Origin of the sequence: Bradyrhizobium sp. S3.2.6 (genome assembly GCF_040546885.1) — a bacterium.
GTDB classification, from domain to species: domain Bacteria; phylum Pseudomonadota; class Alphaproteobacteria; order Rhizobiales; family Xanthobacteraceae; genus Bradyrhizobium; species Bradyrhizobium cytisi.
On the sequence record NZ_JBEPOS010000002.1, the window covers coordinates 398,631 to 455,023 of the forward strand.

General features: G+C 63.5%; 55 protein-coding genes (2 of these 55 cut by a window edge). 28 read left to right on the forward strand and 27 right to left on the reverse strand.

The annotated features are described in order from the left end of the window. The 11 genes from ABID58_RS06135 to ABID58_RS06185 all read right to left on the reverse strand — a co-directional run. On the reverse strand, positions 1–516 hold the 5' portion of the coding sequence (locus ABID58_RS06135) for an NAD(P)H-dependent flavin oxidoreductase (RefSeq protein WP_354031934.1). 480 nt of this gene lie to the left of the window's left edge; 516 of the gene's 996 nt are visible here — the first part of the coding sequence; it begins with the start codon at positions 514–516; its stop codon lies off the left edge, out of view. Between the two features lie 300 nt (positions 517–816). After that, positions 817–1,467 (reverse strand): hypothetical protein, encoded by a 651-nt coding sequence (locus ABID58_RS06140; protein ID WP_354031935.1) that lies wholly within the window; start codon positions 1,465–1,467, stop codon positions 817–819. A 44-nt stretch (positions 1,468–1,511) separates the two neighbouring features. Further along, positions 1,512–1,715, reverse strand: a complete 204-nt coding sequence (locus ABID58_RS06145) for a hypothetical protein (RefSeq protein WP_148754708.1) — start codon at positions 1,713–1,715, stop codon at positions 1,512–1,514. 170 nt (positions 1,716–1,885) lie between these two features. Beyond that, positions 1,886–2,602 (reverse strand): hypothetical protein, encoded by a 717-nt coding sequence (locus ABID58_RS06150; protein WP_354031936.1) that lies wholly within the window; start codon positions 2,600–2,602, stop codon positions 1,886–1,888. Between the two features lie 57 nt (positions 2,603–2,659). Beyond that, positions 2,660–4,066 (reverse strand): coiled-coil domain-containing protein, encoded by a 1,407-nt coding sequence (locus ABID58_RS06155; RefSeq protein WP_354031937.1) that lies wholly within the window; start codon positions 4,064–4,066, stop codon positions 2,660–2,662. A 142-nt stretch (positions 4,067–4,208) separates the two neighbouring features. Further along, positions 4,209–4,982: a fumarylacetoacetate hydrolase family protein gene (locus ABID58_RS06160; RefSeq protein ID WP_354031938.1), complete on the reverse strand. Its 774-nt coding sequence runs from the start codon at positions 4,980–4,982 to the stop codon at positions 4,209–4,211. Positions 4,983–4,993: 11 nt separating this feature from the next. Next, positions 4,994–6,013 (reverse strand): 2-dehydropantoate 2-reductase, encoded by a 1,020-nt coding sequence (locus ABID58_RS06165; RefSeq protein ID WP_354031939.1) that lies wholly within the window; start codon positions 6,011–6,013, stop codon positions 4,994–4,996. A 101-nt stretch (positions 6,014–6,114) separates the two neighbouring features. Further along, a complete protein-coding gene (locus ABID58_RS06170) occupies positions 6,115–6,540 on the reverse strand; it encodes a CBS domain-containing protein (protein ID WP_354031940.1) in 426 nt (141 codons plus the stop codon). 197 nt (positions 6,541–6,737) lie between these two features. After that, the gene (gene oxlT, locus ABID58_RS06175; RefSeq protein ID WP_354031941.1) at positions 6,738–8,060 is read right to left on the reverse strand and encodes an oxalate/formate MFS antiporter; all 1,323 of its coding nucleotides are present in this window, start codon (positions 8,058–8,060) and stop codon (positions 6,738–6,740) included. Between the two features lie 260 nt (positions 8,061–8,320). After that, positions 8,321–9,610 carry an oxalate/formate MFS antiporter gene (gene oxlT, locus ABID58_RS06180; protein WP_354031942.1) on the reverse strand — a complete coding sequence of 430 codons (1,290 nt, stop codon included), beginning with the start codon at positions 9,608–9,610 and terminating at the stop codon, positions 8,321–8,323. Between the two features lie 247 nt (positions 9,611–9,857). Further along, positions 9,858–10,025: a hypothetical protein gene (locus tag ABID58_RS06185; RefSeq protein ID WP_354032194.1), complete on the reverse strand. Its 168-nt coding sequence runs from the start codon at positions 10,023–10,025 to the stop codon at positions 9,858–9,860. Positions 10,026–10,303: 278 nt separating this feature from the next. Here ABID58_RS06185 and ABID58_RS06190 point away from each other — a divergent pair, with 278 nt between their 5' ends. Continuing rightward, complete coding sequence (locus ABID58_RS06190) at positions 10,304–11,632, forward strand: Hsp70 family protein (RefSeq protein WP_354031943.1); 1,329 nt, start codon at positions 10,304–10,306, stop codon at positions 11,630–11,632. 278 nt (positions 11,633–11,910) lie between these two features. On the opposite strand, the gene ABID58_RS06195 is transcribed toward ABID58_RS06190, so the two are convergent. Beyond that, complete coding sequence (locus tag ABID58_RS06195) at positions 11,911–12,354, reverse strand: SRPBCC family protein (protein WP_148754657.1); 444 nt, start codon at positions 12,352–12,354, stop codon at positions 11,911–11,913. A gap of 524 nt (positions 12,355–12,878) precedes the next feature. On the opposite strand from ABID58_RS06195, the gene ABID58_RS06200 reads away from it, so the two are divergent. From ABID58_RS06200 to ABID58_RS06215, 4 genes are all read left to right on the forward strand, one after another. After that, the gene (locus ABID58_RS06200) at positions 12,879–13,826 is read left to right on the forward strand and encodes an alpha/beta hydrolase family protein (RefSeq protein WP_354031944.1); all 948 of its coding nucleotides are present in this window, start codon (positions 12,879–12,881) and stop codon (positions 13,824–13,826) included. A 279-nt stretch (positions 13,827–14,105) separates the two neighbouring features. Next, complete coding sequence (locus ABID58_RS06205; protein ID WP_148754659.1) at positions 14,106–14,315, forward strand: cold-shock protein; 210 nt, start codon at positions 14,106–14,108, stop codon at positions 14,313–14,315. A 97-nt stretch (positions 14,316–14,412) separates the two neighbouring features. Further along, the gene (locus ABID58_RS06210; protein ID WP_148754660.1) at positions 14,413–14,655 is read left to right on the forward strand and encodes a transcriptional regulator; all 243 of its coding nucleotides are present in this window, start codon (positions 14,413–14,415) and stop codon (positions 14,653–14,655) included. A gap of 54 nt (positions 14,656–14,709) precedes the next feature. Next, the gene (locus ABID58_RS06215; protein WP_148754661.1) at positions 14,710–14,934 is read left to right on the forward strand and encodes a hypothetical protein; all 225 of its coding nucleotides are present in this window, start codon (positions 14,710–14,712) and stop codon (positions 14,932–14,934) included. Positions 14,935–15,053: 119 nt separating this feature from the next. Here the strand turns inward: ABID58_RS06215 and ABID58_RS06220 are convergent, their stop codons facing one another. Continuing rightward, positions 15,054–16,625, reverse strand: a complete 1,572-nt coding sequence (locus tag ABID58_RS06220; protein WP_354031945.1) for a winged helix-turn-helix domain-containing tetratricopeptide repeat protein — start codon at positions 16,623–16,625, stop codon at positions 15,054–15,056. 177 nt (positions 16,626–16,802) lie between these two features. Between ABID58_RS06220 and ABID58_RS06225 the strand changes: the two genes are divergently transcribed. Continuing rightward, entirely contained in the window at positions 16,803–17,837 is a 1,035-nt protein-coding gene (locus tag ABID58_RS06225; RefSeq protein ID WP_354031946.1) for a methyltransferase, read from the forward strand. A 155-nt stretch (positions 17,838–17,992) separates the two neighbouring features. Here the strand turns inward: ABID58_RS06225 and ABID58_RS06230 are convergent, their stop codons facing one another. From ABID58_RS06230 to ABID58_RS06245, 4 genes are all read right to left on the reverse strand, one after another. After that, entirely contained in the window at positions 17,993–18,175 is a 183-nt protein-coding gene (locus tag ABID58_RS06230; protein ID WP_148754664.1) for a hypothetical protein, read from the reverse strand. A 415-nt stretch (positions 18,176–18,590) separates the two neighbouring features. Continuing rightward, positions 18,591–19,868, reverse strand: a complete 1,278-nt coding sequence (gene frc / locus ABID58_RS06235) for a formyl-CoA transferase (protein WP_354031947.1) — start codon at positions 19,866–19,868, stop codon at positions 18,591–18,593. Positions 19,869–20,022: 154 nt separating this feature from the next. Beyond that, positions 20,023–21,756, reverse strand: coding sequence for an oxalyl-CoA decarboxylase (oxc, locus tag ABID58_RS06240; RefSeq protein WP_354031948.1), 1,734 nt, complete (start codon positions 21,754–21,756; stop codon positions 20,023–20,025). A gap of 74 nt (positions 21,757–21,830) precedes the next feature. After that, positions 21,831–22,526, reverse strand: a complete 696-nt coding sequence (locus ABID58_RS06245; protein WP_354032183.1) for a GntR family transcriptional regulator — start codon at positions 22,524–22,526, stop codon at positions 21,831–21,833. Between the two features lie 346 nt (positions 22,527–22,872). Between ABID58_RS06245 and ABID58_RS06250 the strand changes: the two genes are divergently transcribed. The 8 genes from ABID58_RS06250 (at position 22,873) to ABID58_RS06285 (ending at position 32,970) form a co-directional block, all read left to right on the forward strand. After that, positions 22,873–25,002: an acetate--CoA ligase family protein gene (locus ABID58_RS06250; protein ID WP_354031949.1), complete on the forward strand. Its 2,130-nt coding sequence runs from the start codon at positions 22,873–22,875 to the stop codon at positions 25,000–25,002. Between the two features lie 197 nt (positions 25,003–25,199). Continuing rightward, entirely contained in the window at positions 25,200–26,039 is an 840-nt protein-coding gene (locus tag ABID58_RS06255) for an IclR family transcriptional regulator (protein ID WP_354031950.1), read from the forward strand. A 105-nt stretch (positions 26,040–26,144) separates the two neighbouring features. Continuing rightward, positions 26,145–26,945 (forward strand): NYN domain-containing protein, encoded by an 801-nt coding sequence (locus tag ABID58_RS06260; RefSeq protein WP_354031951.1) that lies wholly within the window; start codon positions 26,145–26,147, stop codon positions 26,943–26,945. 85 nt (positions 26,946–27,030) lie between these two features. Then, positions 27,031–28,833 carry an adenine deaminase C-terminal domain-containing protein gene (locus ABID58_RS06265; protein ID WP_354031952.1) on the forward strand — a complete coding sequence of 601 codons (1,803 nt, stop codon included), beginning with the start codon at positions 27,031–27,033 and terminating at the stop codon, positions 28,831–28,833. 151 nt (positions 28,834–28,984) lie between these two features. Continuing rightward, positions 28,985–30,775, forward strand: coding sequence for a glyoxylate carboligase (gene gcl / locus ABID58_RS06270; protein ID WP_354031953.1), 1,791 nt, complete (start codon positions 28,985–28,987; stop codon positions 30,773–30,775). Between the two features lie 11 nt (positions 30,776–30,786). Next, entirely contained in the window at positions 30,787–31,572 is a 786-nt protein-coding gene (gene hyi, locus ABID58_RS06275; RefSeq protein WP_354031954.1) for a hydroxypyruvate isomerase, read from the forward strand. 12 nt (positions 31,573–31,584) lie between these two features. After that, complete coding sequence (locus tag ABID58_RS06280) at positions 31,585–32,472, forward strand: 2-hydroxy-3-oxopropionate reductase (RefSeq protein WP_354031955.1); 888 nt, start codon at positions 31,585–31,587, stop codon at positions 32,470–32,472. Between the two features lie 114 nt (positions 32,473–32,586). Then, positions 32,587–32,970, forward strand: coding sequence for a DUF1236 domain-containing protein (locus tag ABID58_RS06285; protein ID WP_148754673.1), 384 nt, complete (start codon positions 32,587–32,589; stop codon positions 32,968–32,970). A gap of 74 nt (positions 32,971–33,044) precedes the next feature. Here ABID58_RS06285 and ABID58_RS06290 read toward each other — a convergent pair whose 3' ends face one another. Both ABID58_RS06290 and ABID58_RS06295 read right to left on the reverse strand, forming a co-directional pair. Further along, on the reverse strand, positions 33,045–33,653 hold the full coding sequence (locus ABID58_RS06290) for a thiamine pyrophosphate-dependent enzyme (protein ID WP_148754674.1): 609 nt from the start codon (positions 33,651–33,653) through the stop codon (positions 33,045–33,047). A gap of 10 nt (positions 33,654–33,663) precedes the next feature. Next, entirely contained in the window at positions 33,664–34,221 is a 558-nt protein-coding gene (locus tag ABID58_RS06295; RefSeq protein ID WP_187435251.1) for a thiamine pyrophosphate-binding protein, read from the reverse strand. A 242-nt stretch (positions 34,222–34,463) separates the two neighbouring features. Here ABID58_RS06295 and ABID58_RS06300 point away from each other — a divergent pair, with 242 nt between their 5' ends. The 3 genes from ABID58_RS06300 (at position 34,464) to ABID58_RS06310 (ending at position 36,423) form a co-directional block, all read left to right on the forward strand. Further along, positions 34,464–35,513, forward strand: a complete 1,050-nt coding sequence (locus tag ABID58_RS06300) for a hydroxyacid dehydrogenase (protein WP_354031956.1) — start codon at positions 34,464–34,466, stop codon at positions 35,511–35,513. Between the two features lie 118 nt (positions 35,514–35,631). Further along, entirely contained in the window at positions 35,632–36,081 is a 450-nt protein-coding gene (locus ABID58_RS06305; RefSeq protein WP_354031957.1) for a flagellar basal body rod protein FlgC, read from the forward strand. A gap of 129 nt (positions 36,082–36,210) precedes the next feature. Beyond that, complete coding sequence (locus ABID58_RS06310) at positions 36,211–36,423, forward strand: hypothetical protein (RefSeq protein WP_187435252.1); 213 nt, start codon at positions 36,211–36,213, stop codon at positions 36,421–36,423. Here ABID58_RS06310 and ABID58_RS06315 read toward each other — a convergent pair. From ABID58_RS06315 to ABID58_RS06325, 3 genes are all read right to left on the reverse strand, one after another. Continuing rightward, positions 36,413–37,003, reverse strand: a complete 591-nt coding sequence (locus ABID58_RS06315; protein WP_354031958.1) for a GNAT family N-acetyltransferase — start codon at positions 37,001–37,003, stop codon at positions 36,413–36,415. The genes ABID58_RS06310 and ABID58_RS06315 overlap by 11 nt on opposite strands. 6 nt (positions 37,004–37,009) lie before the next feature. Beyond that, entirely contained in the window at positions 37,010–39,367 is a 2,358-nt protein-coding gene (locus ABID58_RS06320; protein WP_354031959.1) for an Orn/Lys/Arg family decarboxylase, read from the reverse strand. Positions 39,368–39,474: 107 nt separating this feature from the next. Next, on the reverse strand, positions 39,475–39,954 hold the full coding sequence (locus ABID58_RS06325) for an Lrp/AsnC family transcriptional regulator (RefSeq protein ID WP_187435253.1): 480 nt from the start codon (positions 39,952–39,954) through the stop codon (positions 39,475–39,477). Between the two features lie 133 nt (positions 39,955–40,087). On the opposite strand from ABID58_RS06325, the gene ald reads away from it, so the two are divergent. From ald to ABID58_RS06340, 3 genes are all read left to right on the forward strand, one after another. Beyond that, positions 40,088–41,203: an alanine dehydrogenase gene (gene ald / locus ABID58_RS06330; protein ID WP_354031960.1), complete on the forward strand. Its 1,116-nt coding sequence runs from the start codon at positions 40,088–40,090 to the stop codon at positions 41,201–41,203. A 321-nt stretch (positions 41,204–41,524) separates the two neighbouring features. Next, positions 41,525–41,743 carry a hypothetical protein gene (locus ABID58_RS06335; protein WP_148754682.1) on the forward strand — a complete coding sequence of 73 codons (219 nt, stop codon included), beginning with the start codon at positions 41,525–41,527 and terminating at the stop codon, positions 41,741–41,743. A gap of 109 nt (positions 41,744–41,852) precedes the next feature. After that, complete coding sequence (locus tag ABID58_RS06340) at positions 41,853–42,911, forward strand: YeiH family protein (RefSeq protein WP_354031961.1); 1,059 nt, start codon at positions 41,853–41,855, stop codon at positions 42,909–42,911. 143 nt (positions 42,912–43,054) lie between these two features. On the opposite strand, the gene ABID58_RS06345 is transcribed toward ABID58_RS06340, so the two are convergent. The 5 genes from ABID58_RS06345 to ABID58_RS06365 all read right to left on the reverse strand — a co-directional run bounded on the left by ABID58_RS06345 (position 43,055) and on the right by ABID58_RS06365 (position 47,686). Beyond that, positions 43,055–43,927: an ABC transporter ATP-binding protein gene (locus ABID58_RS06345; RefSeq protein WP_187435254.1), complete on the reverse strand. Its 873-nt coding sequence runs from the start codon at positions 43,925–43,927 to the stop codon at positions 43,055–43,057. After that, positions 43,924–44,835, reverse strand: a complete 912-nt coding sequence (locus ABID58_RS06350) for an ABC transporter permease (RefSeq protein WP_502916382.1) — start codon at positions 44,833–44,835, stop codon at positions 43,924–43,926. The genes ABID58_RS06345 and ABID58_RS06350 overlap by 4 nt, the downstream gene beginning before the upstream one ends. Then, the gene (locus tag ABID58_RS06355; RefSeq protein ID WP_354031963.1) at positions 44,832–46,253 is read right to left on the reverse strand and encodes an ABC transporter substrate-binding protein; all 1,422 of its coding nucleotides are present in this window, start codon (positions 46,251–46,253) and stop codon (positions 44,832–44,834) included. The genes ABID58_RS06350 and ABID58_RS06355 overlap by 4 nt, the downstream gene beginning before the upstream one ends. A gap of 165 nt (positions 46,254–46,418) precedes the next feature. Further along, a complete protein-coding gene (locus ABID58_RS06360) occupies positions 46,419–47,192 on the reverse strand; it encodes a Crp/Fnr family transcriptional regulator (protein ID WP_354031964.1) in 774 nt (257 codons plus the stop codon). Between the two features lie 191 nt (positions 47,193–47,383). Further along, the gene (locus tag ABID58_RS06365; RefSeq protein WP_148754712.1) at positions 47,384–47,686 is read right to left on the reverse strand and encodes a gamma-butyrobetaine hydroxylase-like domain-containing protein; all 303 of its coding nucleotides are present in this window, start codon (positions 47,684–47,686) and stop codon (positions 47,384–47,386) included. 199 nt (positions 47,687–47,885) lie between these two features. Between ABID58_RS06365 and ABID58_RS06370 the strand changes: the two genes are divergently transcribed. From ABID58_RS06370 to ABID58_RS06405, 8 genes are all read left to right on the forward strand, one after another. Next, positions 47,886–48,659, forward strand: a complete 774-nt coding sequence (locus tag ABID58_RS06370; protein ID WP_354031965.1) for a ferredoxin--NADP reductase — start codon at positions 47,886–47,888, stop codon at positions 48,657–48,659. Between the two features lie 100 nt (positions 48,660–48,759). After that, positions 48,760–50,502: a fumarate reductase/succinate dehydrogenase flavoprotein subunit gene (locus ABID58_RS06375; protein ID WP_148754689.1), complete on the forward strand. Its 1,743-nt coding sequence runs from the start codon at positions 48,760–48,762 to the stop codon at positions 50,500–50,502. Positions 50,503–50,533: 31 nt separating this feature from the next. Further along, positions 50,534–50,767, forward strand: coding sequence for a 4Fe-4S dicluster domain-containing protein (locus tag ABID58_RS06380; protein WP_008141081.1), 234 nt, complete (start codon positions 50,534–50,536; stop codon positions 50,765–50,767). 2 nt (positions 50,768–50,769) lie between these two features. After that, positions 50,770–51,747: a HEAT repeat domain-containing protein gene (locus ABID58_RS06385; RefSeq protein WP_354031966.1), complete on the forward strand. Its 978-nt coding sequence runs from the start codon at positions 50,770–50,772 to the stop codon at positions 51,745–51,747. A 134-nt stretch (positions 51,748–51,881) separates the two neighbouring features. Further along, on the forward strand, positions 51,882–53,054 hold the full coding sequence (locus ABID58_RS06390; RefSeq protein ID WP_148754691.1) for a fumarylacetoacetate hydrolase family protein: 1,173 nt from the start codon (positions 51,882–51,884) through the stop codon (positions 53,052–53,054). A 289-nt stretch (positions 53,055–53,343) separates the two neighbouring features. Beyond that, positions 53,344–54,309: a galactofuranose ABC transporter, galactofuranose-binding protein YtfQ gene (ytfQ, locus tag ABID58_RS06395; protein ID WP_354031967.1), complete on the forward strand. Its 966-nt coding sequence runs from the start codon at positions 53,344–53,346 to the stop codon at positions 54,307–54,309. A gap of 118 nt (positions 54,310–54,427) precedes the next feature. Continuing rightward, entirely contained in the window at positions 54,428–55,969 is a 1,542-nt protein-coding gene (locus ABID58_RS06400) for a sugar ABC transporter ATP-binding protein (protein WP_354031968.1), read from the forward strand. Next, positions 55,966–56,393: the start of an ABC transporter permease gene (locus ABID58_RS06405; protein ID WP_354031969.1), read on the forward strand. It continues 565 nt past the right edge of the window; the window shows 428 of its 993 coding nt (coding positions 1–428); its start codon is at positions 55,966–55,968; the stop codon falls past the right edge of the window. The genes ABID58_RS06400 and ABID58_RS06405 overlap by 4 nt, the downstream gene beginning before the upstream one ends.

Here is a 56,393-nt window from a genome sequence, read left to right on the forward strand (position 1 = left end):
CGGGATCTTGACCTTGTTGGCGGCGGCCGGGATCAGGATCAGGCCGGGGGTGTCGTCCTCGCCGGGGTGGCCGGCGCATTCGAACCCGTCGATCGAGATGGCGTCGACGCCCATCCGTTCGGCCGACAGCGCGTGGCGGACGCTGGTGCATTTGTGCACGATCTTGACGCCGTGCTTCCTGAACTCGTCGACATGCTCCTGCGGCTTGTTGCCGGCGGTCTCGACCACGGTGATGCCGGCTTCGATGATGGCGGCGCGGTATTCGGCGTAGGGCGGCGGCTTGATCGCGGGCAGGATGGTGAGGTTGACGCCAAACGGCTTGTCGGTGAGGTCGCGGCAGCGCGCGATCTCCCTGGTCAGGTCCTCCGGCGTCGGCTGGGTCAGCGCCGTGATGAAGCCGAGCGCCCCGGCGTTGGCGACCGCTGCGACCAGCTCGGCCCGCCCGACCCATTGCATGCCGCCCTGCACGATCGGGTGCTCGACGCCGACGAGCCTGGTGAACCGTGTCTGCAGCATGACCTGTTTCCCCCGCCCGCGTGGCAGGCTCTGTTATCAGTTGATGGCGGGAGGATGCCGCCCTGGTCGGCAAAAGTCTATTGCGCCGGCCTGCGGTAAGGGCGGAGCCTCATGCGGGACGCGAGGGGGATTCCGTGGGGCGGATAATTCGCATCTCGCTCCGGCACGTCACGGCGATGTCATGGGTTTGGCCCCCACTGCTTCACCAAACTCGTCATTGCGAGCGCAGCGAAGCAATCCAGAATCCCTCCGCGGGAACAGTCTGAATTGCTTCGCTGCGCTCGCAATGACGGCAGTGAGCTACTCCGCCGACAGCCGCACCATCTGGCGGCCGCCGTTGATGTCTTTCAGGTTGTTGACGAAGTTTTCCGGGCGCTGCCAGCGATAGGGGACCTTCAGTCCCATGTACTCGGCGATGTCGCCGATGAAGCCGGTGCAGTTGGTGGTCTCGGCATTCCAGACCGGCGAGCTCGCCTGCAATTTCTTGATGTAGGCGAACACGCGCTTGGCGTCGGCCTCGTTCAGATAGACGCGATAGCTCGCGGTCAGATATTCGGGATCGAGATCGCCGTAGCTCGCCCCGGTCTCGGATGGCACCCAGGTGAGGTGGCCGAGCACGTAAGCCCAGGTATCGCCCGAAGGCGTCAGGCCCGCGACCTCGACGGCGCGCTCGCTGGTCTTGCCGTACCAGACGAAGGCATGGCCCCAGCTCGCTGCCGTCCGCGCGCGGAAGTCGACGTAGTACGGACCTTTCTCCGCACGCGCGACGGGGCGCCGCGTCGATTGCGGCGCCTGTCGCGATGTGGAGTCGGTCGTCGCAAGCGCATCTGCATCGGCAACGCGCTTGTTCGCTTCGTGGGCCAAGGCCGATGGCACCATGCATGCGACCATGGCCGCAAGCGCGAGACCTGCAATGATGCAGAATCCCGATCGATCAGGTTTGTTCGTCACGCTGTGCCCCTCGACTGTCGGCCGCCTACGCAGATTTCTGCGCCTCAGTAGCGGGCGGCGACCGGGCCGGGGGCCTTGCCGATCGGGGCCTTGCCAATCGGGCTCTTGCCAATCGGCATCTTGCCGATCGGGGCCTGCTCGGCCGGATAGACCGGTACGGGCTGGCGGCGCGGCAGATCCGCAGCGTTCGCAGCCGTCACCAGAGCAAGCGTCGCGCCCAGAACAAAAACAATCTTCTTCACAGTGATACCCCTAGCAGGTTTGGTCCAAACACGGCTGAGCCGTGCCCCCAGACACGCCTTACAGAAGGGCGGCGGAATGCGTCCACAGTGCGGCACCCCCGCGACTTGTTGGCGGCATCTATCGGGCGCGCCGAGATGTGATGTGTGTCGGAATGTTTCGGCGCGGCGCGCGCTTTTCAGCGATCGGCGGTGAGACGGAAATGCATCTCGATCTTTGCTGGCGATGGTTCGCTTGCAACGCGCCAGGGCGAAAAGCCGGGCGTGGGATCCGGGTCCGAGGGAAGATCGATCGGCCAGTGCTGCGCAGGCACGCCCGGAAGCGTCAGGCTGACGGCGCGGTGGCGTGTCTTGTACATCAGGGATGCGGAGGAAATGATCGCCTTGCGGTCACCGTCATGCGCGCGCCAGTTCGCCGGCAACATGGCATTGGCATAGCCCGTCGCTTCCTCGACCTCGATGTGCACGTCCTCCTCCTTGTCCGGCAAGGTCATGCCGGAGGGAAGCCGAAACTCGACCTGCAGCGTCATGAAGCCGTGGCTGAGATTGGGCGAGCGAATGAATTCGTACCATCCCCAATAGCCAAGGATGGCTGCGATGAGCAGAACGGTGACGGCAAAGGGGAAGGAGAGCCGCGTGGTGCGGGGAGGCGTGGCATCGGAGGTGTCTGCAGACGGCTGTGGCGTTGCGTCCCGGACCAGGCCGAAACGCACGAACAGCCAGATGCCGGCGATCAGGCCGACCACGCCGCCGATCGGGCCGATGTCGAAGAAGGCGCCCATGGCGATGCCGCCATCGCGATCCGGCCCCGCCAGCATGACGACCAGCGCGGCAAGGCCGGACCAGCCGGCGAGCGCGCCGAGCAGGGCAGACAGGAGACCGAGAATGAAGCGCATGTGCGATTGGTCGCGCGAAGATCGATCGCGGTTCGAACCGGTCCGTCGTTTCGGCCTTCACCCGATCCGGTTCAGGCTGTTGCGGATGGTCGAGAAGATGCCGCCGATATCCTTGCGCAGCGCATCGAGCGCGTTGAAATTCTCGAAGATGCGGGCGAGACGGTCTTCGACCTCGCGCTTGCTCTTCGTCAGCGCATCGACGCGCGAGGTGAGGCTGACATTGCCGCTGGCCTCGATCTCGCTGACGGTTTTGGCGAGGAGATCGCGGGTGGTGCCGACATCGGCGATCATGGCCTCGATGCCGAACACCGGCGCTTTCAGCGGAACGAGATCGGCCTGCGACTTCGACAGCTCCGCCTTGAAGGTGTTGAGCGTGGCCAGCGTCTCCTGCAAGGCGCCGAGGCGCTGGCGCGACTGGAGGACAAAATCGTTCAGCGCGTTCTGGCGGTCGACGAGCGTCTTGCCGTCGGGATCGGTCTCGACCTCGGCGAGCGAGCGTTCGAGCTGGGCCCGGCGCTGGCCGAGCTCCTCGAAATCGAGCCGGATCGCTTTCAGGATGTTGGCGCCGTCGTCGATGCGGGCCAGGCGCTGCTCGATCTCGATCTTGTTCTTCGACAGCGTCTCGACGCGTGCGCTGAGCGGCGCCTCGCCGCCGGTCTCGATCTCGTCGACGCTCTTGGCGAGGCGGTCATGGCTGAGGCTGAGCTCGCCGATCAGGGCGTTGATGCCGGCGTCGGACGAGCGCAGCGGCACCAGCTCGGCATGGGATTTCGCCAGATCTTCCTTGTACTGGTTGAGCCTCGCAAACGTGTCCTGCACCGCGTTGACCCGGCCGAGCAGCGTCGATACGTCGCGGGCGATGTCCTTCAGCCGGTCGGCAAGATTGTTCTTGCGGTCGTCGGTCTCGAGGTCGAGCAGCGAGCGTTCGAGCTGGTTCTGGCGGTCGCGGATCTCCGTGAAGACGGGCTCGACCGCGCGGCGCTGGTCGGCGACCCTGCCGACCATCTCGCGCAGCCCCTGCTGGCGGCGGCGGATCTCGGCGAGCTGATCGTGCATGTCGGTGGACTGATTGCGGCCCTGCTGGAGCAGCGCGCGCTGCTCGGTCTCGCCGAGCTTGTCGTGAAGGGCGGAGACGGCTTCCCTGGGATCGCTCTCGATCAGGTGCTGGACGGTGGTATCGAGATGATTTTGCAGGGCGTGGGCGACGACGACGTCTTCCCGGGTGTTCTTGAGGCGGTCGCGGAGCTTGTCGAGGCGCTGGTCCTGGCGTGACAGCCGCCAGGCCGAGGCGCCAATCAGCGCCAGCCCAACCACAAGGATCGCACCGGCTGCGATCCGCTGCGGCATCGGCAGGGCCGCAAACGCGGCGGGCAGATGGGTGACGTCGTAGCCGAACGCCTGCGGAGCGAGGAACGCGATGGCGGCGAGCAGGACAGACCAGGCAACCAGGAAAAACAGCCACATCGCGACGTCCCCACGCCGGCACAATCTCGCCATGATTGCTATTGGAGAGCGGAACCGAGATCAAGGGCCGGGCGGGCTGCCGGACCTTTTCGAGGGGCGCAATCCACGGCTGGTTGCGTCTGCCGCTCGGGGGACGGCGGGGCTACAGCCGAAACTCGTTGGTCAGCTCGCCGATGCCGTCGATCGCCACCGTCACCGTATTGACCTGCTCCTTCATGACGCCGACGCCGACCGAGGTGCCGACGGCGATGAGGTCGCCGGGGAGCAGGGTCATGTCGTGGGAGATCTTGCTGACGAGGGCTTGCGCACTGAAGATCATGTCCGCGATCGGATAGTTCTGCCGCTCCGCGCCGTTGAGGATGGTGCGCACCGTGAGCTTTGCCGGATCGAGGCCGGTCGCGATCACAGGGCCGAACGGGCCGTAATCGTCGATGCCCTTGGCGCGGGCCCACTGGGGAAATGTGGGATCGCTGGTCAGGATGTCATTGGCGGTGATGTCGTTGACGCAAGTGTAGCCAAAGATGAAGCCGTCCGCCTCATTGGGCGAGACGCGGGCGCAGGTCTTGCCGATGACGATGCCGAGTTCGCCTTCATAGGTGGTCTTGCCGTCGTAATAAGAGGGACGCCGGATCACGGCGCCCGGCGTCGTGATCGTGGTGGTGGCCTTGAGCAGATAGAGCGGCTCCGGCGGCTCGGGTTGATTGAGCTTGGCCGCGAGCGCGTGAAAATTGTTCCAGAGCGCGACGATCTTGCTGGGCGCGCAGGGCGCGAGCAACTCGACCTCCGACAGCGCCAGCATCTTGCCGGTGCTTTCGTTGCGGCCGAACATCTCGCCGTCATGCACGTTGATATCAGATGCGGTCAGCGTGCCGAAGCCGGTGGTGCCGGCGTGGCGGAAGCGGAGCCACTGCTTCATCTCGCCAGCCATCACGCCACCGCCAGTGCGCGAGGATCCGATGGCGCGGAGACGCCGTCATAGAGGCCGGCGACGCGGGCGCGCTGGGTCACCATCGCCAGCACCGAGTCGAGTGCCGGCGTCGGGATCCTGGTCAGGCGGCCCATCTCCTGTACCACGGTGACGAGCGGGTCGATCTCCATCGGGCGGCCGCGCTCGAGATCCTGCAGCATCGAGGTCTTGTGCGCGCCGACCTTGCGGGCGCCCTCGATGCGGCGCTCGACATCGACGCGGAATTTGACGCCGAAGGTTTCGGCGATCGCTTGCGTCTCCACCATGATCGCGCGCGACAGCGCCCGCGTCGACGGATCGGTGCAGATCACGTCGAGCGTGGCATGGGTCAGCGCGCTGATCGGGTTGAAGCAGACATTGCCCCAAAGCTTGAGCCAGATCTCGTCGCGGATGCGGTCGAGCACCGGCGCCTTCAGGCCGGCGGCAACGAAGAGATCGGCGAGGCGCTGCACGTCCGACGTGACCTCGCCGGAGGGCTCGCCGAGCGGAAAATTGTTGCCGTAGACGTGGCGGATCACGCCGGGCTCCTCGATCTCGGTGGCGGGATAGACGATGCAGCCGATCGCGCGTTCGGCCCCTAACTCGCGCCATTGCCGCCCGCCGGGATCGATGCTCTCCAGCGTCGCATTCTCGTGCTCGCCGCCATGCTTGTGGAAATACCAATAGGGGATGCCGTTGACCGCGGTGACGATGCGGGTGTGCGGCCCGAGCAGCGGCTGCATCTTCTCGATCACGCCGGTGATCGAATGCGCCTTCAGCGTGACGATGACATAGTCCTGCACGCCGAGCTCGGCCGCGTTGTCGGTGCAGCGGGGATGGACGGTGTGCTTCTCCTCGCCGGCGAGCAGCGTCAGGCCGTGCTCGCGCATCGCGGCGAGGTGCGCGCCTCGCGCGACCAGGCTGACATCGGCGCCTGCGCGCGCCAGCTGCACGCCGAGATATCCGCCGATCGCGCCGGCGCCGTAGATGCAGATCTTCATGAAGTCCTCGCGGGGGTAGCGGAATTTTGGGACGAAAGATCCGGTCCGGCTCGGAGTTGTCCGAGCCGGGGCCCGTCGTCGCGGGGGAGAGTGGTCGCGCTTTAGGCTGCTTGCGATGTGCTGCTGGTCGCCTCGTCAACGGCAGCCGCGATGTCGCGCATGCTGATGACGGAGACGAGGCTGTAGTCGTCGATCACGGGCAGGTGCCGGATGTGATTCCGGTTCATCAGATGCCTGACGTGCTCGATTGTGTCCGAGGAGGTGCAGGAGACCAGCTGCTGCACCGAGACCAGCTGCGAGACCTTGACGTTGACGGCATTGGCGCCGTGCTCGGCGACCGCGCGCACCACGTCGCGCTCGGTGAACATGCCGACCGCGGTGTTTCCTTCCGAGCGGACCACGTCCTTCACCACCAGCGCGCTGATGTTGTTGGCTCGCATCAGCTTGGCAGCGATACCCACCGTTTCGTTCATTCGCACCGTGACGACGCGCGGTGTCTTCTTGCGCAGAATGTCTCCGACCAGCATTGCGACCTCCTCGGGTGAAATGATGAGCGAAGTGTGGTATACATAATGCCAATCGTCAAGCACTGGATTTGGCTCATCCGAAAATTCTTGCGGCAGCGTTGTTGACGTTTGTCGTCGCCCAAAGAAGATAGGGGAGGCCAAAGAAAAAGGGGCGCATCGCTGCGCCCCTTCGGCCGATCTGACAGGCGTGTGGTCGGCTACGCCGTCTCGGTCTTTGCGCTTGCCGTTGCGGTGTTGGCGCTCTCGGCTTCCTTGCCCAGGATGAAGGAGCGACGCAGCGGCTTGATCACGAACAGCGCCATCAGCGCGGCCGTCGCGTTCAGCGCCACCGCCACCACGAACACGGCCTTCCAGCCATAGGCGGCCGAGATCACGCTTGCCAGCGGGACCAGCAGGGAGGCGGTGCCCTTCGCGGTGTAGAGCATGCCGTTGTTGGTGGTCGCATATTTCGAGCCGAAGGTGTCGCCGCAGGTCGCGGGGAACAGCGAGTAGATCTCGCCGAACACGCCGAAATAAACTGCAGTGGCGAGCACGAACACGATCGGAACGTGACCGTAGGCCGACAGAGTCAACAGCATCAGCGCGGCGGTGCCGAAGGCGATGAACATGGTGTGCTCGCGGCCGATCGTGTCGGACACAAAGCCGAAGAACGGGCGGCCGAAGCCGTCGAAGATGCGGTCGAGCGAGATCGCGAACGTCAACGCCGCCATCTGGAAGCCGGCGAGCGAGACCGGCGTGTCGGCAATCTTGAAGTCGTGCGCGATCGGCGCGATCTGCGCCGCGGTCATCAGGCCGCCGGAAGCGACCATGACGAAGACGAGATACATCACCCAGAAAATAGGGGCACGCAGCACCTGCGGCGGGGTGAAGTCGATCTTGGTCTGCGGCAGATTGAGCTGCTTCTTCTTCGGCGGGATCGAGATCCGCGGCGGCTGGATGAAGAAGGCGAGCACGAACACGATCACGCCCTGGCCGATGCCGAAGGTGAGGAACGCGTGCTGATAGCCGCTTGCGACGATCATGGCCGCGATCGGGACCACGGTGAGCGCTGCGCCGGCGCCGAAGCCGGCCGCGGTCGCGCCGGCGGCGAGGCCGCGACGATCGGGAAACCATTTCAGCGCGTTGCCGACGCAGGTGCCGTACACCGCGCCCGCGCCCATGCCGCCGACGACGGCTGCGGTATAGAGCAGAGGAAGGCTATCGGCGTAGGAGTTGAGCACCCAGGACAGCGCGATCATCACGCCGCCGAACATGATGACGATGCGCGGGCCGTATTTGTCGACGAACCACGCCTCGATCGGCACCAGCCATGTCTCGGTGACGACGAAGATGGTGAAGGCGAGCTGGATCGCGGCGCGACCCCAATGGTGTTCGTGATCGATCGGATCGACGAACAGCGTCCAGCCATATTGCAGGTTCGCGATCATCGCCATGCAGACGATGCCCATGGCGAGCTGGAGCCAACGGAAACCGGTTCGTAGGGGCGCAGCGGTCACGGCGCCGTCCATGCTGGACATCATCAACAACCTCCCAAGCGCCTGTCTGGTCGCGACACTGCCGCCTATATGACGGAGTGTCGCAAATATTGTGGCTTATCGTCGCAAGCGCGGGCGGCAGCTTGGTATACCATATTCCAGAATGCAAGTCCTATTGTGCGATCGCGCTCAAGAAAGCGCCGGGTTCCCTTCGGGTTTCCGGTATTTGGATATATTCGGTCAAAGCGAAAACGCCCGGCCGTGAGGCCGGGCGTCGGTCGCCAGACGCTGTTGTGCGAACGAGCTCAGACGGTCGATTGCGCGACCACGACCTTGCGCCAGGGTTTGAGCACCAGGATCGCCAGCAGCGAGGCCAGGATGTTGGCGCCGGCCGCGAGCATGAACACGTTGTCCCAATGGCCGGAGGTCTGCTGCACATAGTTTGCGAGCGGCACCAGCAGCGCGGCGGTGCCCTTGGCGGTGTAGAGCAGGCCGGCATTGGTGGTCGCGAACTTCGCGCCGAACGTGTCGGTGCAGGTCGAGGGGAACAGCGAATAGATCTCGCCCCAGGCGAAGAACACGAAGCCCGACAGGATCACGAACCAGATCGGATCCTGACCCCAGAGATAGAGCATCCAGATCCCGACGCCTTCCATGCCGAAGGCGATGAACATCGTGTTCTCGCGGCCGATCATGTCGGAGATCCAGCCGAAGAACGGGCGCGTCAGGCCGTTGAGCACGCGGTCGATGGTCGCTGCGAACGTCACCGCGGTCATGGTCATGCCGATCAGCGTGACCGGCACGGCGTCGACCTTCCAGTCGACCGCGATCGGCTTCAAATTCGCCGTCACCATCAGGCCGCCGGCGCCGACGATCACGAACATGAAATACATCAACCAGAAGATCGGCTGACGCAGAACTTCGGTCGGCTGATAGTTGCGGCGCGACTGCACCAGCGCCGCATTCGCCACCACGCTAGGCACCTGGCCCGGCTTCGGCGCCAGCAGGAAAAACGCGAGAATGCAGATGATGATGCCTTGTCCGAGGCCGAAATAAAGGAACGTGGTCTGGAAGCCGGAGTCCTTGATCATGGCCTGGATCGGCGCGACGGTGAGCGCGGAGCCTGCACCGAAGCCGGCGGCCGTGATGCCCGCGGCGAGACCGCGCTTGTCGGGAAACCATTTCAGCGCATTGCCGACGCAGGTGCCGTAGACGCCGCCGGCGCCGATGCCCGCGATGATCATGCCGAGATAGTAGCCGTTGAGTGTGGTGGCCTCCGCGTTGATCGCCCAGCCGATCGCGCAGAGGACGCCGCCGATGAGCACGACGAGGCGCGGACCGTATTTATCGACAAACCATCCTTCGACCGGCACCAGCCAGGTCTCGAACAAAACAAACAAAGTAAAGGCCCACTGGATCGAGGCGCGATCCCAGCCGAATTTCTTCTGGATGTCGGGGACGAAGAAGGTCCAGCCATATTGGTAATTGGCGATCATCACCATGGCCGCTACGCCGATCGCCAATTGCGCCCAGCGATATGTGTCGCTGACGCGTGCGGCGGTAGGAGCCGTTGTTGTCTGCACCATGTCCGTCATGAATCCTCCAATAGCGCTTCTGTTTTTCTGAACGAGCGTTGGCGCCATTCTTGTATTCATTATGCCAAGCCTTCAAGCGCGCCACGGCCCATTGTGCGCTTATGACGCAACCCCGTTTGCGAGGCTGCGCAATGTGCCGATTCCCAAATAGAAATGGCCCCGCAGAGCAGGGCCATTCTTCAAAAGTAGGAGTTTGCCGGTTTTACAACCGCCGCGACAATTCGACGCGCCGGGCCTCGTCTTGGCCTTACAGGCCGAAGCGGGGCAGATCGCCGTTGTGGTTGGAGATTTCGGCGCTCGCCATCAGGAAGCGGTCGACGGCGGCCATGAAGCGGGCGAACAGCGAGGAAGTCGGGGCGAGGGCGACGGAAGCGGTCTTGGACATCTGAATTTCCTTTCTCGAGACGGTCAGCATCACTGTCTCATTTCGAGAGGTAACGTATGTATACCAGATGCCAATGTCTATGCATGCCATTGCATAGCAGCATGCCGATTGCCGCATTGCAGCATAATGTTTCGTCAAGCGGGCCGGTCTGGGCTCAAAACGCGCGGTTTGGGGCTCAAACGGCTAGGAAAGCGGCTCCGGGTCACTGCGGATCGGTCCTTGAACCCGGCCCTTGCTCGACTCTTGGCACCGCAGTGCAAAACGGTTAGTGGTTCGCCCCCTTTTCCAATCACCCCGCAGAGTGGTTCATGTCGAGCGCCTCGCCCGCCGTCTCGATCGGCATCGATTTTGGAACCAGCAATACGGTCGTAGCGCTCGCGGTGGACGATCGCCGGGTCGAGGCCATCCGCTTCGATCACGGCGGACAACGGCACAGCACCTACGTCTCGGCGCTGTGCTTCTGGGAGGACCGGCCGGGCGCCGGTGCCCAGGCCGAAGGCGGTCCGTGGGCGATCGAGCAGTTTCTCGAAGGCCGCCACGTCCACCGCTTTCTGCAGTCGTTCAAGACCTTTGCGGCGAGCTCCAGCTTCAACACCACGCAGGTGTTCCGGCAGCGCTTCAAGTTCGAGGATATTTTGGCGGCGTTCCTGCGGACGCTGGCGCGCCATGGCGGCGACAGGTTCGGCTTCGAGGTGGCCAACATCACGGTCGGCCGGCCCGTGCGCTTTGCCGGCGGCAATCCCGACGACGATCTGGCCATGCAGCGCTATCGTGCCGCGTTCGAACGCCTCGGCGCCGGCCACGCGCGCTATGTCTATGAGCCCGTGGGCGCGGCGTTCTCCTTCGCCCGCCGGCTGGAGCGCGATGCCACCGTGCTGGTTGCGGATTTCGGCGGCGGCACCAGCGATTTTTCGGTGATGCGTTTCTCGCGCGCGGGCGGCGTCTTGCGCGCCGAGCCGCTTGGCCATGCCGGTATCGGCATTGCGGGCGACACGTTCGATTATCGCATCGTCGATCACGTCGTCTCGCCGCGGCTCGGCAAAGGCTCGAGCTTTCGCTCGTTCGACAAGGTGCTGCCGATCCCGAGCGGCCACTACACCAACCTCGCGCGCTGGCATCAGCTCGCGCTGATGAAGAGCAACGGCGATCTGCGCGAGCTCAGGGAATTGTCGCGCACCGCGCTGAAGCCGGCGCTGCTCGAGGATTTCATCACCATCGTCGATCTCGATCTCGGCTTCTCGCTGTACCGGGCGGTGTCGGACGCCAAGATCGCGCTCTCGGCCAAGGACGAGGTCGACTTTCGCTTCAGGGGCGGCGGTGTCGAGATCGGCTCGACCATCACGCGGAAAAACTTCGATGCCTGGATTGCCGACGACATCGCCCGGCTGGGCGCCACGGTCGACAAGGTGCTGGGCGAAGCCGGCATCACCGCGCGCGAGGTCGAGAAGGTGTTCCTGACCGGCGGCACCTCGTTCGTGCCGGCGGTGCGAAAACTGTTCGCCGACCGGTTCGGCAACGAGCGGCTGATGTCGGGCGATCAGTTCGAGTCGATCGCCTACGGCCTCGCGCTGATCGGACACAGCCCCGAGCCGGATCGCTGGACCGCGGACGGCGGGCTCAAGCCGAAGGGCACGTAACAATCCTTCGCAATCAGCCGGACCTGCTTCGCTGGCAGCAGTTCAATGGGCTCTGCAGAATTCCACAGACTCGATGTGAGTTGTTCACTCGGAAAGTCCCTCATTCTCCGTCATTGCGAGCGTAGCGAAGCAATCCAGAATCGTTCTGCGGAGGGACTCTGGATTGCTTCGCTACGCTCGCAATGACGTGGGTGGATCCGCGCATCCGATCGAACGGATTGACCCGCGGATAACCGCTTTCATCCGGATCGCCTCTGCGGGTGCGATCCGGCTTTAAGCTACTGCTTGATCTCGGGCTCGACGAGACGCGCGAGGTTGCGCAGCGATTCCTGCCAGCCGAGATAGCAGGCCTCCGGCGGAATCGCGTCGGGAATGCCGGCCTGCGTGATATCGAGCTCGGTGCCGACAAGGACTTTCTTCAGTGTCACCGTCACCTCGATCTCGCCGGGCAGGTTCGGATCCTCGAACTTGTCGGTGTAGCGCAGACGTTCGCCGGGGACGAGCTCCAGGAATTCGCCGCCGAAGGCGTGGCCGTTGCCCGTCGTGAAATTCCGGAACGACATTCTGAAGGTGCCTCCGACCTTCGGCTCCAGATGATGCACGGTGCAGGCAAATCCGTTGGGCGGAAGCCATTTTGCCAGCGCATCCGCCTCCAGGAAGGCGCGATAGACTTTGTCCGGGCTGGTCGTGAGAACGCGGTGCAGGCGTACGGTGCTGGGCATGGTCGTTACTCCCTTTGAGATGCTGGGCTCGACGGTGAGGTCTATTGCCCAATCATGGCCTGAGGACGAACGCAGTTGCGCCGATCCGACATGACGGCGTCAGATTTTTCGTTCGCCGCTTCGTCCATTCTTCTGCGAGCGGCACGTGTCGCACTCTGCTGCCTTGGCTCATTTGCCGAGGCCGTAGGCATTCAACTTCTCCAATCCGATCCGGCACTGTCGGGCGCGATCTGGTATCCTTGCGCGGCTTTCACCGCGAGTTCGACGCGGCGGTGGTGAAGTTTTTTCGCGAGCAACTCGCTGGCGGCGATCAGTGAGCATCGCGTTCGAGAGGAGGCGAGGATGAGGCGACTGGGCTGCGTGATCGGCTTGCTTGTGCTTCTGCTGTCGCCGGCCGCGGCCGATCCCGCGCTGCCGGGCCTTGTTCGGCAGGATCGGATGCTGCCGATCACGCTTGCCGATGGCAGCCAGGTCAGGCTCGAGACCATGATCCTCCGGCCGGACCGCCCCGGGGCTTTCCGCTGGTGCTGCTGGTTCACGGGACAATTCCAGGGACCGGGGAAGCCCTTCGCGCGGCGCTGGCGCGCGATACGCCGGCCAGTCTGCTCAATCCGGCCGTCGCGTTCGCACAGCGTGGTTATGCCGTCGCATCGATCATGCGGCGCGGCTTTGGTCATTCAGAGGGGCGGTTTGCCGAGACGCTGTCCGGACCATGCGATAACAGGGACTATCTCGCCATTGCGCGGATCGCAGCCGAGGATGTGACCGGCGCACTTGCCGCGCTCCGCAGCGAGCCCTGGGTCGAGCCCGGTCAGGTCGTGCTGATGGGGCATTCGACCGGAGGCATTGCGGTGATCGCCGCGGCGGCGGACAATCCTGCGGGCGTCTTCGGTGTTCTCAACTTCGAGGGGGCTCACGGTTCTGTCCCGGGGCGCACGTGCAGTCCGGATCATCTTGTGGCGGACGCCGGCATCTTTGGCCGCACGGCGCGAATTCCAGCGCTGTGGGCTTATTCGGAGAACGATCGCAGTGCGCCGCCGGCGTTGGGCCGTCGCATGTTCGATGCTTACGTCGCTTCCGGCGCGCCTGCGCAATTGCGAGTGCTGCCGCCCTTCGGTGTCGACGGGCATGCCATGGTGCCGATGGGGCCCGCCGACTTTTGGTGGCCGGCTGTCGAGAGTTTTCTAAATCAACTGCGCCTGCCGACGTCAGTACTGGTCGAATTGCCGCCGCCTGCGGCTATCCCGGCGCCGATGCCGCTCAACGCGGCGTGCGCGGGCTATTTCGATTCTTATGTAAAGGCGTGGACCGACCTCAAAGCCTATGCCTGGAATCGCGAAGGCCATTGTTCATCAGTGACCTCCACGCAGCGGACGATCGAAGATGCGAAGAGCGAGGCGATGCACCAATGCGCGGCCGCCTGGAAGGAATGCTCGCTCTATGCGGTTGGGCAGGCGCTGGCGCCCGGTTAGAGTCCTGGCGTCACCATATCCCAACGCTGTCTGGTGCAGTTCCGCGTTACTCGGTTGGGAGCGTTGGCGATATTACGCGCCCCCATACCGGGGGGCGCGATTAAATCCGGCCAAAGCCTTGCTAATTTCGACGGCAAGGTATACCTTAGGGTTGTTCGTTCAGCCGCTGTGCCTTGTTGAATGCGCCCGCGGGCTCCTTTTCCATCGACATCGACGAATTGAAACGGTTCTGCGTGAGTATCACGCGGAACGCACATTTGTGCTCTTTGGAGAAGAAAAATGGCAACAGGTACTGTGAAGTGGTTTAACGGCCAGAAGGGTTTTGGATTCATTCAGCCCGACGACGGTGGCAACGATGTGTTCGTTCACATCAGCGCGGTCGAGCGGGCTGGTCTTGGTGGTCTCGCCGAGGGCCAAAAGGTCAACTTCGAGGCCAAGACCGACAAGATGCGGGGCAAGGTCAGCGCTGAGAATCTCTCGCTGGCTTAAGTCCATCAGTGCCGTTTCACGGATGTACTGAAACGGCCATGCGACCCGCTCGATCCCTGGATTGAGCGGGTTTTGTCTGTTGCCGAAAGGGTGAAAGATGAGCGCCAGGAAATCGGCCGAACCGTCACCCGAAAGCATCGCGCGCTCCAACCGCCAACGCTTGGCTGCTCAAGAAGGCGCGCAAGCGATGCTGGACGCCGAAAAGCAGGCTGTCGACCTGCGCAAGAACATGGCGCGGCTTCGCCAGTTGCGTGAGGCCAGGGAAGCAGCCGATGCCACCCTTCAGGCATCGTTGCCGGCCCCGACCCCGACGAAGCGGAAGAGAAAGCCGCCGCAATAGCCGACGTCAATATCGCTGCCGAACGATGCGACAGGGCCGGTCACATGCCAGGGAGTGCGGATCGTGCCTAGGATCAAGCCGGACGGCGGTGGCACCATCACCTTCTTTCTCGCGCACGGCGCCGGGCGGCAGCTCTGCCGGCTTGCGACCACCTTTGCGACCCAGAAGCAGGCTTTCAGCTACCTTCAAAAATACCGCACGGAGTTCGAGCGCATCGCACGGACGCGGCTGGATTCGGGAGAGCTCGAAGACGGCGTCGTTGTGCTGTCGATGCTCTAGCGCGCATCTATCCCAGGCCGTTTACCTATAAACCCGACGACGTGATACGAAGATGCCTGCGCCGGCTTTGCCGCTATAGCGACCAAATTCGCGCGCAGCGCAGTATGCGTCAAAAGCGGTCATCCGGGCACGCCAGCTATTCGCCAGGCTTGGCCCAATTTCTCGATATCTTCGAGCCGGCGAAACGGCGAGCTTTTGATGCCGGAAATCCGCAAAGCAGGATCGCTTTGCAGGATTGCGTCGCAGGCGCGACGGGCTTCGGCGGTGCGCCCGGCCATCGCAAGGCTCGACATCAGTATTCGCTGCGCACCCAGAAAATTCGGCTGGCGCTGGATGGCGCTCGTGGCGCGGGACAGAGCTTCCTCATACCGCTCGGCAAAGAAATGAGCGAAGGCCATCCCGGTTTGCGGAATGAACAGGTGGGGATCGATCGGACTCAAGCGAATTGCTGCCGAGAATTGCTCGATCGCTGCATCGTGGTTGCCGAGAAAAACCTGTGCCCAGCCTGCCCAAAGACGCGCCATAGCCAGATTGGGGTCGAGTGCAATGGCTCTTGCTGCAAGAGCCGAGCCGGTCTCCGGCTCTCCGAGCATGTAGGAATAGACATGTGCTGCGTGCGCAAGCACCAGAGGATCGTCCTGGTCGAGCTGCACCGCTCGTTCGACCAGTTGTCGGCTTTCGGCCCGCTCCTTTGCCGCGTCCTCGATCCATCCGAACCCTTTCTTCTGACCGAAAATGTTTGCTCCAGAGGCGTAGGCGACGGCAAATGCAGGATCGAGCGAAATGGCAAGCTTAGTCATCCTGAGAGCTTCAACGCTGCCCTCCCGCGTCCACTGGTAGATGCTGAATTTAGAGCGCAGATAATAGTCATAGGCCTGCAGGCTTTCGGTCGGTTTGCGCCGTGCGCGCTCTATCTCGGCCCGCTCAAGCTGCGGAGACATCGCGCCTATCACGCCGCTCGTCAGGCGGTCCTGCAGATCGAAGATGTCTTCGATCTCGCCATCGAACCTGTCCGCCCAGATGTGCGTGTCCGTGGACGCATCGATCAATTGCCCGGTCACCCGAACCCGTCGTCCGGCCTTGCGCACGCTGCCTTCCAGGACGTAGCGAACACCAAGCTCACGACTGATCCGCTTGATGTCGACGGCTTCGCCCTTGTAGGTGAAACTCGAATTGCGCGAGATGACGAACAGCAATTTCGATCGCGACAGTCCCGTGATGATATCCTCGACCATGCCGTCGGCGAAATATTCCTGCTCCGGATCGTCGCTTAGATTCTGGAACGGAAGCACCGCGATGGAAGGTTTGTCGGGAAGCGCAAGGACGGGTCTTGGGTGTTCCATCGGACGGTCGTTGGAGATCGGCGCGCCGGCGGGTCCTTGCGCTTGCAGAATGGGTCCGACGAAACGGAAGCCCTTTCGCGGCAGTGTCTTGATCAGGCGCTGTTCCTGACCGGAATCGCCGATCGCATTTCGCGCGGCATTAAGGCGAGTTGTCAGCGCTTCGTCGGACACGCTGCGCCCGTTCCAAACGGCATTGATGAGATCGTCCTTGCTGACGACGCGCTCCCGGTTGCGGATCAGATAATCGAGCAGGTCGAAAACCTTGGGCGCGATGGCGACGACTCCCGCGTCGCGATGCAACTCGCGGCGGTCCGTGTCGAATACGTAATTCTCGAACAAATAGCGCAAGTTGCCGTTCCCCCAGGTGGCCTCCGATCGTCGAGACACCAGCACCGATCGCACCCGCAAGAATAAGCCGCCGGTAAAGAAAAAGTAAGCCGTAGGTCAGGCGTACCCGCGCATGCCTTGGCACTCTCGTCTGAGTGAAAATACCCCCGGAAGAGACGCTCGAACTTGGAGCAGGTTATGTCGGAATCGATTCAGGCGGCTGCTCCGTGCCTCCCGCCGCATGCTCAGCTGATACAGATGGGGACAGGCGGGGCGGTTGCTAATGTCGTGCACATCGCGGCGAAGCTTGGGTTGGCTGATAAACTTGCTGATGGACCGAAGAGTGCTGTGGAGCTGGCCGGCCCATCAGCTCTGCATGCCCCCTCCTTGCACAGATTGATGAGAACGATGGCCAGTCTGGGGCTTCTCACGGAAGGCGAACGACTGCGATTTTCGTTAACGAAGCTCGGCGAGGCATTAAGGTCGGATGCTCCGGGCTCGGCAAGATCGACGTTGCTCATGACGGGAAGTAGTTGGGTCGGAAGTGGCTTCGCCAATCTGCTTCATTCCTTGGAAACAGGCCGTACAGGCTTCGAAAAAGCACACGGGGTGCCGTTCTTCGACTATCTTGCTCAACATCCCGAAGACGCTTCAGTGTTTAGTGAAGCAATGGTTGGGCTTCATGGAGGAGAACCTCCAGCGGTCGCGGCGGCCTACGATTTTTCTATGTTCCAGACCGTCGTCGATGTTGGAGGGGCATCTGGCAATATGCTCGGTGCTATACTTGGACGATACCCAGAGCCTCGAGGCTTGTTGTTCGATCAGCCGCACGTTGTGATCGATGCTGAAAAAACGCTCAAAGCGAACGGCGTTACGGGTCGTGTGACCGTCGAGGCTGGAGATTTTTTCCTGTCCGTGCCTTCGGGCGGCGACGCTTACATCTTGTCGCATATCTTGCACGATTGGACCGATGACCAGTGCCTGACAATTCTGGGTCATTGTCGCAGAGCCGTGAAGCCGGATGGACGACTGCTCATTGTCGAGATGGTCCTGCCTCCCGGTGACGCTCCACATCCGGGGAAGATACTGGATATGGTGATGCTGGCGTTGATCGGTGGGCAGGAGCGCACGGAAACCGAGTACGCCAGTCTACTGGACAAGGCTGGTTTCCGCCTCAGTCGCGTCGTGGCAACACAATCACCGGTCAGCGTCGTAGAAGCCGTTCTGGCCTAAGTGCCGCAAGGTCCGCTGGGACTCACCGGGAGGGTGCGGCGCAGGTTGATATCCGTTCAGGTCCAATGTCGATGGAAAAGACTGCCGGCACGGTTGGCGCTAAGCCCCGGTGAGGCACAGGACATCCGATTTGCCGGAAAACTCCTGTCCGCGTCCTAGTCTTCGCGTGTTTTCGGCTGAGCCTCACGGGCCAATCGTTCCGCTTTCAGCCGCTCACGGTTCTCGTGCAGGGAGTGCTGGTCCTTCGCGTAGTCATTCATCGGCTTCTGCGTTGTGGCAGGCTTGAACGCCTTGTTGGCCTCACGCTTGGCGCGATCGGAGGTTTGATCTTTCAGCATGTCGATCTCGATTTTGTCTGTGTGCTCCGCGAATGCGCTGACGTCCCGTCCGCGTTCGCGGGCTGGTGAACGGCGCGTCGTCCTTGGAGCGGGAAGTCGGGTCTGGATAAGCAACTGACGGCTACCGCGTTGGTTCCTCGAAAAAGTCGGCGCGCCGCAGTGGCGAGCCTCTGCGTCGAGACGCCCTTCGATGGGCCGACCCTCACTTTTCGCATGATGACATCCTACCCCTGTTTTGCCCGACGCGTCAAAGGAAATTCGTAAAATACGAAGTTCCCTATACCCGCCAAGGGGTTCGCTACTGTGCATGGGGTTGTTTTTTGTTTTTACTTTGGGCTTGCGGCCGTACGGCGCGTCTGACGCAAAAAGGCCGCCTCGAAGGGCGGCCCTTTCGTCTGAAGCGTTGTGGTGCCGCTTACTCGGCGGCCTGCTTCTGCGGCGGATCGAGCGCGCCGGACTTGTGGATATCGGCGACCTGGTGATCGCTGAAGCCGAGCACGCTGCGCAGGATCTCGTCGGTGTGCTCGCCGAGCAGCGGCGAGCGCTGCACGTCGCTCGGGGAGGCCGACAGCTTGATCGGGTTGCCGACCGAGATGTACTTGCCGCGGGTGGGGTGGTCGACCTCGACCACGGTGCCGGTCGCGCGCAGCGACTGGTCTTCCGCGATCTCCTTCATCGACAGGATCGGGCCGCAGGGGATGTCATCCTTGTTGAGGATCTCCATCGCCTCGAACTTGGTCTTGGTCATCGTCCACTGCTCGATGCGGCCGAAGATCTCGTTCAGGCGCGGCAGGCGGGCCGCCGGCTTGGCGTAGTTCGGATCGGTCTTCCAGGTTGGCTCGCCGATCACGTCGCAGATCTTCTCCCAGACCGGCGCCTGGGTGATGAAGTAGATGTAGGCGTTGGGATCGGTCTCAAAGCCCTTGCACTTCAGGATGCGGCCGGGCTGGCCGCCGCCGGAATCGTTGCCGGCGCGCGGCACGGCATCGCCGAACGGAATGCCTTCGCCGAACTGGCTGTATTCCCTGAGCGGGCCGCGCTCGAGGCGCTGCTGGTCGCGCAGTTTTACGCGCGCGAGGTTGAGCACGCCGTCCTGCATCGCCGCGGTGACCTTCTGGCCCTTGCCCGAATGCGTGCGCTGATAGAGCGCGGTGACGATGCCGAGCGCCAGATGCAGGCCGGTGCCGCTGTCGCCGATCTGCGCGCCGGTGACGAGCGGCAGGCCGTCGCGGAAGCCGGTGGTGGAGGCGGCGCCGCCGGTGCACTGCGCGACGTTCTCATAGACCTTGCAGTCCTCGTACGGCCCGGGACCAAAACCCTTGATCGAGGCGACGATCATCTTCGGGTTGATCGCCTGGATCTTCTCCCAGGGGAAGCCCATGCGGTCGAGCACGCCGGGGCCGAAGTTCTCGACCAGCACGTCGCACTTCTTGATCAGCTCGGTGAGGACTTCCTTGCCCTTGGGGTTCTTGGTGTCGAGCGTGATCGAGCGCTTGTTGTGGTTGAGCATGGTGAAATACAGACTGTCCACGTTCGGGATGTCCTGCAGCTGGCCGCGGGTGATGTCACCCACGCCCGGGCGCTCCACCTTGATCACGTCGGCGCCGAACCATGCGAGCAGCTGCGTGCAGGTCGGTCCGGACTGGACGTGGGTGAAGTCGAGAATGCGAACGCCCTCGAGCGCTTTGGTCATCGTGTTGCTCCTGTTACCATTCTGTTTCCGTCATGCCCGCGAAGACGGGCATCCAGTATTCGCTGAAGGTTCAATTGGGCCTCAGTGCTCGCCTCAAGGATGGTTCGGCGATTACTGGATTCCCCGCCTGCGCGGGGAATGACCCGGCGGTCCATTACTTCTTCTTCTGCAGAACGCTCTGCGGATTGAGGTTGCCGATGCGGCCGCTCTCCGAGCCCGCGGCCGGATCGATCACCGCGTTGATGAGCGTCGGCTTGCGTGAAGCCATCGCCTCGTTGACCGCGCGCTTGAGCTCGTCGGGCGAGGTCGCATTCACGCCGACGCCGCCAAAGGCTTCCATCATCTTGTCGTAGCGCGCGCCCTTGACGAACACGGTCGTCGCCGGATCGGCGTTGACGCTGTTGACGTCGGTGCCGCGATAGATGCCGTCATTGTTGAAGATGACGACGCAGATCGGAAGGTCGTAGCGGCAGATGGTCTCGACCTCCATGCCGGAGAAGCCGAAGGCCGAGTCGCCTTCAACCGCCAGCACGGGGTGGCCGGTCTCCAGCGCGGCGGCGATCGCCTGGCCCATGCCGATGCCCATCACGCCCCAGGTGCCGACGTCGAGACGCTTGCGTGGGCGGTACATGTCGATGACGCCGCGGGCGAGGTCGAGCGTGTTGGCGCCTTCGTTGACCAGGATCGCCTCGGGGTGATCCTTGATCACGTTCTTCAGCACGCCGAGCGCGCCGTGATAGTCCATCGGCGACTTGTTGTTCATCAGCTTCGGCGCCATCTTGGCGACGTTCTCGTCGCGCTTGGATGCGATGGCCTTGGTCCATTCGGCCGGAGGAGCGGTCCAGCCCGACGCAAGCGCCTGGTTGAAGGCGGACACGACCGAGCCGATGTCGCCGACCACGGGCGCGACGATCTCAACGTTGGAATCCATTTCCCTCGGCTCGATGTCGACCTGGATGAACTTCTTCGGGGATTCGCCCCAGCTCTTGCCCTTGCCGTGCGACAGCAGCCAGTTCAGCCGCGCGCCGATCAGCATGACGACGTCGGAGTCCTTCAGCACCGTCGAGCGCGCCGCACCGGCGCATTGCGGATGCGTGTCGGGGAGCAGGCCCTTGGCCATGCTCATCGGCAGGAACGGCACGCCGCTCTTCTCGACGAAGTTCTTGATCTCCTCATCGGCCTGCGCGTAGGCCGCGCCCTTGCCGAGGATGATGAGGGGACGCTTTGCGGCCTTCAGCACGTCGAGCGCGCGCTTGACCGAAGCAGGCGAGGGGATCTGCGCGGGCGCAGCGTCGATCACCTTGACCAGCGACTTCTGACCGGCCTCGGCGTTCATCACCTGGCCGAACAGCTTTGCCGGCAGGTCGAGATAGACGCCGCCTGGACGGCCCGAGACCGCCGCGCGGATGGCGCGGGCAAAACCGATGCCGATATCCTGCGCGTGCAGCACGCGATAGGCCGCCTTGCACAGCGGTTTTGCGATCGCGAGCTGGTCCATCTCTTCGTAGTCGCCCTGCTGGAGGTCGACGATCTCGCGCTCGGAGGAGCCCGAGACCAGGATCATCGGGTAGCAGTTGGTGGTGGCGTGCGCGAGCGCGGTGAGGCCGTTGAGGAAGCCGGGCGCGGACACCGTCAGGCAGACGCCGGGCTTCTTGGTGAGGTAGCCGGCGATGCCTGCGGCGTAGCCGGCGTTCTGCTCGTGGCGGAAGGAGATCACGCGAAGGCCGGCGGCCTGCGCCATGCGGCCCAAATCCGTGATCGGGATGCCCGGCACATTATAGATGGTGTTGATGCCGTTCAGCTTGAGCGCGTCGATGACGAGATGGAAGCCATCCGTCAGTTCCTGCTCGGTGCCCGGTGCTTCGGACTTGGTCGCGGTGTTCAGCATGGGCCTTGTCTCCCTGGTCTCAAGATAACGGGGCGAATTTTTCGCCCTTCTGGTGAATGTTGCTAGGTGAAGAGCTACGTGAATAGTTCCTGGCCGTGCGCTTCGACGTAAGCGGCTAGACCAAGGGTGTGGTCGCGGGCGCGCTTCTCGGCGAGCTCGGTGTCGCGTGCCTCGAGCGCTTCGATCATGCCGAGATGCTCGGGCAGCGACGTCGCGGTGCGGTCCTTGCGTCCGATCGTGAGCTGCCGGTAGCCGCGCACGTGCAGCAGAAGATCGTTGGTGAGGTCGACCAGCACCGGGGATTCCGACAACGAGATCAGCGCCTGATGGAACGCGATGTTGGCGCGCGAATATTCCTCGACGTGATCCTGGGGCAGGCGGTCTTTGCCAAAGTCCTTGAAGTAGTCGCGCAGCGCAGTGATGTCCTTCTTGCGCGCGGTCGTGGTGATGAGGCGCGCGGCCATGCTCTCCAGCGCCGCCCAGGCGCGGATCATGTCGACGATCTCGCTCTTGGTCCGGCGCACCACCATGATGCCGCGGCGCGGAACGGTCTTCACGAAACCGTCCTGCTCGAGCATCGCGATGGCTTCGCGGATCGGCGTACGGCTGACACCGAGGCGTTCGGACAATGCGCGCTCGTCCAGCATCACCGGCTCGGGTGTCGAGTAGATGTCCATCTTGAGGATGGCTTCCTTCAAGGCATCATACGCCTTGTTCTTGAAGCTGCTCTCCGGGGCAATACGAACGATTGCGATGTCTGCCTCGGCCATGTTCGGCAACGCCTTGGTTGGTTTCCGCAGTGACACGACGATTCTCCTCCAGTGGGAGTCGTCTTTTACAGGAATATTACCGGAAAGTTTTTGGCATACCATATGCCAGAATGTCAAGCTGCCTATTTTTTGCGGCGTTCTAAGGTGCTCTCTGACTTGACAAGTTGGCTTCTGGCATACCAAATGCCATCGCTAGCCATTTTTGATCCAAACCGGCGGTGTAGTCCAGGCATTTCTGCCGCTGCATTCCGCCGCACGGAACAGAGCGCGGCGATGGCAAGTGTCACGGGCAGCCGCATCACGCGCGCCTTGCAAAGCAAGAACTGAAGGTCAAGGGAGAAGCCATATGTCCAATTCGAAAGACGTCGTTCGCAAGGTCCTTGACCAGGTCAAGGCCGACAACCGCGCCAGCCTGACCGCCCCGGAAGGCAAGCTGGTCTGCGACGCCTACGGCATTCCGGTGCCGAAGGAGGGCGTGGCGAAGTCGGCGGGCGAGGCCGGCAAGATGGCGTCCTCGATGGGCTTCCCGGTGGTGATGAAGATCGTCTCGCCGGACATTCTCCACAAGACCGAGGCCGGCGGCGTCATCGTCGGTGTCAAGACGGCGCAGGATGCCGAGAAGGCCTACGAGACCATTCTCGGGAACGCCAGGAAGTACAAGGCCGATGCCAAGATCGAGGGCATCCAGGTCCAGCAGATGCTGGCCGGCGGCACCGAAGTGATCGTCGGCTCGATCACCGACGGTTCGTTCGGCAAGCTGGTCGCCTTCGGCCTCGGCGGCGTGCTGGTCGAAGTCTTGAAGGACATCACCTTCCGCCTCGCGCCCGCGACCAAGGAAGACGCGCTTTCGATGCTCGACGGCATCCAAGCGCATGAGATTCTGAAGGGTGTGCGCGGCGGCGAGCCCGTTAACCGCACGGCGCTGGCCGACGTCATCGTCAAGGTCTCGCAGCTCGTCACCGATTTCCCTGAGATCGTCGAGCTCGACCTCAATCCGGTGTTTGCGACGGCGAAGGACGCGATCGCGGCCGACGTGCGCATCGTCGTCGACTTCGCCTACAAGCCGAAGCCGAAGCCGCGCCCGACCGAAGAGATCGTCGCGGCCATGAGCCGCATCATGCAGCCGAAGGCGGTCGCCGTGGTCGGCGCCTCAGCCGAAGACGGCAAGATCGGCAACTCCGTGATGAAGAACCTCATCAACGGCGGCTACAAGGGCGACATCTATCCGATCCATCCCAAGGCCGCCGAGATCCTCGGCTACAAGGCCTACAAGAGCGTCAAGGACGTACCGGGTGTGATCGACACCGCCGTGTTCGCGATCCCCGCGAAGTTCGTGGCTGCGGCGCTGATCGAATGCGGTGAGAAGAAGATCCCGGGCGCGGTGCTGATCCCGTCGGGCTTCGCTGAAGCCGGCGCGCCGGAGCTGCAGGCCGAGATCGTCGAGGTCGGCAAGAAGTACGACATTCGCCTGATGGGGCCGAATATCTACGGCTTTTATTATACGCCGGCGAACCTCTGCGCCACCTTCTGCACGGCTTACGACGTGAAGGGCCACGCGGCGCTGTCGTCGCAGTCGGGCGGCATCGGCATGGCGATTATCGGCTTCTCGCGCTCGGCCAAGATGGGCGTCTCCGCGATCGTCGGCCTCGGCAACAAATCTGATATCGACGAGGACGATCTGCTCGCCTTCTTCGAGCAGGATCCGAACACCTCGATCATTGCCCAGCACTGCGAAGACCTCAAGGACGGCCGCGCCTTCGCGGAAGCCGCCAAGCGCGTCTCCAAGAAGAAGCCGGTCGTCGTGCTCAAGGCCGGCCGCACCTCGGCCGGCGCGAAGGCGGCCTCGTCGCACACCGGCGCGCTCGCCGGTAACGACAAGATCTATGAGGACGTGCTGGCGCAGTCCGGCGTGATCCGCGCCCGCAGCCTGCGGCAGCTGCTCGAATTCGCCCGTGGCGTGCCGGTGCTGCCGACGCCGAAGGGCGAGAACGTGCTGATCATCACCGGTGCGGGTGGCTCGGGCGTGCTGCTGTCGGACTCCTGCGTCGACAACGGCCTGTCGCTGATGTCGATGCCGCCGGATCTCGATGCGGCCTTCCGCAAGTTCATCCCGCCGTTCGGTGCGGCCGGAAATCCTGTGGATATCACCGGTGGCGAGCCGCCGATCACCTATGTCAACACGGTGAAGCTCGGTCTGTCGGACGAGCGAATCCACTCGCTGATCCTCGGCTACTGGCACACCATCGTTACGCCGCCGATGGTGTTCGCCCGTAACATGGTCGAGGTGAAGAAGGAGATGGAGGCCAAGGGCTTTGTGAAGCCGATCGTGGCCTCGCTCGCCGGCGACGTCGAGGTCGAGGAAGCCGCCGAATACCTCTACCAGAACGGCATCCCGGCCTATGCCTATTCGACCGAACTGCCGGTCGAGGTGCTCGGCGCCAAGTACAAATGGGCGCGCGGCGCAGGGCTGCTCTGAGAAGAGACGCCGCTTCGGCATGATCCGAAGCGGGTAGTTGTTCACCTCTCCCCGCGTGCGGGGAGAGGTCGGATTGCGAAGAAATCCGGGTGAGGGGGACTCTCCGCGAGTCTCTTTGTCACCGTGATCGTGGAAGCAGCCCCTCACCCCAATCCTCTCCCCGTAAGAACGGGGCGAGGGAGAACGTGCAGGTCGCGATGAGCAGGAACGTGATCCGGCGCAAATCGCTCGAAACCCGATCGGCATCGGAGGTCGATCGCGACGGCGGCGTGCAGTCCGTCGACCGGGCGCTGTCGATCCTCGAGACTTTGGCCGAGGACGACGAAGGCTATCGCCTCAGCGATCTCGCCGTTCGCACCGGGCTGTCGGCCTCGACCGTGCACCGCCTACTGGCGACGCTGGAGAGCCGCCGCTTCGTACAGTTCGACCGCGCCGAATCCAAATGGCATGTCGGCGTGCGCAGCTTTACCGTGGGCGCGAGCTTCGCGCGGCGGCGCAATTTCACCGCGCAGGCGATTCCCTATTTGCGCAAGCTGCGCGATCTCACCCGCGAGACCGCAAATCTCGCCGTGGTTGACGACGAATTCATCATCGTGCTGACCCGCATGGAGAGCCGCGAGATCATGCGCTCGCTGACCAAGGTCGGCGGCCGCGTCCCGATGGTCACCTCAGGCGTCGGCAAGGCCGTGCTTGCGACCTATTCCGACGAGGATGTCGGCGCTGTCATCCGCCATCACGGCATGCCCAGGTTGACGGAAAAATCCATCGTGCGGCCAAGCGACCTGTTCAAGGAGCTGGCGGCGGTCCGCAAGCAGGGGTTTGCGATCGATGACGAGGAGGCGCAGATGGGCCTGCGCTGCGTCGCCGCCGTGGTCTACAACGCGCTCGCCGAGCCGCTCGCCGCGATCTCGGTGTCCGGCATGACCAGCCGAATCACGGACGATCGATTGCCTGAGGTCGGCCGGATGGTGCGCGAAGTGGCCGCAGAGCTCACGGCTGCGCTCGGCGGCGTCGTGCCGGAGCCGAAAACAGCCTGAGTCCAGATTCGGTCGGCCGTGCCCCCTGCGAAATCAGCCCTGGCGCTAAGAGCCCCGACATCGGTATATCCGTCCACCGTTGTCGCGTCCTTCGTGGGGAATATCATGCCTTCCGAGCTTCGTTCGCCCCGTCTCGCCGTCCTGATCGACGCTGACAACGCTTCCGCAAAGATCGCGGATGGACTGTTCGAGGAGATTGCCAAGATCGGCGAGGCCAGCGTCCGTCGCATCTATGGCGACTTCTCCAATGCGCGATCCAGGGGCTGGGCCGACATTCTGTCGAAGCACGCCATCATCCCGCAGCAGCAGTTCGCCTATACGACGGGAAAGAATGCCTCCGACATCACGCTGGTCATCGACGCCATGGACCTGCTTCACAGCGGCCGGTTCGACGGCTTTTGCCTGGTCTCGTCCGACAGCGACTTTACCCGTCTCGCCGCCCGCATCCGGGAGCAGGGCGTCGACGTCTTCGGGTTCGGCGAGCAGAAGACGCCAGAAAGTTTTCGGCAGGCCTGCCGAAAGTTCGTCTACACCGAGAACCTGCTTGCCGCCCCGGCGAACACCCAGGATGCCGCCTCGAGGTCGGCCTCGCTTCAGCCGCCTGACGCAGCCGTCCCCATGATCAAGAAAGTCATCGCCCAGATGGAAAGCGAAGACGGATGGGTTTCTCTCGGGGAAGTCGGAAAAGGGCTTACCAACCTTGCCCCCGATTTCGATTCGAGAACCTACGGCTCCCGCAAGCTGAGCGATCTTGTGCGAAAGACGAATTCCTTCGAAATCGATGAGCCGAAGGGCCGGTCGATGCGGATTCGAGTCAAGCCCACTGCCGCACCACCGCCAAGAAGGCGGAAGCCGCGGAGATCAGCAGGGTCGGAGGCGGCAGGCGGGTCGGCGCCTAAGGCGTAAGCAGGGCGTGCCGTTATATTTGAGCTTGCCCGGTTTGGAGCAGGGCGTAACCATCGTGCGGCCGTAACGCCACGCGAGGGTCCAGATGACCAAACTTACCCGCTTCGCCGTCGCTCCGCTGCATGCAATGACCCGGCGCCTTGCCGACGTCGCTTCGGCGCGCCTCGCGCCCGATCTCGTCATCACGGGCGCGCGGGTGCTCTCGACCTATTCCGAGCGGATCCATCCCGGTCGGGAACTGTGGATCACCGGCGGCCGCATCGCCGCGGTGAAGGCCGCCGGCACGGCCAGGAAAGCTTGGAGCGACGTTGCGGTGTATGATGCCGCCGGCGGCATCATCGCGCCGGGGCTGGTCGATCCGCACATCCATATCGAATCCTCGATGGTGACGGCCTGCGCCTATGCCGAGGCCGCGCTCCTCAACGGTACCACAACGATCTTCTGCGACAGCCACGAGATCGGCAATGTCATGGATGTCGCCGGCGTCGAGGCGATGCTTAAGGACGCCCGCGAAGCGCCGCTCTCGATCTTCTTGACGGTGCCGTCGACCGTGCCGGCGACCTCGGCCGCACTGGAGACGGCCGGCGGCGACCTCACGCCCGACAAGATAGCCGGTCTGTTCGACCGCTGGCCCGAAGCGGTGGCGCTCGGCGAAAAGATGGATTTCGTGCCTGTAACGATGGGCGACGAGCGAAGCCACGCCATCCTCGCGGCGGCCTTGAAGCGCGGACGGCCGGTCTCCGGCCATGTCTATGGCCGCGAATTCGTCGCCGCCTATGCGGCAAGCGGCGTGACCGATACCCATGAGGCGATCGACCGCGACATCGCCGATGATCTGCTCGATGCCGGCGTTTGGGTTTTTCTTCGCGGCGGACCGCCGACCACGCCCTGGCATTCGCTGCCGCAGGCGATCCGCACCGTCACCGAGTTAGGGGCTTCGCACAAGCGGACCGCGGTGTGCACCGACGACCGCGACGCCGATGATCTCCTGCTGTTCGGTCTCGACTGGGTGGTGCGCGAAGCCGTCAAGGCGGGGATGTCGCCGGAGCAGGCCTGGTCGATGGGCTCGCTGCATGGCGCCACTCGCTTCGGCACGGACGGCGACATCGGCGGCCTCGGCGGTGGCCGCCGCGCCGATCTCGTGCTGATGGACGACAATCTCAAGCCGCAATCGACCTGGTATGGCGGCGAGCTGGTCGTCGAAAACCGCAAGATCACGCCGCGGCTCGATCAGGCGCTGTCGCAGCGCTATCAATATCCGAAGGCGGCCTATGTCACCGTGAAGCTACCAGAGAACCTGAAGCTGACGCCGGAATTGCCGGCGAAGGCCTGCACCGTCAACGCGATCAAGACTGCGCTGCCCGGCATCACGCTGATCCATGAAAAGGTCGCGATCGAGCCGGCCAATGACTGGCCGTCGCTGTTCGCGCGCTACAGCCTGTGCTTCGTCACCGTGGTCGAGCGTCATGGCAAATCGGCCGGCAACGTCGCATACGGCTTGCTGAAGGACTTTGGTTTGAAGCGCGGCGCGGTCGCCTCCAGCGTCGGCCACGACAGCCACAACATCATTGTCGCCGGCACCAACGAGGGGGACATGCAGGTCGCGATCGCAGCCATCAAGGCGCAGCAGGGCGGCGTCTGCGTCGTCGCCGATGGCAAGGTGAGGGCGCTGGTGCCGCTGCCGATCGCTGGCCTGCTCTCTGACAAGCGCGTCACCGAAGTCGCTGAAGAAGTCAAAGTGCTGAAGACGGAATGGGCGGAGGCCGGCTGTACCATCCCCTACATGGGCTTCAATTTGATTCCGCTATCGGTCATTCCGGAAATTCGCATCACCGACAAGGGCCTCGTGCTCGTGCCGCAGATGGAGCTTGCGCCGCTGTTCGAGTGATTGCTTTCATCCGTTTCTCAATGTAACTGATTGAGACTGCCGCGTTTTTCCCACGGCTGCCGCATCGTGGAAAATAAAATCGATCTCGTTGAGATCGCATCTCGCGCACCCGATGATCTCGCTCGCTGACTTTAACCAAGCGAGGTCCGATATGGCGAAGATGCGAGCCATCGATGCAGCTGTCCGTATTCTGGAGAAGGAGGGCATCTCGACCGCCTTCGGCGTTCCCGGGGCTGCGATCAATCCGCTTTATTCGGCGCTGAAGAAGCGCGGCTCGATCCGCCATATCCTCGCGCGCCATGTCGAGGGCGCTTCGCATATGGCCGAAGGCTACACCCGGGCCACGGCCGGCAATATCGGCGTTTGCATCGGCACTTCGGGGCCGGCCGGCACCGACATGATCACCGGGCTCTATTCGGCGATTGCCGATTCCATCCCGATCCTTTGCATCACCGGACAGGCGCCGCGCGCGCGACTCTACAAGGAGGATTTCCAGGCGGTCGACATCGAATCGATCGCAAAGCCGGTGACCAAATGGGCGGTCACCGTGCGCGAGCCGGCGCTGGTGCCGCGCGTGTTCAGCCAGGCGTTTCATGTGATGCGCTCGGGCCGGCCCGGGCCTGTGCTGATCGACATGCCACTCGACGTGCAGCTCGCCGAAATCGAGTTCGACGACGAGACCTATGAGCCGCTGCCGGTCTACAAGCCGACCGCCTCGCGAAAGCAGGTCGAGAAGGCGCTGGAGATGCTCAATGCATCCGAACGTCCCCTGATCGTGGCGGGCGGCGGCATCATCAATGCCGATGCCTCGGATCTGCTAGTGGAATTCGCCGAAATCGCCAACGTGCCTGTGGTGCCGACGCTGATGGGATGGGGCGCGATCCCCGACGATCACGTCCTGATGGCCGGCATGGTTGGCCTCCAGACCAGCCACCGCTACGGCAACGCCACGCTGCTGGAATCCGATTTCGTGCTCGGTATCGGCAATCGCTGGGCCAACCGTCACACCGGCTCGGTCGAGACCTACACCAAGGGCCGCACCTTCGTGCATGTCGACATCGAGCCGACCCAGATCGGGCGGGTGTTCAATCCCGATCTCGGTATCGTCTCGGACGCGAAGGCCGCGCTCGAGCTCTTCGTCACCGTCGCCAGGGAGTGGCGACGTTCCGGCAGGCTCCGCGAGCGCCAGGCGTGGCCCGCTTCCTGCCGCGATCGCAAGAAGACCATGCTGCGCAAGAGCCATTTCGACAACGTCCCGATCAAGCCGCAACGCGTCTATGAGGAGATGAACAAGGCGTTCGGCCGCGACACCACCTATGTCACCGTGATCGGCCTGTCGCAGATCGCCGGCGCGCAGTTCCTGGGCGTCTACAAGCCGCGCAACTGGATCAATGCGGGGCAGGCGGGCCCGCTGGGCTGGACGCTTCCCGCCGCGCTCGGCGTGCGCGCGGCGTGCCCGGATCGAGACATCGTGGCGCTGTCCGGTGACTACGACTTTCAGTTCCTGATCGAGGAGCTCGCGGTCGGGGCGCAGTTCAATCTGCCCTACATCCACGTCGTCGTGAACAATTCCTATCTCGGCCTGATCCGCCAGGCCCAGCGCGGATTTGACATGGACTATCACGTCCAGCTCTCCTTCGAGAACATCAACGCGCCTGAGCTGGGCGGCTACGGTGTCGACCATGTTGCCGTTGCCGAAGGTCTTGGCTGCAAGGCGATCCGCGTCACCGATCCCAGGGACACGCAAGCGGCCTTCGCCACGGCGCGCGAATTGATGAAGAAGCACCGCGTGCCCGTGGTGGTCGAATTCATCCTCGAGCGCGTCACCAATATCGCGATGGGGACCGAGATCGACAATATCGTCGAGTTCGAGGAGGTGCTGGACTTAGCCCTCGACGAGGTCGGGACCACGCGCCCCGGCGTGCTTCAGCCGGCGGAATAGGGGAGAGCGCCATGCCGAAATTCGCCGCCAACCTCACCATGCTCTTCAACGAGATGCCGTTCATCGATCGCTTCGCCGCGGCGAAGGCGGCAGGCTTTGCCGGGGTCGAGTATCTCTTCCCCTATGATCTCGATAAGGCGCTCCTGCGCGAGCAGCTCGAGGCCCACGGGCTGACGCAAGTTCTGCACAATCTGCCCGCTGGCAACTGGGCTGCCGGCGAGCGCGGCATCGCAATTTTGCCTGAGCGCACCGCCGAATTCCGCGACGGCGTGTTCCGCGCCATCGACTATGCCAAGGCGCTCGATTGCGAGCAACTCAACTGCCTCGTCGGGATTGCGCCCGTCGATGCCGATCCGCGCGAGCTGCAAGAGACGCTGGTCGGAAACCTGCGCTTCGCGGCGTCGACGCTGGCGCGCGAGAACATCAAGCTGCTGGTCGAGCCGATCAACACGCTCGACATTCCCGGCTTCTTTCTCAACGGCACCGAGCAGGCGGTGCAGCTGATCGCCGAGGTGCGGTCGAACAATCTGTTCATCCAGTACGACATCTATCACATGCAGATCATGGAGGGCGATCTCGCCCGCACCATGCAGGAATATCTGCCGCAGATCGCCCACATCCAGCTCGCCGACAATCCCGGCCGGCATGAACCGGGTACCGGCGAGATCAACTATCCTTTCCTGTTCCGCCATCTCGACGCGATCGGCTATCGCGGCTGGATCGGCTGCGAATACAAGCCGCGCACCACGACGCTGGAAGGCCTCTCGTGGCACGCGGCGCGGACATTCGAGACCTGAGGAAACGCAGACATGATTGACATCGGCTTCATCGGACTTGGCACCATGGGACGGCCGATGGCCGGCCACCTTCTGGCTGCGGGCCATCGCGTTCTCCTGCATGACGTCGTGCCGGTCGCGCCGGAGCTGATCGCGGCAGGCGGCGTCGCCTGCAAATCGGCCAAGGAAGTGGCGGAGGAGGCGGATGCCGTCATCATCATGGTGCCGGATACGCCGCATGTAGAGGCCGTGCTGTTCGGCAAGGACGGCGTGGCGGGCGGCATCTCCAAGGGCAAGATCGTGGTCGATATGAGCTCGATCTCGCCGCTGGCAACCAAGGAGTTCGCAAAGAAGATCGAGGCGCTTGGCGCGGACTATCTCGACGCGCCGGTGTCGGGTGGCGAGGTCGGCGCCAAGGCGGCGAGCCTCACCATCATGGTCGGCGGTCCCGAGCGCGCCTTCACTACCATGAAGCCGGTCTTCGACAAGATGGGCAAGAACGTCACGCATGTCGGGGCCAATGGTGACGGCCAGACGACGAAGGTCGCCAACCAGATCATCGTCGCGCTGACGATCGAGGCGGTGAGCGAAGCGCTGCTGTTCGCCTCCAAGGCCGGTGCCGATCCCGCGCTGGTGCGCAAGGCGCTGATGGGCGGCTTTGCCTCGTCGCGGATTCTCGAGGTGCATGGCGAACGCATGGTGAAGCGCAATTTCGATCCGGGCTTCCGTATCGAGCTGCACCAGAAGGATCTCAATCTTGCGCTCGAAGGCGCGCGCGCGCTGGGTCTTTCACTGCCGAGCACGGCGGTGGCGCAGCAATTGTTCTCGTCCTGCACCGCGCATGGCGGCAAGGGTTGGGATCATTCGGCGATGTTGCGGGCGCTGGAACTGATGGCCGGGCACGAGATCGCCGCGGCGTAAGTGTTACGCAGTGACACTCTCCAGATTTGGCGCGTCTTTCGCCGCGGGGGAACCGGAACAATTGTCCCGGCCCGGCGGTTGAAGGCGCATCAACAAGCACTGGAGGGTGTGGACATGAAAACCCGTCTTGCGATTTCGTTGGTTGCCGCGTCGCTGCTGGCGTCGAGTGCAGCCTTCGCCCAGTCGACAACCGAAGAGGGCGCCAGGAATGGCGCACGTGCGGGCGGAGACGTCGGCGGCCCGGTCGGCGCGATGGTCGGCGGCACCGTCGGTGCGGCCGTTGGCGCTGGACTGGAAATTCCGAATGCGATCCTCGGCGGACTCCCGCGCGATGATTCCGTCGTGGTTCACGAGCGCGTCGTGGTCGGCGAGCCGCTGCCCCCGACCGTGGTGCTGCGCCCCGTGCCGAACTACACCGAGTACCGCTATGCGGTCGTGAACGATCGCCGCGTGATCGTCGAGCCGCGCACGCGCCGCGTCGTCAAGATCATCGATTGATCGACGCGTAAGAGTTGGAACATTGCGCCCCGCGGAGCGACGCTCCGCGGGGCTCTGTCGTCAGTGACGAAAGCCTAAAGCGGGTCGCGCACGCCGAGGCCGTGCATGAAGCGCTCTCGGATCTGTACGGGATCCCTGCGGGTGGTGCCGACACCGGGCTTATCGTCGATGCGCAGCGCGATCAGGCTCGGCTCGTCAGCCGACATGGCTTCGTCGACGAGGCGTTCGAAATCCTCCTCGTCCGCGGCCCAGGCGCTGTTGGTGAGCCCCGAGCCTAGGGCGATGGCGACGAGATCGGCGACACCGGCGGCCGGCGTCGGCTGCGCGCCGGTGATCTGGTAGATGCCGTTATCCATCACGATCATGATCAGGTTCTTCGGCTTCAAGGCCGCGATGGTCGAGAGCGCGCCGAGCTGCATCAGCAGCGAGCCGTCACCTTCGAGCGCGAAGACGCGGCGGTCGGGCTGCGCCAGCGCCACGCCGAGCGCGATCGGGAAGGCGAGACCCATGCTGCCGAGCATGTAGAAATTCTGTGGGCGGTGGCCGGCGGCCCAGAGGTCGAAATTGGTGTTGCCGATGCCGCCGATTACCGCTTCCTCGTGCTTGAGCTTTGCGATCAGGCGCGAGGTCAGATCGAACCGGTTCATCACCTTGGTATTGCGCGTGTTCGTTTTTGAACTCATTTGGCGGCACTCACTTGTCGAAGACCTTGCCGCCGGTGAGCAGCGGGTTGAGGATCAGCGCTACCGGCGCCTGCGTCGTGACGGCCTGCTTGATCGAGCGGTCGGCGATGAATTCGAGCTCGTCGAGCCGGGTGATGGTGTGGTGCTCGAGCGCCAGCGAATCCAGCACCGGGCGCATGGTGCGGCAGACCAGCGACTGGCCGTAATTGAACTCGCCGAGCGTGCCGCGCTCGGAGACGAACATGATCAGCGGGATCTGGTAGGGCACCGCGAGCGAGGCGAGCGTGTTGGCGAGCGTGGCAAAGCCCGAGGTCTGCATCAGCACCGCGCCGCGCCGCCCGCCCATCCAGGCGCCGGAGACGATGCCGACGGCCTCTTCCTCGCGGGCGGTGGCGAAGGTCGTGAAGAATGGATCGGCGTGGAGGTTCTTGATCAGCGGGGTCAGCACGCGGTCGGGCACGTAGGGGATGAGGCTGATCTCGTTCCGCTTCAGGGTTTGCAGGACTATCCCGTGCCAGCTCTTGTCGCTGGACGCCTGCGTCGAAGTCTGCTGCTCCGCAATCGCCATTGCGTTCTCCCTTGAGCCGCGCATGTTTCTTGGTCTTGGCCAATGTCGCGGCGTTCTACCGAACTTGACGGAGCGGGCGGGATTGTCAACATGCCCGGGCCGGCACCGTGATCTGCGCCAGACGGCCTGCCAACGCCGGCACCGCCATGTCATAAGCGGGATAAGAAAGCGGGAGGACGCATGGACGGGGCGCGTATTGCGCTGACCTTGCGGGTCTCCACGAGAGAGCCGGAAGGGTCCTAATGTCGGTCAACAGCAAGCGCGTCTTCTACGTCAAATATCTTGCCAACCCGATCTACATCGACATCCTGAAGGCGCGGCCCGACGTCCGGCTCGACCGCATCGAGAACGAGAGCCCCGCGGACTTTTACGCTCCGATCCTGAGCGCGGCCCATGTTTACCAGATCGGCGCCGCCCGCGACGAGCTGGCGCCGCACTTCCATGTCGATGCCACCTTCCTCAAGCGCACGCCGAACCTGCTGCTGGTCTCCAGCAATGGCGCGGGCTTTGATCCCGTCGACGTCGAGGCCTGCACGAATGCAGGCGTGCTGGTCGTCAACCAGTCCGGCGGCAACGCGCATTCGGTGGCCGAGCACGCGCTGGCGATGATGCTGACCTTGTCCAAGCGCATCATTCAGTCCGATCGTCGCTTGCGCCGTGAGCCCAATGTCAACCGCAACGAGCTCGTCGGCAATGAGGTCGAACACAAGACCGTCGGCATCATTGGCCTCGGCAATGTCGGCCGCCGCATCGCCGCATTGTGCAAGGGCCTGCTCGGCATGAAGGTGCTGGCTTACGACCCGTACCTTTCGCCCGAAGTGATGGCCGAGCGGGGCGGCGAGAAGGTCGAGCTCGACGAGTTGCTGCGCCGCGCCGATTTCGTCTCGATCTCCTGTCCGCTCAACAAGGGCAGCCGCAACATGATCAGCGTGCGCGAGTTCGGGTTGATGCAGCCGCACGCCTATTTTATCACCACCGCACGCGGCTTCATCCATGATGAGGACGCGCTGCTCGGGGCGTTGCGCGACAAGCGTGTCGCTGGCGCCGGCCTCGACGTCTGGTCCAAGGAGCCGCCGCCGCCGGAGCATCCGCTGCTCCAGTTCGACAATGTGCTGGCGAGCCCGCATACGGCCGGCGTCACGATCGAGGCGCGCCAGAACATGGGCCGTATCGCGGCCGAGCAGGTGCTGGAGACGCTCGATGGCAAGCGGCCGCCGCGCATTATCAATCCCGAGGTCTGGCCTGTTTATGCCGCGCGCTTCAAGCAGGCCTTTGGCGTTGCGCCTGGGTAGCGCGCGCGAGGGACTGTTGCGCGCGCTGATCATTGGTTACCACGGTAAAAATACAATGCGGCGCATCTTATCGTTGGCGTGAATGAACGCGTATGACTTGTCCTGTAGATCAGGTTCCATGAGCATACTTTCGATTGCGACATCCGGACTTTCTGCGGCGAGCTTGCGTGTGAGCGTGGCCGCGAGCAACATCGCCAATGTCCGCACCACCGGCCCGCTACCCGCGTCGGGCGGATCGAGCACATCGGCCGGTGCCGGCAGTGTGAGCACGAGCTCGACTTATCCCGCGGCTTATGTGCCGTTGCGAGTCGATCAGGTCGACCAGTCGAGCGGCTCGACGCCCGGCGGCACTATCGCAACGGTGTCGACAGTGTCGCCGAGTTATGCCGCACAATTCGACCCGAGCACTGCGTTCGCCGACCAGGACGGCCTGGTCGCCGCGCCGAATGTCGATCTCGCCAATGAGTTCGTTCAAATGGCGGCTGCCAAGTACAGCTTCATCGCCAATGCGAAGGTCATTCAAGCCTACTCCGAAACGACGGAGTCACTCCTCGATATCAAGACTTGATGGCTGACCGATCGTACCGACGCCTCAATTGGCGGCTGGAACCAGCGCCGGCTTGATCTCCGTCAAAATCTGTCTCCCCGCAACCCGGTAAATGGGATTAGATTGCCGCCGGGGCAGCAGGGAGGTCCCATGTCAACTTATGTCGTCAGGTTCATGAAGGACGTGCTCGGCGAGTACGGCCGGCAGATCGAGGTCTGTCAGGGCGCACTCGAGATCGACGCCGCCGACGAGGACGAAGCCAAGGAGCGGGCGAAGGCGAGGTTTTGCAAGGACCAGGCGTTGCGTCACTGGTCGCTGCATGCCGATCGCATCCAGGTCAGACCGGCTGACTTTACCTCGTAGGGCCCAGCCCGGGCGCCGCGATCGGCGGCGGCGCGGTGACGCCGGCGCCGAGCGAACGCTGCACCATGACGGTATCGGACCAGCCGCCGTGGCGGTAAGCGACGCCGCACAACAGGCCGACGCGGGCGAAGGCGAATTTTTCGTGCAGCGCCAGCGAAGGGGCGTTGTCGGCATCGATATAGCCGATCATCTGGCGGAAGCCGGCCGCCGCACAGGCATCGATCAGCTCCTGGAGCAGCAGCCGTCCGACGCCGCGGCCGAGACGCCCGTGGTGGACATAGATCGAGTGCTTGGCCGTGTAGCGATAGGCCGGACGCTTGCGGAACAGCACCGCATAGGCGTAGCCGACCACCTCGCCACGATAGGTCGCGACCAGATGCGGCAGGCGGGTCTGTTTCAGGTTCTTGCGCCGGTCGCGCAGGTCGTCCGGTTCTGGCGCGCCGGTTCCCTCGACATCGCGCGGCACGCCATTGCGGACGTGATGGCGGTAGATCCGCAGCATCGCCTCGATATCGCTCTCGCGTGACGGCCGGACCAGAACCGGCTCGTCATCGGCGCGTGCAATCGCTGTTTCGTTCATCGGCCCCTACTCGGCAACGACGTAAGTATAGAGCCCGATCCGGCCGCGCGCATCGACCTCCTTGTAGACGCCCTGGATTTCCACATCGAAGCCCGGAAACGTATTGAAGCAGGTCTCGAACATCCTGAGATAATCCACCATGGGCTTGGCTCGTTCCGTCAGCCGCTCGCCGGGGACGATGGTGGCGATGCCGGGCGGATAGACCACAAAGGGCGTGGTCGCGATGCGGCCGGCGATCGCCTCGATCGGCAGATAGTCGACGTCGTTCTTGAACAGGAAGCGCGCGGCATCGCGCGGCGACATGGCAATCTCAGGCATGTGTTCCGGCATGAACTGTCGCGCCTGAAGCGCGCTGACATCGGCGGTACGGAAGAAGCGGTGCATCTCGCCGCAGAGGTCGCGCAGTCGCACGCCAGCATAGCGCGCCTGCCGCCGCTGATGGAATTCCGGGATCGCGTCGGCCAGCAGCGCATTGTCGTCGTGCAGTCTCTTGAAGGCAACGAGGCCGGAGATCAGCGTGCCGGCCTTGCTGGCCTCGACGCCGGGGGTGAGCAGAAAGAGCAGGGAGTTGAGGTCGTTCTTTTCAGGCACGATGCGGTTTTCGCGCAAGTACTGCGCGACGACCGGGGCGGGGATGCCGTGCTCGGCATAGGCGCCGGTGGTGCGGTCGAAGCCGGGCGTGAGTAACGTCAGCTTGTTCGGATCGGTCATGGCAAAACCCTCGGCCGTGCCGGGGAAGCCGTGCCAGTTGCTGTCAGGGCCGAGCTGCCACAGCGCGGGATTGGTCGCGAGCTCGTCGGTCGACAGCGTCTCCCAGGCAACGTTATGCGCGGCGCCGGGGCGGCTGACGTCGGGGATGGCAACGCGATCGGGCACGAACGGCTCGAAGAACCAGCGCCGGTCCGGGTTCTGTTCCTTCTCCTCGAACTCCCGGCGCATGGCGCGGATCTTTTTGCGCAGCTCGATGCCGAGGCGGATGGTGTCGTCCCATAGCACTTCGCCGGAGCGGCCCTTCATCATCTGCGCGCCAACGTCGAGCGAGGCGAACAGCGGATAAAACGGCGAGGTCGAGGCGTGCTGCATGAAGCTTTCGTTGAAGCGGCGGTGCTCGACGCGCCGCTTCTGGCCGCGGATGTGGCGGTCCTTGATATGGATCTGCGAGGCCTGCGAGAAGCTGGCAAGCTGCTTGTGGGTCGACTGCGTCGCGATGATGCCCGGTGCCTCCGGCGGGAGATTGGCAAGCCCCATCGCGAAGCGGCCGACGTAGAGCGGGTGGAACTTCATGAAGCCGGCCCAGGCCTCGTCGAACAGGATGTATTCGCAGAGGTGGCCGATGCGCTTCAGGATCATTTCGGCATTGTGAATCGTGCCGTCATAGGTGCATTGCTCGACCACGGCGACGCGGAACGGCCGTTCCTTGCGCCAGGCGTCCTTGTCCGTGACCAGCGGATGGTTGCGGATCGTCTCGCGCAGGGCCCGTTCGTCGAGCGCGTCCCAGCGCATCGGACCGATCAGGCCCCAGGCATTGCGGATGGTCGGGACATAGACCGGAATTCCGCCATTGATCATCAACGCGCCGTGATGGGCGGCCTTGTGGTTGTTGCGGTCGAACAGCACGAGGTCGCCGTCTGTGACGAGCGCGCCGAGCGCGACCTTGTTCGAGGTCGAGGTGCCGTTGAGCACGAAGTAGGTTTTCTCCGCGCCGAAAATCGCGGCGGCCTCCTTCTGCGCCTTCAGCGCCGGACCCTCATGGGTGAGGAGGTCGCCAAGATCGAGCACGGAATTGTCGAGGTCGTCGCGGAAGACGGACTCGCCGAGATGCTCGACGAAGACCCGGCCGATCGGGCTTCGGTTGTAGAACACGCCGCCATTGTGGCCCGGACAGGTCCAGAGCTGGTTGCCTTCCTCGGCATAATCGACCAGCGCGCCGAAGAACGGCGTCTTCAGCGTCTCGGCATATTGCTTGAGCCGGCTGATCAGGTTCTTGGCGATGAAGGTCGGCGTCTCCTCCGACAGGAAGACATAGCCATCGATGAAGTCGAGCACCTCGACCGGGAGATCCTCGAACCGCTTGCGCCGGATCAGGAGGATGATCGGGAAGTCGAGGCCGCGGCGCCGCATCAGATTGATCAGCGCCGATGTCTTGCCCTCCAGGCCTTTCTTGCCCCAATCCACCACCATGCAGCCGATCGCGGCGTCGGTCTGCACCGCCATCTCGGCGTCCTCCAGCTTGCGGGCCCGGACCACCTCGAAGCCGGAGCGCTGGATCTCCTCGATGATCTGGTTGAAACGGACGCCTTCGAGGTCGTCGGCGTCGAATACAGGTGCGGCGAACAGGAAGTTGAAGCGCTTGAAATAGTCCATGACGTGTCCCGAATGTGCAGAGACTGACAGGTCTCGGCACATTCGATGACAGTTCTATGACGGTGCGCGGGATGGCCCCAGCCCGCGCTTGCGGGGCGAGGGAAACGCTACCGCTTCGCCTCGCCGAACACCACCGTCGGCACCGCGCGATTGACGACCTCGCGCAGCGCAAAGCTCGATTGTACCCGCGCCACGCGCGGCAGGCGCGACAGTTCGGTGCGGTGGATGCGCTCGAAATCCTGGATGTCGCGGGCGAGCACGATCAGGATGTAGTCGTCGGTCCCCGACATCAGGAAGCAGCGCACGACGGAGGGGCACTTTACCACCTCCGCCTCGAACGCCTTCAGCGCCTCGTCGCTCTGGCTCTCCAGCGCAATGCGCACCAGCACCGTCGTGGTCAGGCCGAACTGCGCCAGATCGAGCGCGGCCTGGTAGGCCTGGATGTAGCCGTCATCCTCCAGCGTCTTCTGCCGCCGTGCCAGCGCGGTGCTGGAGAGGCCGACCTTGTTGGCGAGCTCGGTGTGGCTGGCGCGTGCATTGGTCGTAAGTTCCGCGAGAATCGCGAGATCTTTCCGGTCGAGGGCCAAGGTTTTGTTTCCAGCGTGAAAGGACACTTCCGCGACCGAAACCGGCGCGGGACGGCCAAAACTAGCGGATATTTGCACGAAACCAAACTGCTTGCGCCGCTACGATCATGGGGTGAATCAAAAGGAGCCCAGGATGCGTGTCGGTGTGCCCAAGGAGATCAAGGTGCAGGAATATCGCGTCGGGCTCACCCCGGGCGCTGTCCGCGAATATATCGCGGCTGGGCATCAGGTCACGGTTGAGACTGGAGCCGGCAGCGGCATCGGCGCGTCCGACGAGGTCTATCAGCGGGCGGGGGCCTCTATTGCCGCCGGTGCGCGCGACATCTTCGCCAAGTCCGACATGATCGTGAAGGTGAAGGAGCCGCAGAAAAGCGAGTGGACCCAGCTCCGCGAAGGCCAGATACTGTTTACCTATCTCCATCTCGCGCCCGATCCCGAACAGGCCAAGGGCTTGCTCGCGTCCGGCTGCACAGCGATCGCCTATGAAACCGTCACCGACGCGGCCGGTCACCTCCCGCTGCTCGCGCCGATGAGCGAAGTCGCCGGCCGCCTCGCCATCGAGGCCGCTGGCGCCGCGCTCAGGCGATCGGCCGGCGGTCGCGGGCTGCTGCTCGGCGGCGTGCCCGGCGTGCAGCCGGCGCGCGTCGTCGTGCTCGGCGGCGGTGTGGTAGGAACGCAGGCCGCGCGCATGGCCGCAGGCCTCGGTGCTGAAGTCACCGTGATCGACCGCTCAATTCCTCGTCTGCGCGAGCTAGATGATGTCTTCCTCGGGCGGGTGCGCACCCGCTTTTCGACCATCGAGGCCGTCGAGGAGGAGGTGTTCGCCGCCGACGTCGTGATCGGTGCGGTGCTGGTGCCGGGCGCGAGCGCGCCAAAGCTCGTGACGCGTGCGATGCTCAAATCGATGCGGCCGGGTGCTGTGCTGGTCGACGTCGCGATCGACCAGGGCGGCTGCTTCGAGACCTCGCACGCGACGACGCATGCGGAGCCGACCTACGAGGTCGACGGCGTCGTGCATTATTGTGTAGCGAACATGCCGGGCGCGGTGCCGGTGACGTCGAGCCAGGCGCTGAACAATGCGACGCTGCCGTTCGGTCTGATGCTCGCCAACAAGGGCTTTGCTGCCGTGCTGGAGAATCAGCATCTGCGCAATGGGCTCAACGTCCATCGCGGCCGCATCACCAACAAAGCGGTGGCGGAAAGTCTCGGGATGGATTTTGCACCGGTGGGAAGCGGGCTGGCGGCGTAGAGTCGCCAGACCTACGCCTTCGTCGACCTGTGCGGCCCGAGGTCCGGATCGTGCGTCATGCGCGATTAGTCCACCAACGCCATGGCATCGCCGAAAACGCGCGGCCGCTCGAGTTGCGGTAGTAAGTGCTCATGGTCGTCGTCGAGCACGTCCGGGTGGACGCCATGGGCCCTCCAACCCGGCAAAAGAAGAAAACTATTGCCTCAAGCTAGTCCGGCGGAAGGAGTTTCCCCGCCGGGGGGCAAAAACGCTAATCGCTTCCATTGCTGTTTGAGGCCGAAACGACGACATTTCGGTCACAGATTGATGGATTGGCCCATTATGGAACGCACTGGATTTGAGCCGTTCGGCGAGCAGCTGGTGTCCGCGACGGACACCCAGCCGAAGTCGCGCGCCGCAAAGCTCGTGTTGCGGGCCGGCACCGGCCTGTTCTGGTCGCTGGTCGCCGCCATCGTCCTGGCGCGTGCGGCCTTCTTCGAGCCCGGCGTCTACGACAGCTTCAGCCACGTGGCTTCGATCGCCAAGAACCTGCTGTTCTAAGCCGGTTATTCCGGGCTGAGGATATAACTTCTCTCGGCCCTGATATGTCGAAAACTTATTTCCCAGTCCAGCGACCCTGCGTATAAATCCTTCTCCCTAGGAGAGATTTGTGCCGCAGAATCAAGCATCCAGCCCGGCCGATGCCAAGCCGGCGACCGTCGCGAGCCGTATTGCGGCGCTGATTCCCGGCATTCTCCTCTGCATCGCCGTGGCCGGCGTTTCGGCCTCTCTTGAGCGGGCCGAACTGGGCGTCTTCGAGCACCCCTATGTCGAAGCGCTGGTGATGGCGATCCTGCTCGGCATGGCGCTGCGCAGCTTCTGGAAGCCGGCGACGCGCTGGCAGGCCGGCATCGCTTTCAGCGCCAAGCAGCTGCTCGAGGTCGCCGTCATGCTGCTGGGCGCCTCCATCAGTTTCGCCGCTATCGCAGCTTCGGGCATTGCCCTTTTGGCATCGATCGCCGCTGTCGTCGTCGTGGCGCTCTCCGTCTCCTTCGGCCTCAGCCGCCTGCTTGGTCTGTCGACGCGGCTCTCGATCCTGATTGCCTGCGGCAATTCCATCTGCGGCAATTCTGCCATCGCGGCGGTGGCGCCGATCATCGGCGCCACCAGCGACGAGATCGCATCCTCGATCTCCTTCACCGCCATCCTCGGCGTGATGATGGTGCTGGGCCTGCCGCTGCTGATCCCGCTATTGCAGCTCACCGCCACGCAATACGGCATCCTCGCAGGTTTGACCGTCTATGCAGTGCCGCAGGTGCTCGCGGCGACGGTGCCGGCCGGACTCGTCTCGACGCAGATCGGCACGCTGGTCAAGCTGATGCGCGTGTTGATGCTGGGGCCCGTGGTCGTCGGTCTCTCATTGGTCGCCTCGCGCTGGCAGACCGGCGCCAAGAAGACCAATGTCGGCTTCTTCCGTCTGGTGCCGTGGTTCATCCTCGGCTTCCTTGTGCTTGCGACGCTGCGCTCGCTCGAGATCGTGCCGGCGACAGTCGTAGGGCCCGTGACGAAGATCACGAGCTTCCTCACGGTGGTCTCAATGGCTGCGCTCGGCCTCGGCGTCGACGTGCGCGTGCTCGCCAATGTCGGCGGCAGGGTGACGGCCGCGGTGACGCTGTCGCTGATGTTGCTGCTAGGGATCAGTATCGTGCTGGTGCACTGGTTTAAGTGAGGCGAGCGAAGCTGCCGTAGGGTGGGCAAAAGCGCGTAGCGCTGTGCCCACCGTTCTTACCGCGATCGGAAAAGAAATGGTGGGCACGCTTCGCTTTGCCTACCCTACGAAACCTGTCATCCCGCAAGCGGGGCGAGGTTAAATCAGATCACATCCGCCAGCGAATGGCCATGCAGCTCGATGCTGAGCCCCTGCATGCCCATGTCGTTGATCTCGCCGCCCATGGCTTTCAGGCTTTCCTCGCGGATCAGCGACATCAGCCCGCGGCGTAGCGCCAAAAACTCCGACGACATCATCATCGATTGCTGCCGCGGGCGCTCTAAGGGAATCGGGATCTCGGCCTTGATCGAGCCCGGACGTGCGGTCATGCAGTAGACGCGGTCGGAGAGGAAGATGGCCTCGTCGATATCGTGGGTGACGAACAGCACCGAGATCTTTAGCCGCTGCCACATATTGGTGAGGATCTGCTGCATGATGACCCGGGTCTGCGCGTCCAGCGCGCCGAAGGGTTCGTCGAGCAGCAGCACCTTCGGTCCCGTCGCGAGTGCGCGGACGATACCGACGCGCTGCTTCATGCCGCCCGAGAGCTTTTCCGGATAATGCTTCTCGAAGGCCTCGAGGCCGGCGAGTCCGAGCAGGGTGCGCGCGGCGCGTTCGCGCTGCGAACGCGCCATGCCGCGCATCTTCAGGCCGAACTCGACATTCTCCCGCACAGTCTTCCATGGAAACAGCGAATATTGCTGAAACACCATGCCGCGCTCGGCACCGGGGCCGTTCACGCGTTCGCCATCGACGGTGACGATGCCGGTGGTGGGTTTAAGGAATCCCGCGACCGCATTGAGCAGCGTCGACTTTCCGCAGCCGGAGGGGCCGACGATGGAGACAAACTCGCCCGGCTTCACATGAATCTGCGTGTCCGTGACGGCCTGAACCGGCCCCTCGATGCTGTCATAGCTGAGGGAGAAGTTTCTGACCTCGATATGACCTTTCGGTTCGCTCGTCCGAATCTCGCTCACCTCGTTGACCTCCACGGCATTACCAGGTGTCCCGCGCCTCTGATGAGCAGGCTCGATCCCAGCCCGAGCACGCCGATCGCGATCATGCCGAGCGCGATGTCGGGATACTGGACCAGCGAATAGGCCTCCCATGTGAAATAGCCGATGCCGTACTGGCCCGAGATCATCTCGGCCGCGATCAACGATACCCAGGCGACGCCCATGCCGACGGTGAGGCCGGTGAAGATGTGTGGCAGCGAGGCCGGAAAGTACACCTCGCGGAAGATCGAGCGCTCGCGCGCGCCGAGACATTGCGCGGCGCGCACCAGCACGGGATCGACCAAGGACATCCCGTGCAGCGTGTTGACCAGGATCGGGAAGAACGAGCCGAGGAAGGTGATGAAGACGATGCTCTGCTCGTTGGTCGGCCACAGCATGATCGCCATCGGCACCCAGGCGATCGCCGGGATCGGCCGCAGCACTTCGGCCAGGGGGAAGATGATCTCGTGGACAAGCTTGAAGCGGCCCATGACCAGGCCGAGCGGCACGCCGGCGATCGCTGCCAGCGAAAAGCCGATGAAGATGCGCCGGCAGCTCAGCGCGATGTGCAGCAGGAATTTGGGATCGTGGATCGCCTTGGTGAAGCTCGCATAGACCGCGAGCGGCGAGGGCACGTTGGTGAAGCGCACGAAGAACACGACGCGATAGGTCGTGAGCAGGTGCCAGACCAGCAGGAAAGCGAGCAGCGAGATGATGCCGACCGCGGTGGCGCGCAGACGGCCCTGGTTCAGCCGGTACCAGCGCAGTGCCAGTGTACCGAAGGAGGGCGGTGTTGCGGGGGACGTGACGGCGGGCGTTGGGGCCGCCTCGGCAACGGCTGTTGGCATGCTGCTGTCCTCTGAATGTCTGAGGATGGCGGGACTGCTCACGTCTTGCCTCCGCTGACCGCCGCCTTGACCGCGTCCTCGAAGCCGAGCACCTTGCCGCTGATGTTGGCGGCATAGGCTTCCGCATCCTTCTTCAGCAGGAAAGGCGCGACATCGCCATTGCCGACCGCGAAGAAGGCCTGGTCGGCGAACAGCTTGATGCCGCGCGTGGTGTCGAAGACGTAGGCGACGTTGATCTTCTTGCCCTTGGCCTTGAAGTCGGCATAGGCCCCTAACGTGCAGCTCGCCGACGAGAACGGCAGGATGCCGGCGTCGTCGACCCAGACCTCGCCGGCCTTGCGCGGATCGGTGATCGGCTTCTTGCAGAAGCTGTCCTCACCGGAAATTTCGTAGTTCTTGGTGCTCGCAAGCTGCGCGTCGTAGTCGAGCTTCATCTCGGCATAGGCCTTGCGGATGTAGCTGTCGTCGACCCATTTTTTCGGATCGAACTCTTTCATGCGACCGAGATTCTGCAGCACCTTGACGTCGGTGGCGGCCGCATCGACCAGCGCCGGCTTGACCGTGGGGTCGGTGGTCATGTTGCCGCTCGGACCCAGGAAGATGTAGACGACCTCCTTGTTGATGCCGGTCCACTCCTGGATCTTCTCGGCGGCAAGCTTGGGATCGTCGTGCAGCCACTGGTTGGCGGCAATCAGCGCCTTCATGTAGGCGATGACGACTTCCGGATATTTTTCGGCAAAGTCCGTGCGAACCACGATGCCGTGGAAGGTCGGCAGATTGGTCTCGACGCCGTCAAAGATCTTTCGTGCAAAACCGCGGAACGGCAACAGCTCGGCAAAGGGGACGAAGTCGGCATGCGCGTCGATCTTCTTCTCTTGCAGGTTGGTCGAGCCGACCTCGGGACTCTGGCTGACGAGCTGGAAGAAATCGGACGAATAGCCGCGGTCCTGCATCGCCTTCAGTACCATGCCGTGCGCGGCGGAGCCGAAGGGCACGCTGACAAGCTTGCCCTTGAGATCGGCCAGATCGTAATAGGGCGAGTCTTTGTGAACGACGATGCCGTTGCCGGAACCGGAGAGACTGTAGGCGGCGATGCCGATCAGGCGGCTCTTGCTCTCGGGATTGCTGTCGAAGGTGAAGCCGTTCACGATCAGCGGGTAGTCGCCCATCATGCCGATCTGCAGCTTGTTTGCCATCATCGCGTTGGTGACGGGCGGCCCGGAAGTGAAGTTCTGCCACTCCAGCTCGAACTTGATGTTGGCGTATTTGCCGTCCTTCGGCAGGTATTTTTCGAGGAGATGCAGCTGGCGGATGACGACGCCCGCGGTCACCGTGTTGGTCGTGGTGTCCTGTGTTCCGATGCCGAGGGTAACGGTTTCCGCCGAAGCCGGCTGCGCGAGGAGTAACGCCAGCGACGTCACCGACATCGCGATCGAGAGCGTGGGAAGATGGCGGACCATTCTCATCCTCATTCGGTTGGATGTGCTGTGGTTGCCATGATTGGGTGAGGGCGTGGACAGGGCAAATCCGGAATGAACGCCGCAGTCGATTAGTTGCCGGGAAAAGCTGATTGCATACTCCTTGGGCAGTCCTGCACTATAAAGCCGCTTGCCTGTGCACCGGCGTCAGTCGGCGCCTTGGCCGCGCATCTCTTCCAGCACGTCGGGCCGGCAGACCACGATCTGCGATCGCTTGGTCACGACGATTCCCTTCTCCTGCATGCGTTTCAGGCTGATCGTGACCCATTGCCTGGTGGCGCCGACCATGTGGGCGATGTCGGCATGGGTGAAGGCGGCGGCGATCACCCGGCCGTCGGCATCCTCGACACCATAGAGATCGACCAGATGCAGCAACAGATGCGCAAGGCGCTGCGTGATCGAGCGTGTTCCGAGCATCTGGGCCAGCGCGGAATAGCATTTGCCCTTGAAAGTGAGGCCCTCGATCAGACCAATCGCGAGGTTCGGGATCTCGACGGCAAGCGACCGCAGCTCCTTTCCGGGCAGGTGCACCACGCTGCAATTGCTGGATGCGACGCCGGACCATTGATGCACGGTGCCTTCGAACACTTCGGGCCCGCCGACGAAATTGCCGACATGCCAGTAGGCGAGGGTAATCTCGCGTCCGAGCGGAGAGGTATAGAATACGCGAATGCGGCCGCTCTCGATCAGCCAGATGCCGTCGTGCTTGCCGCCCTGGCTGAACAGCGTCTGGCCGCGGTTGAGCACTTTTCGCCGGCCCTGCTTCAGCACCAGCTCTCGCTCGCGCGGAGAAAGTTTGTCCATCAGTGGTGGCGGCCCACCAATCCATTGCTGGTTCTCAGTCAGCAGCAGCGAGGAACTGCCCGCAGGCCGGATTGTCGGGGAAACAGTCCCGCGAACCGCATTCGCTGCCTGCAACATCGTCTGCCTCCGGAACGTTCAAATCGTTCTAAAGAGGAGCAATGTCCGTGCCAATCACTCGGCTGTCATCGTCCGCGAAGTGCAGGCGATCCAGTATTCCAGAGACGTCAAAGGGATACGGATAGGCCGCGGCGTACTGGATTCTCCGCCTTCGCGGGGAATGACAGCGGAGTGCGGGGGAGATCGAGCCCTTAACGCCCCGCCAAGCTCAGCAAATACGGCTTGGGGTAAATCCCCCGATTGTGTCCGTCTGAAAACGAGATGTTCAGACCGTAGCCGAGATCGCCGATCTCGGTAATCGCAATCCCAGGAAAAGCTTCAGGGAAGCGGCCGTCGAAGCGGGCGCGGGTGCAGTGGGCGCATTTGCAGGAGAGGCGGAGTTTTTCGGCAGGGACGCTCAGCGCATCGCCCTCGGTGGTGCGGACAAGGAGCGTCGCGAGATCGGCGCTGGCTTCATAGTCGGCCACGGTCGGTGCCACCAGGGCTATGGTCATGAGGTATCTCCGGCTCTCATTTACGTCGATGCCGGCGAGCGCGAATAGCAACTAATTGCCGGCGCGGACGTGGCCCACGTGCCATCTCTTCAATCACCGCTCGCGAATTGTGAAACTAATCGACCGGGATTTTCAATTCCGCGTTGCCGGAATCCCGTCTCTCCGAAACTTTGTGCGCCATCGACGGCAAGGAGAGACCATGAGCGCATTTCAGAAGGAAACGATTTTGTCGGTCAGGCACTGGACCGACTCCCTGTTCAGCTTCACCGCGACGCGCGATCCCGGCTTCCGTTTCCAGAATGGCCAGTTCGCCATGATCGGGCTCGAAGTCGAGGGCAAGCCGCTGATGCGCGCTTACAGCATGGCGAGCGCCAATCATGAGGAAGAGCTCGAGTTCTTCTCGATCAAGGTGCAGGACGGTCCGCTGACCTCGCGTCTGCAGAAGATCAGGGAAGGCGACATCATCCTGGTCGGCCGCAAGGCGACCGGCACGCTGATCACCGGGAATCTCATTCCCGGCAAGCGCCTCCTGCTGCTCTCGACCGGTACCGGCCTCGCGCCGTTCGCCAGCCTGATCAAGGATCCTGACGTCTATGAGAATTACGAGACCATCGTGCTCGCCCATGGCTGCCGGCAGGTCTCGGAGCTCGCCTATGGCGAGCACCTTGTCTGCGGTCTGCGAGATCACGAATTCTTCGGCCCTCTGATCCGCGACAAGCTGGTCTACTACCCGACCGTGACCCGCGAGCCGTTCCGGAATCGGGGCCGCATCACCGACCTGATCGCCTCCAACCAGATGTTCGACGACATCGGGCAGTCCGGCCTTGATATCGAGACCGACCGCATCATGCTCTGCGGCAGCCCGGCAATGCTGGAGGAACTCCCCGCGATGTTTGCCGCGCGCGGCTTCGTCGAGGGCAATCACAGCCAGCCCGGCCATTTCGTGATCGAGAAGGCTTTTGTCGAGCGCTGAGGCGCAAATCGCAGCCCGGCGACAACTAATTGCTATCGCCGGCACGTCACCTGAACAAATCTGATGCAAAGGCGCCGGATCGGCGGACCAGGAGCAAGCGATGGCACTAGATCAGATCGTCGACGGACTTTCGGAAGTTTCCTGCGATGTGCTCGTGATCGGCGGCGGCACAGCCGGCCCGATGGCGGCGCTGAAGGCGAAGCTGAAGAACCCGAAGGCCAATGTCGTCCTGCTCGAAAAGGCCAACGTCAAGCGCTCCGGCGCGATCTCGATGGGCATGGATGGGCTCAACAACGCCGTCATCCCTGGCTATGCGACGCCGGAGCAGTACACCAAGGAAATCACCATCGCCAATGACGGCATCGTCGATCAGAAGGCGGTCTATAAATATGCCCAGAACTGCTTTGAGATCATCGAGGAGCTCGACAGTTTCGGCATCCGCTTCCTGAAGAACGAGAACGGCGATTACGCCGTCAAGAAGGTGCACCATATCGGCACCTATGTTCTGCCGATGCCGAACGGCGAGACCGTGAAGAAGGCGCTCTACCGCCAGCTCCGCCGCGCCCGCATCCTGATCTCGAATCGCTACATGGCGACGCGGCTGCTCAAATCGTCCGACGGTCGCATTGCCGGTGCGATTTCCGTCAACACCCGCACGGCCGAGATCCTGGTGATCAAGGCCAAGGCCGTGATCCTCTGCATGGGCGCCGCCGGCCGGCTCGGTCTGCCGACCTCGGGCTACATGTTCGGCACCTATGAGAACGCCGCCAATTCCGGCGACGGCTATGCGATGGCGTATCACGCGGGTGCGGCGCTCGCGAACCTCGAATGCTACCAGATCAATCCGCTGATCAAGGATTATAACGGCCCGGCCTGCGCCTATGTCGCCGGTCCGTTCGGCGCATTTACAGCCAATAACGAGGGCTCGCGCTTCATTGAATGCGACTACTGGTCCGGTCAGATGATGCTGGAGTTCTACAACGAGCTGTTGTCCGGCAAGGGCCCGGTGTTCCTCCAGCTCAAGCATCTGCATCCTGACACGATCTCCGAGATCGAGTCCACGCTGCACAAGGTGGAGCGGCCGACGCGCGGCCTGTTCCAGCAAGGGCGTGGGGTCGACTACCGCAATGACTCGATCGAGATGCATATCTCCGAGATCGGCTTCTGCTCCGGCCACAGCGCCTCGGGCGTGTTCGTCGACGACAATGCCCGCACCACCGTGCCCGGCCTCTACGCCGCCGGCGACATGGCGAGCGTGCCGCACAATTACATGCTCGGCGCCTTCACCAACGGTTCGGTCGCCGGCATCGATGCGATGGAGTTTGCCGACAATCACGACTTTGCGGAGTTCGATGCGCAGGACGTCGCAAAGGAGCGTGACCGTGTGCTGGCGCCGACCAGGCGCGAGGACGGCATTCCGCCGAACCAGGTCGAGTACAAGACCCGCCGCCTTGTCAACGACTATCTCCAGCCGCCAAAGGTCACGCGCAAATACGAGCTCGGCATGCGCCGTCTCGCCGAGACGCGGCAGGACATGCAGGAGCATATGATCGCACGCAACGCGCACGAGCTGCTCCGCGCCCTCGAAGTGCAGTCGATCATGGATTGCGCCGACATGGCGGTGCATGCCTCGCTGTATCGCGAGGAAAGCCGCTGGGGCCTCTATCACTGGCGCACGGATTTTCCGGAGAAGGACAACGAGAACTGGTTCTGCCATACGCTGCTGTCCAAGCAGAACGGCAAGATGACCAGCGAGAAGCGCGCGGTAGAGCCCTATGTCGTGCCGATCGCCGACGACGAGAAGGACCTCTACGACAAGCAGCGCATCCGCGCCACTGCCTGATCCACCGCACCCTAGCAACAGGAGACATAAAATGCCTCTCGCGTCCTATCAGACATCGGTTCCGGTGGTCGTCGACGACGCCAAATGCATTGCCGATAAGGGCTGCACCGTATGCGTCGACGTCTGCCCGCTCGACGTGCTGCGCATCAGCGACATGACCGGCAAGGCCTACATGGCCTATGACGAGTGCTGGTACTGCATGCCCTGCGAGGCCGATTGCCCGACCGGCGCCGTCACGGTCAACATTCCCTATCTGTTGAGGTGAGCATGTCGAGCCCGTTCGAATCCTACGACGATCTCGAAGACGCCGACGAGCGGCTTCAGGCCGCCGATCCCGCCGAGCGCCGCGTCGCGATCATCGCGCTCGGTCATTCCGGCGACCCCGCCGCGGTTGGTCATCTCGCCAGTATCGTAACCGATCCCGATGCCGGCGTGCGCCAGCAGGTCGCGATGGCGCTGGGCGAGTTCGACGGGCCGGAAGCGGCAGGCGCGCTGGTGAAGCTGCTGGTCGATCCGGAAAGGATCGTGGCATCGGCCGCGGCCGACAGCATGGCCGAGTTCAAGGATCCGGCTTGTGCTGAAATCATTCTGCCGCTGGTCAAGCACGCCCACGCCTTCGTCCGCATGGGCGCGCTGCGCGCGCTCAAGGAGTTACGGCGCAAGGATACGCTCAAGCCCGCGCTGGAAGCGCTGCAGGATTCCGATGCCGCCGTGCGGGTGCAGGCGATCGGCGTGATCGGCTTCCTGAAGCTGGAGGAATCCATCCCCGCGCTGACCGCGCTGATCAACGATCCCGATGCGCATGTCCGCCGCGCCGCCGTGAGCGCGCTGGCCTTTTCGCAGATGAAGCCCGCGGCTGAGACGATTACGCGAGCCTTGAAGGACGCCGACTGGATGGTCCGCGAGATGGCGGCGGAAACGCTCGGTCTCAACGTCAACGGTTCGATCGCCGCCGACCAGCTCGTCGGTGCGCTCGCTGATGGGTTCTGGCAGGTGAGGCTGAAGGCGATCCGCAGCCTCGGCAAGATGAAGATCGAGCGCGCGGTGCGGCCGATCGGCAATTGCATCAACCACGATCAGGCGAATTTGCGCAAGGAAGCGGCCGCCGCACTCGGTGAGATCGCCCATCCCGACGGTGAAGCATTCCTGGCCGTCATCGCCGACGATGCCGATCCGGATGTCCGCAAGAACGCACGCTGGGCCTTGCAGCAGATCGCGGCCCGGAAGGCGCGAGCAGGCACATAAAAGGCGCGGGCAGGGGCATAGCGGCTCATCGCTGCCGGTCTGGACTTCCCCTGCCAGACGTTTATTTGTCTTCGCCAACGTGACCGGCTTCTGATTGAACGCGGCCGGTCCGAAAAACAGCGAGGACGCCGGCCATGACGACACTGTCCGTTAAAGACCTTCTCCCCGAGGATGGAACAAAGGGGACGCTGGTCGGTCGCGTCTGGCTGCCGCAGGCGAACGGTCCGGCGGTGGTCGCCGTGCGCAGCGACGGCGTCTTCGACGTCACCGCGAAATTCCCGACCGTCAGCGCCCTCTGCGAGGAGGACAATCCGGCCAAGTCGCTTGCCGCGACCAAGGGCGAGCGTATCGGCGATCTCGAAGCCATTGTCGCCAACACGGCGCCGGATGGGCGCGATACGAAAAAGCCCTGGCTGCTCGCGCCGGTCGATCTCCAGACCTTGAAGGCTGCCGGCGTCACCTTCGCCATCTCGATGCTGGAACGCGTGATCGAGGAGCGGGCCAAGGGCAATCCGGCCTCGGCCGACGCGATCCGGAAGGAAGTGACACGATTGATCGGCGACGATCTGTCAAAGCTCAAGCCGGGCTCGGACCAGGCGATGCATCTAAAGCAGGTGCTGATCGACCAGAACGCCTGGAGCCAGTATCTCGAGGTCGGCATTGGCCCCGATGCCGAAGTCTTCACCAAGGCGCCGACCCTGTCCTCGGTCGGCACCGGCATGGACGCCGGGCTGCATCCGAAGTCGACCTGGAACAACCCCGAGCCGGAGCTGGTGCTGTTCGTCTCCAGCCGCGGCAAGATCGTCGGCGGCGCGCTCGGCAATGACGTGAATCTGCGTGACTTCGAGGGCCGCTCGGCGCTGCTGTTGTCGAAGGCCAAGGACAACAACGCCTCGTGCTCGATCGGACCGCTGCTACGCCTGTTCGACGACACATTCACGCTCGACGACGCGCGCAAGCTCAATATCAGCCTGAACGTGAGGGGCGCGGACGGTTTCGTTCTCGACGGCCATTCCTCGATCAGCATGATCAGCCGCGATCCGACCGATCTCGTCGCGCAGACCATCGGCAAGGTGCATCAGTATCCTGATGGCTTCGTTCTGTTCCTCGGCACGATGTTCGCGCCGGTCAAGGATCGCGACGCGCCGGGGCAGGGCTTCACCCACAAGCGCGACGACATCGTCACCATCGCCGCACCTCAGCTCGGCAAGCTCGTCAACCGCATGCGCACCAGCGACGTGTGCGAGCCCTGGACGTTCGGCATCGGCGCACTGATGAAGAACCTGGCGCAGCGGAAGTTGATCTAGCGCTTCGCGTCTCCGCGCGTCGACTAGGTCGCCATCCGCACGGCGCACGGTGGCCCCACACTAACTAACTCCGTCATCTCCACGTTGCATCAGTGGACGAAAGTCCCGCTTGGCGTGTGATCTGCTCCGCCAACTCGGCATCTCTCTTCATTCGGCTAAATAGTCAGATAATATGACTATACGGACGTAAACTTCCGTGAAATAGTGCCTCCCGCCGCCCTCAAAGGCCGGCTTGAGGGTGCCATGCTACCAATCGGCGCCCCGGACAACATTTTGGGAGACACGCCTGATGACCTTCAAAGCCCTTTTTGCGGCCAGCGCCACGGCCGCGTTGTTGCTCGCGCTGCCGGCCAATGCGGCCGAGCTCACCATCGGCTTCTCGCAGATCGGATCGGAATCCGGCTGGCGCGCGGCCGAGACCTCGGTCTCCAAGCAGGAGGCCACCAAGCGCAAGGTCAATCTCAAGATCGCCGATGCACAGCAGAAGCAGGAGAACCAGATCAAGGCGATCCGCTCCTTCATCGCGCAGAATGTCGATGCGATCTTCCTCGCGCCCGTGGTCTCGACCGGCTGGGATTCGGTGCTGAAGGAAGCCAAGGAAGCCAAGATCCCGGTCGTGCTGCTCGACCGCGACATCGATCCGTCCGGCAAGGACCTCTATCTCACCGCCGTCACCTCGGACAGCGTGCATGAAGGCGCGGTCGCCGGCGAATGGCTTGCCAAGACCGTAGGCGAGAAGGCCTGCAACGTCGTCGAATTGCAGGGCACGGTCGGCGCCAGCGTCGCCGCCAACCGCAAGAAGGGTTTTGACACCGCCATCGCCAAGCACGCCAATTTGAAGGTGGTGCGCAGCCAGACCGGCGACTTCACCCGCGCCAAGGGCAAGGAAGTCATGGAGAGCTTCATCAAGGCCGAAGGCGGCGGCAAGACGATCTGCGCGGTCTATGCTCACAACGACGACATGATGGTCGGCGCGATCCAGGCGATGAAGGAAGCCGGCCTCAAGCCGGGCAAGGACATCCTCACCGTCTCGATCGACGCGGTTCCCGATATCTTCAAGGCGATGGTGGCGGGCGAGGCCAACGCGACGGTCGAGCTGACGCCGAACATGGCGGGCCCGGCCTTCGATGCCGTCGCGGCGTTCAAGGAGAAGGGCACTGTTCCGCCGAAGTGGATCCAGACCGAATCCAGGCTTCTCACCGTCGCCGACGATCCGCAGAAGGAATACGACAGCAAGAAGGGCCTCGGTTACTGAGGCGGGCACCTTGCCGGATCGCGCTTTGCGGTCCGGCAACCCCCCTTCGCATCCGCCGCACGAACGAATAGGCTGGGTGTCCGCAGCATAAGCGGGCGCCGGTGGGAGTGACGTCGTTATGGAGAACAGCCTTGATCCGGCTTCTTGCCTGCTGGAGGCGCGCGGGATCAGCAAGAGCTTCGGTGCGGTGCGCGCGTTGCAGGAGGTCGACTTCACGCTTCGTCCTGGCGAGATCCATGCTCTGCTCGGCGAGAACGGCGCCGGCAAATCCACGCTGATCAAGGTCATCACCGGCGTGTTCCCGCGCGATGCCGGTGTCGTCCGTCTGGGCGGCGAAGAGGTCGCGCCGCGTTCTGCCAAGGCCGCGCTGCAGGCCGGTATTGCCACCGTTTACCAGGAGGTCAACCTGCTGCCGAACCTGTCGGTGGCGCAGAACCTGTTTCTCGACCGCCAGCCGATGCGCTTCGGCATCGTGCGCGAAGGCGAGATGCGTCGCCGCGCCAAAGCGCTGCTCACGGAGTTCGGCCTCGATATCGATGTCGCAGCGCCACTCGACCATTATTCGGTGGCCGTACAGCATGTCACAGCGATCGCGCGGGCCGTCGATCTTTCCGCCCGCGTGCTGATCCTGGACGAGCCGACCGCGAGCCTCGACCGTCATGAGGTCGAGATACTTTTCGGCATCATGCGCCAGTTGGCCAAGCGCGGCTTCGGCATCGTCTTCGTCAGTCATTTCCTCGACCAGGTCTACGAGATATCCGACCGCATCACCGTGCTGCGCAACGGTCGCCTGGTCGGCGAGCGCGAGACCGCTTCGCTGCCACGGCTCGAGCTGATCCGGATGATGCTCGGCCGCGAGCTGGCCGAGACCACCAGCGCGCGGGCGGCAGTCGGCGAGCACAAGGTTCGCGAGATCTGTGCGAGTTTCGAGAACTACGGCAAGGCCGGCTATGTCGCCCCGTTCAATCTCGAGCTGCGCCGTGGCGAGGTCGTTGGCCTCGCTGGCCTCCTCGGCTCGGGTCGCACCGAGACGGCGCGGCTGGTGTTCGGCGCCGAGCGCGCCGATGGCGGGCAGGCGAGGGTGGAAGGCGCTTCCGTGCGGCTGCGGTCGCCGCGAGATGGCGTGCGCCACGGCTTTGGCTATTGCCCGGAGGAGCGCAAGACCGACGGCATCGTCGCCGAGCTCACCGTGCGCGAGAATATCGTGCTGGCGCTTCAGGCCAAGCGCGGGCTGCATCGGCCGCTGTCGCGTCGCGAGCAGGACGAGATCGCGCGCCGTTACGTCAAGATGCTCGACATCCGCCCGCCCGATGCCGAACGGCCCGTCGGCCTGCTCTCCGGCGGCAATCAGCAAAAGGTTCTGCTGGCGCGCTGGCTCGCGACTTCGCCGCGGCTCCTCGTGCTGGATGAACCCACGCGCGGTATCGATGTCGGCGCGCATGCCGAGATCATCCGCCTGATCCGCGAGCTCTGCGACGATGGGCTGGCGTTGCTCGTGATCTCCTCGGAACTCGACGAGATCGTGACCTATTCCGACCGTGTGGTCGTGCTGCGCGATCGTGCCCATGTCGAGGAGCTCTCGGGCGAGGCCATCGACGTCACCAACATTCTCGCGGCCATCGCCGCCGATGGCGCAGCGATGCAAGAGGCCCGGGCATGACAGCGCTATTGCCGCGCCGCGGCCTTGCCCAGATCCTTGCGCTGATCGTCATCCTGGCAGTCGATCGCGTGGTGTCGCCGCAATTCTTCGACCTGCGTCTCCAGGACGGCCGTCTGTTCGGCAGCATCATCGACGTGCTCAACCGCGGCACGCCGGTGGCGCTGCTCTCGCTCGGCATGGTGCTGGTGATCGCGACGCGCGGCATCGATCTCTCCGTCGGCGCGGTAATGGCGATCTGCGGCGCGATCGCGGCGAGCCTCGCCGACAGCCACGGCCTGCCGGTGGTGCTGGCGGCGGCGCTCGGCGCGGGGCTCGTCTGCGGATTGTGGAACGGCTTCCTCGTCGCGGTGCTTGGCATGCAGCCGATCGTGGCGACGCTGATCCTGATGGTCGCCGGTCGCGGCATCGCCCAGCTCATCACCGA

Excerpts from the sequence above, each read along its gene's own strand:
- ABID58_RS06150 (WP_354031936.1), bottom strand. The coding sequence starts at position 2,602 with ATGCGCTTCATTCTCGGTCTCCTGTCTGCCCTGCTCGGCGCGCTCGCC.
- ABID58_RS06155 (WP_354031937.1), bottom strand. The coding sequence starts at position 4,066 with ATGTGGCTGTTTTTCCTGGTTGCCTGGTCTGTCCTGCTCGCCGCCATC.
- ABID58_RS06160 (WP_354031938.1), bottom strand. The coding sequence starts at position 4,982 with ATGAAGCAGTGGCTCCGCTTCCGCCACGCCGGCACCACCGGCTTCGGC.
- ABID58_RS06165 (WP_354031939.1), bottom strand. The coding sequence starts at position 6,013 with ATGAAGATCTGCATCTACGGCGCCGGCGCGATCGGCGGATATCTCGGC.
- ABID58_RS06170 (WP_354031940.1), bottom strand. The coding sequence starts at position 6,540 with ATGCTGGTCGGAGACATTCTGCGCAAGAAGACACCGCGCGTCGTCACG.
- oxlT (WP_354031941.1), bottom strand. The coding sequence starts at position 8,060 with ATGATGTCCAGCATGGACGGCGCCGTGACCGCTGCGCCCCTACGAACC.
- oxlT (WP_354031942.1), bottom strand. The coding sequence starts at position 9,610 with ATGACGGACATGGTGCAGACAACAACGGCTCCTACCGCCGCACGCGTC.
- ABID58_RS06185 (WP_354032194.1), bottom strand. The coding sequence starts at position 10,025 with ATGCTGACCGTCTCGAGAAAGGAAATTCAGATGTCCAAGACCGCTTCC.
- ABID58_RS06190 (WP_354031943.1), top strand. The coding sequence starts at position 10,304 with ATGTCGAGCGCCTCGCCCGCCGTCTCGATCGGCATCGATTTTGGAACC.
- ABID58_RS06195 (WP_148754657.1), bottom strand. The coding sequence starts at position 12,354 with ATGCCCAGCACCGTACGCCTGCACCGCGTTCTCACGACCAGCCCGGAC.
- ABID58_RS06205 (WP_148754659.1), top strand. The coding sequence starts at position 14,106 with ATGGCAACAGGTACTGTGAAGTGGTTTAACGGCCAGAAGGGTTTTGGA.
- ABID58_RS06210 (WP_148754660.1), top strand. The coding sequence starts at position 14,413 with ATGAGCGCCAGGAAATCGGCCGAACCGTCACCCGAAAGCATCGCGCGC.
- ABID58_RS06225 (WP_354031946.1), top strand. The coding sequence starts at position 16,803 with ATGTCGGAATCGATTCAGGCGGCTGCTCCGTGCCTCCCGCCGCATGCT.
- ABID58_RS06230 (WP_148754664.1), bottom strand. The coding sequence starts at position 18,175 with ATGCTGAAAGATCAAACCTCCGATCGCGCCAAGCGTGAGGCCAACAAG.
- frc (WP_354031947.1), bottom strand. The coding sequence starts at position 19,868 with ATGACCAAAGCGCTCGAGGGCGTTCGCATTCTCGACTTCACCCACGTC.
- oxc (WP_354031948.1), bottom strand. The coding sequence starts at position 21,756 with ATGCTGAACACCGCGACCAAGTCCGAAGCACCGGGCACCGAGCAGGAA.
- ABID58_RS06245 (WP_354032183.1), bottom strand. The coding sequence starts at position 22,526 with ATGGCCGAGGCAGACATCGCAATCGTTCGTATTGCCCCGGAGAGCAGC.
- ABID58_RS06250 (WP_354031949.1), top strand. The coding sequence starts at position 22,873 with ATGTCCAATTCGAAAGACGTCGTTCGCAAGGTCCTTGACCAGGTCAAG.
- ABID58_RS06255 (WP_354031950.1), top strand. The coding sequence starts at position 25,200 with ATGAGCAGGAACGTGATCCGGCGCAAATCGCTCGAAACCCGATCGGCA.
- ABID58_RS06260 (WP_354031951.1), top strand. The coding sequence starts at position 26,145 with ATGCCTTCCGAGCTTCGTTCGCCCCGTCTCGCCGTCCTGATCGACGCT.
- ABID58_RS06265 (WP_354031952.1), top strand. The coding sequence starts at position 27,031 with ATGACCAAACTTACCCGCTTCGCCGTCGCTCCGCTGCATGCAATGACC.
- gcl (WP_354031953.1), top strand. The coding sequence starts at position 28,985 with ATGGCGAAGATGCGAGCCATCGATGCAGCTGTCCGTATTCTGGAGAAG.
- hyi (WP_354031954.1), top strand. The coding sequence starts at position 30,787 with ATGCCGAAATTCGCCGCCAACCTCACCATGCTCTTCAACGAGATGCCG.
- ABID58_RS06280 (WP_354031955.1), top strand. The coding sequence starts at position 31,585 with ATGATTGACATCGGCTTCATCGGACTTGGCACCATGGGACGGCCGATG.
- ABID58_RS06285 (WP_148754673.1), top strand. The coding sequence starts at position 32,587 with ATGAAAACCCGTCTTGCGATTTCGTTGGTTGCCGCGTCGCTGCTGGCG.
- ABID58_RS06290 (WP_148754674.1), bottom strand. The coding sequence starts at position 33,653 with ATGAGTTCAAAAACGAACACGCGCAATACCAAGGTGATGAACCGGTTC.
- ABID58_RS06295 (WP_187435251.1), bottom strand. The coding sequence starts at position 34,221 with ATGGCGATTGCGGAGCAGCAGACTTCGACGCAGGCGTCCAGCGACAAG.
- ABID58_RS06300 (WP_354031956.1), top strand. The coding sequence starts at position 34,464 with ATGTCGGTCAACAGCAAGCGCGTCTTCTACGTCAAATATCTTGCCAAC.
- ABID58_RS06305 (WP_354031957.1), top strand. The coding sequence starts at position 35,632 with ATGAGCATACTTTCGATTGCGACATCCGGACTTTCTGCGGCGAGCTTG.
- ABID58_RS06310 (WP_187435252.1), top strand. The coding sequence starts at position 36,211 with ATGTCAACTTATGTCGTCAGGTTCATGAAGGACGTGCTCGGCGAGTAC.
- ABID58_RS06315 (WP_354031958.1), bottom strand. The coding sequence starts at position 37,003 with ATGAACGAAACAGCGATTGCACGCGCCGATGACGAGCCGGTTCTGGTC.
- ABID58_RS06320 (WP_354031959.1), bottom strand. The coding sequence starts at position 39,367 with ATGGACTATTTCAAGCGCTTCAACTTCCTGTTCGCCGCACCTGTATTC.
- ald (WP_354031960.1), top strand. The coding sequence starts at position 40,088 with ATGCGTGTCGGTGTGCCCAAGGAGATCAAGGTGCAGGAATATCGCGTC.
- ABID58_RS06335 (WP_148754682.1), top strand. The coding sequence starts at position 41,525 with ATGGAACGCACTGGATTTGAGCCGTTCGGCGAGCAGCTGGTGTCCGCG.
- ABID58_RS06355 (WP_354031963.1), bottom strand. The coding sequence starts at position 46,253 with ATGGTCCGCCATCTTCCCACGCTCTCGATCGCGATGTCGGTGACGTCG.
- ABID58_RS06360 (WP_354031964.1), bottom strand. The coding sequence starts at position 47,192 with ATGTTGCAGGCAGCGAATGCGGTTCGCGGGACTGTTTCCCCGACAATC.
- ABID58_RS06365 (WP_148754712.1), bottom strand. The coding sequence starts at position 47,686 with ATGACCATAGCCCTGGTGGCACCGACCGTGGCCGACTATGAAGCCAGC.
- ABID58_RS06370 (WP_354031965.1), top strand. The coding sequence starts at position 47,886 with ATGAGCGCATTTCAGAAGGAAACGATTTTGTCGGTCAGGCACTGGACC.
- ABID58_RS06375 (WP_148754689.1), top strand. The coding sequence starts at position 48,760 with ATGGCACTAGATCAGATCGTCGACGGACTTTCGGAAGTTTCCTGCGAT.
- ABID58_RS06380 (WP_008141081.1), top strand. The coding sequence starts at position 50,534 with ATGCCTCTCGCGTCCTATCAGACATCGGTTCCGGTGGTCGTCGACGAC.
- ABID58_RS06385 (WP_354031966.1), top strand. The coding sequence starts at position 50,770 with ATGTCGAGCCCGTTCGAATCCTACGACGATCTCGAAGACGCCGACGAG.
- ABID58_RS06390 (WP_148754691.1), top strand. The coding sequence starts at position 51,882 with ATGACGACACTGTCCGTTAAAGACCTTCTCCCCGAGGATGGAACAAAG.
- ytfQ (WP_354031967.1), top strand. The coding sequence starts at position 53,344 with ATGACCTTCAAAGCCCTTTTTGCGGCCAGCGCCACGGCCGCGTTGTTG.
- ABID58_RS06400 (WP_354031968.1), top strand. The coding sequence starts at position 54,428 with ATGGAGAACAGCCTTGATCCGGCTTCTTGCCTGCTGGAGGCGCGCGGG.